Origin of the sequence: Micromonospora parva, from assembly GCF_000718515.1 — a bacterium.
Taxonomy (GTDB): domain Bacteria; phylum Actinomycetota; class Actinomycetes; order Mycobacteriales; family Micromonosporaceae; genus Micromonospora; species Micromonospora parva.
This window is the reverse complement of sequence record NZ_JNZS01000028.1, coordinates 1-57,671: the sequence shown is the minus strand read 5'-3', so window position 1 is coordinate 57,671 and position 57,671 is coordinate 1. Positions and strand designations below refer to the sequence as shown.

Genomic DNA, 57,671 nt, shown 5'->3' with positions numbered 1-57,671 from the left:
TAGGCGACCGCTGGCGGCGTCGGCCTGCCAGTCGGCGAAGCTGACCGGCCGCTCCTCGACCCGGTGCCCGGCCGCGCCGGCCAGCGCGAGGACGGCGTCGCGGGTGATGCCCGGCAGGATCGTGCCGGTCAACGGTGGGGTGACCACAGTGCCGTCGTCGTAGACGAAGAAGACGTTCATGCCGCCCAGTTCGTCGACGAACCGGCGCTCCACCGCGTCCAGGAAGACGACCTGGTCGCAGCCGGCCTCGATGGCCTCCGCCTGCGCCGCCAACGACGCGGCATAGTTGCCGCCGCACTTGGCCGCGCCGGTGCCACCGGGCGCGGCCCGGGTGTAGTCCGGAGAGACCCAGACGGTGACCGGCTTCACGCCACCGCTGAAGTACGCACCGACCGGTGAGGCGATCACCATGTAGAGGTACTCGTTGGCCGGGCGGACGCCGAGGAAGACCTCGCTGGCGAACATGAACGGCCGCAGGTAGAGGCTGCCGTCCTCGCCGGTGGGGATCCACTCACGGTCGATCTCGATCAGCTTGTGCAACGAGTCGACGAACACCTCCGGCGGCAGCACCGGCATCGCCATCCGCTGCGCGGAGGTGGCGAAACGGGCGGCGTTGGCGTCCGGCCGGAACATCGTCACACCACCGTCGGCCGTGCGGTACGCCTTGAGCCCTTCGAAAATCTCCTGCGCGTAGTGCAGCACCGCGCTGGCCGGGTCCATCGGGATCGGGCCCCGCGCCTCCACCCGGGCGTCGTACCAGCCCTTGCCGTCGGCGTAGCGGACGGTGACCATGTGGTCGGTGAAGACCCGGCCGAACCCGGGGTTGACCAGGAGGGCGGCCCGATCGGCGGCGGATACCGGCGCGGCATTCGGACGGATCTCGAAGTCGAGCTTGTCACCACCGCTCATCGCGCTGACCTCCCTGCGGAACAACGGCATGCGGGACCGCACACCGAGATGGTTGTGCCAGAAACCTACCCCGAACGGTCGTTCAGCGGGTAGCGCCGGTCGGGCCGGACGGACGGCACCGGGCGGACCGGCGCCGGGCCGGTCGCCGGGCGGGCCGGGACGGTCAGGCTACGGCGTGGGCGGCGAGCCGGTCGCCGACCTCTTCGGTACGCAGCGGTACGCCCGGAACCCGGTTGGCCAGCTCGGCGGCGACCGCCGCGTTGACCCGGGCGGCGGACTCGGCGTGCCCGAGCTGATCCAGCAGCAACGCGGCGGAGAGCACGGCGGCGACCGGGTCGGCGATGCCCTGACCGGCGATGTCCGGCGCCGAGCCGTGCACCGGCTCGAACATCGAGGGGTACGCCCCCTCGGGGTTGATGCAGCCGCTGGCAGCCAGCCCGATGCCGCCGGTGACGGCCGCGGCGATGTCGGTGAGGATGTCGCCGAAGAGGTTGTCGGTGACCACCACGTCGTAGCGCTGCGGCTGGGTGACGAGGAACATGGCCGCCGCGTCGACGTGCTGGTATTCGGTGGCGACATCCGGGTGCTCGGCGGCGACGGCGTCGAACGTGCGCGCCCAGAGCGACCCGGCGTGGGTGAGCACGTTGGTCTTGTGCACGAGGGTGACCTTGCGCCGCTCCCGGCGGCCGGCGCGGGCGAACGCGTCGCGGATCACCCGTTCCACGCCGTGGCGGGTGTTCAGGCTCTCCTCGGTGGCGATTTCGGCCGGAGTGTCCCGGTGCAGGGAGCCACCGGCACCGGCGTAGAGCCCCTCGGTGCCCTCGCGCACCACCACGAGGTCGACCTCGCCCGGCTTCACGTTGCCCAGCGGACCGGTGACCCCGGGCCAGAGCCGGGACGGGCGCAGGTTGACGTACTGGTCGAAGGCGAAACGGAGCTTGAGCAGCAGCCCCCGCTCCAGCACCCCCGGCGGGACCGTCGGGTCACCGACCGCGCCGAGCAGGATCGCGTCGTGCCCGGCCAACTCGGCCAGCACCGAGTCGGGCAGCACCTCACCGGTACGGTGCCAGCGGGCGGCACCGAGGTCGTATTCGGTGGCCTGCACGTCGGGCAGCACCGCGTCGAGAACCTTGCGGGCCTGCGCGACCACCTCAGGCCCGATGCCGTCCCCGGCCACCACCGCGATCCGCGCCACGACCGCACTCCTCTGCTCAACGGTTCCGTCTGCGCAACGGTACGTCGCCGTCCCGCCTCCCGGTACGCAGCGTCCATGATTTGGGACGCGGGAATGCACAGCACCCTCTCAGCTGAGACTCATGGAGCGATCATCTCCGCTGCGTACGGTAGTGCTCAGTGGGTCGCGGGGGCCCGCTGACCAACGGGGTCGCGATGATGCGGCACCACGTGCGAGGGGGCAGATGCGATGCGCATCGACGAACAGCCACGGACCCGCTGGCCGGACCCGTCCGCGTTCCGCCACCGCCGGCCGGACCTCCGACTCGGCAGCCGCCGGCACCGGATCGACCCGGCCGGCGCCACCGAGGGCCGGATCGCGGTGCAGCACACCGTCCGCACCGCGACCGCCGAGTACACCCTGCTGCTCAACGCGCCCGAGTGGCTCGGCCGCCGGGGCGTGGGCGAGGCGCTGCGGGACAGCGTCGCCGAACTGCGCGCCATCGACCTCACCTACGGCCCCAACCGACCGGAGAGCCTGGTGTCCCGGCTGCGTCGGGGCGAGATCAGCCCCGAGTCGTACCCGCCGCTGGCCGACCTGGTGGACCGCTGCGCCGCGATGCGCGCCGCCACCGACGGGTGGTTCGACGCCTGGGCGGTGCCCGGCGGCTTCGACCCGGGCGGCCTGCTCGGCGGTTGGGCGGTGGAACGCGCCGCGGAGCGGCTGCGCGCCGCCGGCATCCACGACTACGCCGTCCTCGCCGGCGCCGACCTCGTCGTCCGGGGCCGCGCGCCGCACGGAGGGCCCTGGCGGGTCGCCGTGCACCACCCGACCGCACCCGAGCGCGCGCCGCTGGTGCTGGAGATGACCGCTGGCGCCATCGGCACCTCCGGCGTGACCGGACGGCAGGGGCACGTGGTGGACCCGCACACCGGCGAGCCGGCCGAGAACCTCGCCGCCGCCACCGTCGTGGGCCCCGACCTGGCGGTCGCCGACGCCTACGCCACGGCGCTCTACGCCGCCGGCCCCACCGGCCTGGCCTGGTTCCGGGGAAACTCCGACTATCGCGCGCTCTTCGCCCACCGTCGCTGAGCTGGTCGGGCACGCGATCGGCCCCCACGGTCTCGGCAACGACCATGGGGGCCGGTCAGCGACGAGTGCGCGTGGCTCGCACAACCGAGGGGTGCGGACCGGTCGGGCCGGACGTCGACCGCGCCACCCGAAGACGGGCCGGCGCCTCGAACTCGGCCAGTGACCGCAGTGCGTACGCTAGCGAATCGACGCAACTCGACGCAAGAGTCTCCACACCGGACCGTCGGCACCGGAGACTGCGACAATCGGTGGTTGACCGGCGGCGAGGCAATTTCGACATGGTGAACGGCGGATGGCACGCTGTCCGCCGTGAGTTTCGATCTGAGCGTGTGGGCCCTGGAGGACGGGGCGACGCCCGAGGACGTGCGGACAGCGGTCGACGGTTGCCGACAGGGACGGCACGTGGACCGCTACCCCGACCCACGGGTGGTCAGCTTCTACCGGGCGATCACGGCGTCCTATCCGGACCGTCACCCCGGCCCGGACAGCCCCTGGGCGGTGGCGCCGCTGCACGCGGCCCACGACCACGTCGAGTTGAACCTGCACCCGACCTGCGCGGACCAGGTGCTCCTGGACATCGAGCGGTTGGCCGGCGAACACGGGCTGATGCTCTTCGACCCGCAGGACGGCTCTGTCTACCCGCCCCCGGCACGACTGCCCGGCTGACCCGACCAGCGGCAGTAGACGGGAAATGACGAGGGGCCCGGCGAATCGCCAGGCCCCCCACAGTGCTTGTCGGCTGTTACTCGTCGCGCAGGTCGGCGGCGCTGGCCGCGGTGGCACCGATCGACTCGGCGGCCGAGGTGAGCAGGTCGGCGCCGAGCGCCTGGTCGACGGTGAGCGTCATCAGCGTCTCGCCGCCCGCCTCCCGACGCGCCACCTGCATGGCCGCGATGTTGATGCCCGACTCGCCGAGCAGGGTACCGACGGTGCCGACCACACCGGGCCGGTCGGCGTAGCGCAGGAAGAGCAGGATGCCCTCCGCGCCGATCTCCACGTCGAAGCCGTCCACCTCGGTCAGCTTCAGCACGTCGCGAGCGCCGGACTGGGTGACGGTGCCGGAGACACTCACCGTCCGGCCGTCCGGCAGCGCGCCGCGCACCGTGACCAGGGTCGGCTGATCGGCCGTCTCGGCCAGGGTGGCCAGGGTGACCTCGACGCCACGCTCGGCGGCCAGGTGCGGGGCGTTGACGTAGGTGACCTGCTCCTCGACCACGGAGCTGAACAGGCCCTTCGTGGCGGCGAGCTTGAGCACCGACACCTCGTGGCTGACGATCTCACCGCGAACCTCGACAGTGACGCTGGCGGCGACCCCGCCGGCGACAGCGGTGAACGCCCGGCCGAGCTTCTCCGCCAGCGGCAGCAGCGGCCGAACGTCCTCGGCGACCACCCCGCCGGCCTGCACGTTGACCGCGTCCGGGACGAACTCGCCCTGCAACGCCAGCTTCACGCTCTTGGCCACCGCGAGACCGGCCTTGTCCTGCGCCTCGTGGGTGGAGGCGCCCAGGTGCGGGGTGGCCACCACGTTGTCGAAGGCGAACAGCGGCGACGAGGTGCACGGCTCCTTGCTGTACACGTCGACACCGGCGCCGGCGACCCGACCCTCGGCGATCGCGTCCGCGAGCGCCTGCTCGTCGACCAGCCCACCACGGGCGGCGTTGACGATGCGGACGCCGGGCTTGACGATCGCCAGCTCCTTCTCACCGATCAGGCCCACCGTCTCCGGCGTCTTCGGCAGGTGGATGGAGATGAAGTCGCTCTCCCGCAGCAGCTCCTCCAGCCCCACCAGGCGGACGCCGAGCTGCGCCGCGCGGGCCGGCTGGATGTACGGGTCGTACGCGATCAGCCGGGTGCCGAACGCGGCGATGCGCTGGGCGAAGAGCACGCCGATGCGGCCGAGCCCGACCACGCCGACGGTCTTGCCCTGCACCTCGACGCCCGTGTACTTGGACCGCTTCCACTCCCCCGCCTTGAGCGCGGCGCTGGCGCTCGCGGTGTTACGCGCCACGGCGAGCAGCAGCGCGACGGCCTGCTCGGCGGCGGAGACGATGTTCGAGGTGGGCGCGTTGACGACCATGACGCCCCGGGCGGTGGCGGCCGGCACCTCGACGTTGTCCAGACCGACGCCCGCGCGGGCGACCACCTTGAGGCGCGGCGCCGCGGCGATGGCCTCGGCGTCGATCTGGGTCGCGCTGCGCACGATGACGGCGTCGGCCTCGGAGAGCGCCGAGAGCAGGGCCGGACGGTCGGTGCCGTCGACGTGACGGACGTCGAAGTCGTGGGCGAGCACCTCGATGGCGGCGGGGGCGAGTTCTTCGGCGATCAGTACGACAGGATTCATCGGTCCTCGTAGAGGTCGTGTTTGCGATCGGCCCGGGCGGCCGGGCGCCGCACTGCGCCCTGCGCTGATCCGTGCCGTGGCCGTCAGGTGCCGGCTGCTGCACCTACAGGCGATCGTAGGGGCCTCGCTGGTCGGCGTGTTCCGGTCTTCGGGGTGAGTGCCCTCACACGCCCGGTCGGGCGACGGACATCGGCCGTTCACCGCGTCGACACGGTCGCCCAGGCCGCGTCGGACCCCGGTGGTGTCGGTCACCCGGTCACCGTGGGCGAGCGGTGGCCCACGAACACCGCCGCCCGACGCATCGACGGGCGGCAGCATGCCGAGCAGCCCCGGGGCGGCGCTGGGGAGAGCGCCAGCCCAGGGGCTGCCGGTGGATCGTCGTCCGGCCGGGCCGGACGGTCAGGCGGTCTCGGTGATCGGGCGGTCGACCCAGCTCATCATGCCGCGCAGCTTCTTGCCGGTCTCCTCGATCGGGTGCGCCGCACCCTCGGCCTGCCACTTGGTGAAGTTGGGCCGGCCGGCCTCGTCCTCGGCGACCCACTCGCGGGCGAACTCGCCGGACTGGATCTCACCCAGGATCTTGCGCATCTCGTCCTTGACCCGGGAGTCGATGATGCGCGAGCCACGCGACAGGTCGCCGTACTCGGCGGTGTCGGAGATGCTGTAGCGCATCTTCGCGATGCCGCCCTCGTACATGAGGTCGACGATCAGCTTCAGCTCGTGCAGGCACTCGAAGTAGGCGACCTCCGGGGCGTAGCCGGCCTCGGTGAGCACCTCGAAGCCGGTCTGCACCAGCGCCGAGGCACCGCCGCAGAGCACCGCCTGCTCGCCGAAGAGGTCGGTCTCGGTCTCCTCGGTGAAGGTGGTCTTGATCGCGCCGGCCCGGGTGCCGCCGATCCCCTTGGCGTACGCGAGGGCGAGCGCGAGCGCGTTGCCGCTGGCGTCCTGCTCGACGGCGACGAGACAGGGCACGCCCTTGCCGTCGCTGTACTGGCGGCGGACCAGGTGGCCGGGGCCCTTGGGCGCGACCATCGCCACGTCCACCTCGGCCGGCGGCTTGATCAGGCCGTACCGGATGTTGAAGCCGTGGCCGAAGAAGATCGCCTTGCCGGGGGTGAGGTGCGGGGCGATCGACTCCGCGTAGATCCCGCGCTGGGCGGTGTCCGGTGCGAGCACCATGATCACGTCGGCCTCGGCGGCGGCCTGAGCCGGCGTGACGACCCGCAGGCCCTGCTCCTCAGCCTTGGGACGGCTCTTCGAGCCCTCCGGCAGACCGATCACCACGTCGACGCCGGAGTCACGCAGCGAGAGCGCGTGGGCGTGGCCCTGGCTGCCGTAACCGATGACCGCGACCTTCTTGGCCTGGATCAGGCCGAGGTCGGCATCGTCGTCGTAGTACACCTCAACGCTCATGAGAACTTCCCTTTCGTACGACGGCCGGGGCGGCCCGTCGTGGTCTGTGCGGATGAATTTCCGGGGCGGCCCGCCGGGGCCGACCGGCGGCGGGTCAGGCGGCCCGCAGCGCGGGACCGGCGGTGATCGAACGCGAGCCGCGCCCGATGGCCACCAGCCCGGACTGGACCATTTCCTTGATGCCGAAGGACTCGAGGTCGCGCAGGAGCGCGTCGAGCTTGTCCGGGGTGCCGGTGGCCTCGATGGTCAGCGTGTCCGGTGCGACGTCGACCACCCGGGCCCGGAACAGGTTGACGGTCTCCAGCACCTGCGAGCGCGCGGCCCGGTCGGCGCGAACCTTTACCAGCAGCAACTCCCGGGCAACCGAGACCTGCGGATCCAGCTCAACGATCTTGAGCACGTTGACCAGCTTGTTCAGCTGCTTGGTGACCTGCTCCAGCGGGGACGACTCCGCGTTGACCACGATGGTGATCCGGGAGACGTCCGGGTTCTCGGTCTCGCCGACGGCGAGACTGTCGATGTTGAACCCCCGCCGGGAGAACAGGCCGGAGACCCGGGCGAGCACGCCGGGCTTGTTCTCCACCAGCACCGAAAGCGTATGCATAGTCATGATCAGATGTCATCCTCGTCGAAGACCGGGCGGACGCCGCGGGCGAACATGATCTCGTCATTGCTGGTGCCGGCGGCGACCATCGGCCAGACCATCGCGTCCTTGCCGACCACAAAGTCGATCACCACGGGCGCGTCGTTGATCTCCATGGCGGCGGCGATGGTCTTGTCCACGTCAGCGGCGTTCTCGCAGCGCAGCCCGACGCAGCCCAGCGCCTCGGCGAGCTTGACGAAGTCGGGGATGCGGTGCTTGTGGGTGCCGAGCTCGGTGTTGGAGTAACGCTCGTTGTAGAAGAGCGTCTGCCACTGCCGGACCATCCCCAGATTGCCGTTGTTGATCACGGCGATCTTGACCGGGATGCCCTCCAGCGCGCAGGTGGCCAACTCCTGGTTGGTCATCTGGAAGCAGCCGTCACCGTCCACCGCCCAGACCACCGTGTCCGGCTTGCCGACCTTGGCGCCCATCGCCGCCGGCACCGCATAACCCATCGTGCCGAGACCGCCGGAGTTCAACCAGGTGTGCGGCTTCTCGTACGAGATGAACTGCGACGCCCACATCTGGTGCTGACCCACCCCGGCCACGAAGATCGCGTCCGGGCCGACGATCTCGCCCAGTCGCTTGATCACGTACTGCGGGGACAGCGTGCCGTCGGACGGCTCGTCGTAGCCCAGCGGGTAACGGTCGCGCAGGTCGTTCAGCTGCGTCCACCAGTCACCGAGGTCGGCGGTACGCCCCCCCGACCGCTCGGCGCTGACCGCGACGATCAACTCGTCGATGACGTGCTTGGCGTCGCCGACGATCGGCACGTCCACGTGCCGGTTCTTGCCGATCTCCGCCGGGTCGATGTCCGCGTGGACCACAGCCGCGTCCGGGGCGAACGAGTCCAGCTTGCCGGTGACGCGATCGTCGAAACGCGCGCCCAGCGCGACGATCAGATCCGCCTTCTGCAGGCCGTAGACCGCGGCGACGGTGCCGTGCATGCCGGGCATCCCCAGGTGCTGCTGATGCGAGTCGGGGAACGCCCCGAGCGCCATCAACGTGGTGACGACCGGGATGCCGGTCAGCTCGGCCAGCCGACGCAGCCCGTCGGTGGCACCGGCCTTGAGCACGCCGCCGCCGACATAGAGCACCGGCCGTCGGGCGCCAGCCATCAGCCGCGCCGCCTCCCGGATCTGCTTGCCGTGCGGGTGCAGGGTCGGCCGGTAGCCGGGCAGGTCCAGCGTGGGCGGCCAGGAGAAGGTGGTCGGCGCCTGGAGCACGTCCTTGGGGATGTCGACCAGGACCGGGCCGGGTCGCCCGCTGCTGGCCAGGTGGAACGCCTCGGCCAGCACCCGGGGGATCTCCTCGGCGTTCTGCACGAGGAAGTTGTGCTTGGTGATCGGCAGGGTGATGCCCTGGATGTCCGCCTCCTGGAAGGCGTCGGTGCCGATCGACGGGCGGGCCACCTGACCGGTGATCGCGACCATCGCCACCGAGTCCATGTACGCGTCGGCGATCGGGGTGACCAGGTTCGTCGCACCCGGGCCGGAGGTGGCGATGCAGACGCCGACCTTGCCGGTGGCCTGCGCGTAACCGGTCGCCGCGTGCCCCGCGCCCTGCTCGTGCCGCACCAGGATGTGCCGGACCGTCGAGTCGTAGAGCGGGTCGTACGCCGGCAGGATCGCGCCGCCCGGAATGCCGAAGACGACGTCGACGTCGAGCGCCTCAAGGGACCGCACGAGCGAGCCGGCCCCGGAAACCTGGGTCGCGGCGGCGGGCCGTACCGCCGGGGTGGCCGGGGTGGCCGTGCGCGTGCCGGCCTGGTCGACGTCGAGGGTCGGGTCGGCGGCCGCGCGGGCCCGGCGGGCGGTGTGGGCGAGGGTCTCGGGCGTGGGTCTCGTCATGGCGGTTCTGGCCTTCGGCTGGAGTGGCTGGTGGCTAGTCAAGCGATGCGACGCGGGCGCGGCCCGCTTCGCCAGGTTCCGATGGCAATAAAAACGGCCCTCGTGCAGATGCACGGGGCCAGCGCACTCTCGGTGAGGGAGAGTGCGCTCAGGTAAGTACTCGCAGCGACCGGTACGACGACATGCGGCTAAGCCTGACGCATCTCACGCGATGAGTCAACTGATCCCACATGTTGGTTAACGGAGGTCGGCGCGTCGCCCGGCGACGCGCCATCGGCAGACGGGTTGAGCTGCCCGGACCCGCCCGGAGCGGGACGTGGCGCCGGCACCGCGGTGGGACGCGCACCCGGGGACGTGGCCGCCTCCAGCATCGCCTCCAGGTGCTCGGCCGGCACCCCCCAACCGAAGAGCGCGCCCTGGCCGAACCGACAGCCGGCGGCCACCACGGCGGCCAGCTCGGTCGGGGTGGTCACCCCCTCGGCGATCACCTCCAGCCCCAGCTGATGGCCCAGTCGCATGACGATGTCGACCATCGGGGCGAAGGCCGGGCCGTCCTGGTCGACCGGGCGGACCGGTTCGTGCTCGGCGACCAGACTGTGGTCGATCTTGAGGATGTCGATCGGCAGCCGCCGTAGCTGCCCCAGCGACGAGTAGCCGGCCCCGAAGTCGTCCAGCGCGATCCGGACACCGGTCAACCGCAGCGCGGTCAGCCGCCGGATCAGCTCGTCCAGGTCGGTGGCGACCGCGTGCTCGGTGACCTCCAGCACCAGCCGCTGCGGCGGCACGTGGTGGGCGCGCAACGCCTCGGCGACCTGGACCACGTACTCCGGGGCGTGCAGCTCGCGGGGAGAGACGTTGACCGACACCCAGACGTCGTGCCCGTCCGCCAGCCACCGGGAGAGCTGGTAGCAGGCCTGGTGCAGCACCCAGGCGCCGAGCGGAGCGATCATGCCGCACTCCTCGGCGAGCGGGATGAACTCGTCCGGACGGACGTTGCCCAGCTCACTGTGGTGCCAGCGGAGCAACGCCTCGGCGCCGACCGGCCGCACCGACGGCAGCGACGCCACCGGCTGGAAGGCCAACCGCAGCTCGTCGCGCTCGATGGCCCCGCGCAGCTCGTGCTCCACCGTCGTCCGCCGGCGCAGCAGCTTGTCGTACGCGGCGTCGTACCGCTCGATCCGGTTCTTGCCCCGCTGCTTGGCGTAGCGCAACGCCAGGTCGGCGTGCCGCAGCAGCAACTCCACGTCCGGCTCGTCGGCCCAGTCGGCCACCCCGATGCTCACCGACAGGAAGACCGGCCCCTCCGGCTGGTCGTACGGCCGGTTGAGCACCCCGAGGAGCCGCTCGGCGACCCGGTCCGCCTCGACCGACCGGCCCTGCATGAGCACGGCGAACTCGTCGCCACCCAGCCGGGCGGCCACGTCACCGGGGCGCAGGTTGCCGCGCAGCCGCCGGCCCACCTCGGCCAGCACGGCGTCGCCCACGTCGTGGCCCCGCATGTCGTTGACGTTCTTGAAGCCGTCCAGGTCGAGGCCGAGCAGCACGCACGGGTTGCGGTCCGCGGCGTTGTGGTGCAGCGCCCGCAGCAGCCCGCGCCGGTTGGCCAACGACGTCAGCGGATCGGTGTGCGCCAACTCCCGGAAGTGCGCCTCCCGCTCGGCCAGGCGGCCCGCGTACCCCCGGACGTCGCGAAGGGTGAGGTACTGCCGCGCCACCAGGGCGAAACCCTCGACGCTGCCGGCCACGATGCCGGCCGCGGTGAACCGGCCGTCCTGGGCGAGGTGGTACATCGCCGAGGCGGCCATCGCCAGCATCGGGGCGATGGCGTACTCGCCGTCGCGACCGACCAGGTCCAGGTCGACCTGCCCCGGCCGGTCCGCCCGGTACAGGGCGAGCGCGACGGTCAGCAGGCCGGCGGCGAGCAGCGACGCGCCGGTCAGCGCCATGGTCGGCCCGGCCTGGCAGAGCCCGGCGCTGAGCCCCAGCCCGCCGCAGCTCACCGCGGTGATGCCGGCGCACAGCGCGGCGAGCCGTCGCCGTGGGGCGGCGGCCCGGAAGACGACGATCACGGCGAGGCCGGCGCCGAGCGCCGCGCTCACCGTGGCCACCAGGATCGCCGGGCAGGCCATCGGGGTGGCGGCACCGAGCAACCGGGTGGGCTCGGAGAAGAGCACCCAACCGACGAACCACAGCGCCGCCGCAATGACCAACCCGTCCAGGGCGAGCCGGGCCGTTCCCGCCGCGGTGGCGGCCACCCCGGGCAGTCGGAGCAGACCGGCGGCGAAGGCCAGCCCGCTCACCGCCGTGCCGATCGCCACCAGCGTCGCCCAACCCGTGCGCTGCCCCTGCTCGTGGGCCCAGTGGTCGTTCGCGCTGAGCGCGGCGACCACCCCGGCCAGGAGGCTGATCAGGGCACCGCCGGCGGCTGCCGCGAGCAGCACGTGCGCCGGTCGACGCGGCCCCGTCCGCCGCCGGGCGACGACGGTCAGCAGCACGACGGCCACCGCGGCGACGAGCCCGCTGAGCGCCGCGACAGCGGCCATGCCCGGTGGAAAATGCACGCCTCCAAGAGTGCCGGATGGGCGCACGTCGTGGGGGGCTGAGTGTGCATCTGTTGGGACACGGCAGATACCCGGGTGGGGCCGCGCGCCGGCGGTGTCATGCTGGTATGCATGCCTGAGCTGCGGTCGAGGACTTCCACACACGGTCGGACGATGGCCGGCGCCCGGGCCCTCTGGCGGGCCACCGGGATGACCGACGACGATTTCGGCAAGCCGATCGTCGCCATCGCCAACAGTTTCACCCAGTTCGTGCCTGGTCACGTACACCTCAAGGACATGGGGGGCCTGGTCGCCGACGCGGTCGCCGAGGCCGGCGGGGTGGGCCGGGAGTTCAACACCATCGCTGTCGACGACGGCATCGCGATGGGCCACGGCGGCATGCTCTACTCGCTGCCCAGCCGCGAGCTGATCGCCGACGCGGTCGAGTACATGGTCAACGCGCACTGCGCGGACGCCCTGGTCTGCATCTCCAACTGCGACAAGATCACCCCCGGGATGCTGCTGGCCGCGTTGCGGCTCAACATCCCCACCGTCTTCGTCTCCGGTGGCCCGATGGAGGCCGGCAAGACGATGGCGATCGAGGGCGTCGTGCACAGCAAGATCGACCTGATCGACGCGATGATCGCCTCCTCGAACGAGGCGGTCACCGACGAGCAGCTCGGCGAGATCGAACGTTCCGCCTGCCCGACCTGCGGCTCCTGCTCCGGCATGTTCACCGCCAACTCGATGAACTGCCTCACCGAGGCGATCGGGCTCGCGCTGCCCGGGAACGGTTCCACGCTGGCCACCCACGCCGCCCGCCGGTCACTCTTCGTCGAGGCCGGCCGGACCGTCGTGGAGATCGCCAAGCGGTGGTACGACGGCGACGACGAGTCGGTGCTGCCGCGCACTGTCGCCTCCAAGGCCGCCTTCGAGAACGCGGTCGCCCTGGACGTGGCGATGGGCGGCTCCACCAACACGGTGCTGCACCTGCTCGCCGCCGCCCGCGAGGCGGAGCTGGACTTCGGCGTCGCCGACATCGACGCGATCTCCCGACGGGTGCCGTGCCTGGCCAAGGTCGCGCCCAACTCCCCGCAGTACCACATGGAGGACGTGCACCGGGCCGGCGGCATCCCGGCGATCCTCGGCGAACTCGACCGGGCCGGGCAGCTCAACCGGGACGTGCACGCCGTGCACTCCCCCTCGCTGGCGCAGTGGCTGACCGACTGGGACGTGCGCGGCGGCTCCCCCACCCCGACCGCTGTCGAGCTGTTCCACGCCGCCCCCGGCGGGGTGCGTACCGTCGAGCCGTTCTCCACCACCAACCGCTGGTCGTCGCTGGACACCGACGCGGCCGGCGGCTGCATCCGGGACCGCGAGCACGCGTACTCCGCCGACGGCGGGCTGGCCATCCTGCACGGCAACCTGGCGCCCGAGGGCAGCGTGGTGAAGACGGCCGGCGTGCCGGACGACTGCCTGACCTTCCGGGGCCCGGCGAAGGTCTACGAGTCGCAGGACGACGCGGTGACAGCGATCCTCGCCAAGCAGGTGGTCGCCGGGGACGTGGTGGTGATCCGGTACGAGGGGCCCAAGGGTGGCCCCGGCATGCAGGAGATGCTCTACCCCACCTCGTTCCTCAAGGGACGCGGCCTGGGTCGCTCCTGCGCGCTGCTCACCGACGGCCGTTTCTCCGGTGGCACCTCCGGGCTCTCCATCGGGCACGTCTCCCCCGAGGCGGCCTCCGGCGGGATGATCGCCCTGGTCCGCGACGGCGACGAGATCGTCATCGACATCCCGAGCCGGTCGATCTCCCTCAACGTGCCGGAGGACGAGTTGGAGGCACGCCGGGTGGCCGAGGAGAAGCGCGACAGGCCGTACACGCCGACCGACCGGCAGCGCCCGGTGTCGGCGGCGCTGCGCGCGTACGCCTCGATGGCCACCTCGGCCAGCGACGGCGCCTACCGTCGCGTCCCGGAGTAACCGACCGCCAGCCCGACAACCCTCAGTCCATCGGGGCGTCGCGCGGGTCGGGAACATCGTCGAGGAGGCGTACGCCGTCGTCGTGGCGGTGCACGCGTCGGTGCGGCCAACCGCCTCCGGCAGTCGCCACTGCCGGTCCAGCCACAGCGACGGCAGGTCGGCCTCGTCCACCACCGCGGCGACGGTGGTCGGTCGACAAAGGCGGTGCCTCGAATAGACGGGGTGGGCTAGCGTGTCGACGGTCTACTGGGGATCGCCCCAGATTCCTACGGGGGAAGGTCGGTACGTGTCAGTTTGGAAGAAGCCCACGCTGGTGGCGGTCTCGGCGCTCAGCGCGTTCGCGATCTCCGCCTGCGGCGTGACGTCCGGCGAGTCCGAGGCGCCGAAGCAGCCCACCGTCCTGCAACTGCTGGCCAGTGATCTCAAGGGATCCCTGCAGAAGGCCGTCGACACCACCAACAAGACCGACTCGGTGACCGTGACGATGACGGGCACGATGGGCGGCGAGAAGATCTCGATGCGGGGTGTCCTGGACCTGGGTGACCCGCTCAAGGCCGACATGACGATGACCGACGCGAAGGGAACCACGACCACCGTCCGGATGATCGGTGCCGTGGTCTTCACCGAGATTCCGGAGGAGGGCCGCGCGCGTACGGGTGGGAAGCGCTGGATGAAGATGGACCTGTCGGGTCTGGGCGAGCTGACGGGCACGGGCTTCACCAAGCAGTTCGAGAACGCCGACCCGGTCAAGCAGGTCAAGACGCTGCTCGCCATCGAGGGCACGACGGTCGTGGGGCAGGAGACGGTGAGCGGGGTGCCAACTGTGCACTACACCGTCACCACTCCGGTGGCGACCTACCTCGCCCAGATCGACGCCGCGCGTCGGGACGTCACCGAGCAGGCGCTGGCCGCGCAGGGCGTCAAGGAACTGAAGATCGACCTGTGGGTCGACGAGCAGTACCGGCCGCGCCGGGCCGGCCTGGCGATGGGCGCGATGGGCGACATGGTGATCGACTACACCGACTACGACAAGGCGGTGACCATCGAGTCGCCGCCGCCAGCGGAGACCGCCGACTTCGCCGAGATGCTCAAGGGTCTGCAGGACCTGACCACGACCTGATCGGATCTTGGAGCACTGCCTGACTGGCATGACCGACACGGGATCAGTGATATCGGGGTAACGCGTGGACGCGGATACCGCGTGTTCAAGGATCCCGTGTCGATCATGGCTGGGGTCAGTCAGGAATCACCAGGTCAGGACGGCGCCCACGGTCCGCTGACGAACCGGCCGTCGCCGACGAACGGACTGACGTTGGGCAGGCACCCGCCCAGGTCGATGGTCTGGGTCATCATGACCGGGCCCGGCTCGCCCAGAGCGCCGCACTTCATGTGGGCGAAGCCGAGGAAGTGGCCGAACTCGTGATTGATCACGCCCGCGTGGTACTCCTCGATGGTGACCGGGTACCCCGGTGAGCCCTGGAGCCACCGCCGCAGATTGATCATGATGGTCTTGCCGTACTTACAGGAGTAGACCCCCTCGGTGTCGACGCCGCTCGCGCCGCAGAGCCGGTCCACCGTCCGGGGTGTCGCGAGCCGCACGTCGACGTCGGCCTTCGAGGTGCCGACCCGCTGGAAGGACCACGATGCCCGGCTCAGGTTCACGGCTTTGTTGGTGACCGGGTGCTGCGCCGAGGTGGCCCACCCGTTCGGTGCCGCCAACACCTGCTCGATGCTCTCGGCGAACCGGTCCGGTTTCCAGGCGGGGATGTCACCCCAGGCGATGCCCTTCTCCACCGAGACGCTGTAGCGCACCCGCTTCTTGCCGCTGCCGATCACGCGACCGGTGCCGGCGGCCCTGGTGAAGGTGCCGGCGGCTCTGGTGGGAATCTCCTCGTCGGTCGGGATCTCCGGGGTCGGGCTGGAGACGGGACTCTGCTCCGCGCTGCCGGCAGCCGGGCCGGAACGTGGGACTTCGGCCTGCCCGGAAGCCCGCGCCGACAGGCCACACGCAGCGGTCGCCAGCACCATCGCCAACGAGATCGGTACGAGCATCCGTCCGCTGATCCGCACGGTGAGAACCTCCAGAGTCGATCACGGTCAGGTGAGGAACGCTGGAAGGCTAGGTGACCAGGAGTAAGGAAAACGTCAGGACGATCGGCGTCGACAGCCCGCGGTGCGGTAGCGGACGAGCGAGGTCAGTTGGCCGCCACGACGTGGTCGATCACCAGGTGGGCGGCACCGGTGATGCCGACGTCCTGGCTGGCCGCGACCCGCTCGATGAGCAGGGTCTGGGTGGCCAACGGCAGGCACCGCTCGTAGAGGGTGGCGCGCATGCTGGCCAGCAGCGGTTCGCAGTCGGCGAGTCGGCCGCCGATGGCGACCACCTGCGGGTTGAAGAAGTTGACCACGACGGCCAGGATCTCGCCGATGGCCCGGCCGGCCTGCCGGGCGAGCGCTGTCGCGTGCCGGTCGCCGTCGTCGATCAGGCGGATCACACCGGTCAGGTCGGAGACCGTCACGCCCTGCTCGCGTAGCGCGGTGACCAGGGCCGCGCCGCTGGCCACGGCCTCCAGGCAACCGGCGTTGCCGCAGCTGCACAGCGGCGCGGGATCGGCCACCACCCGGCAGTGGCTGATGTCGCCGGCCGACCCCTGCGCGCCCCGGTGCAGCCGTCCACTGGAGATGACACCGGAGCCGATCCCGGTGCCGGCCTTGATGTAGACGGCATGGTCCAGTTCGGAGTGTGCGGTGCGGTGCGCGCCGAGCGCCATCAGATTGGCGTCGTTGTCCACGATGATCGGCACGTCGACCCGGCCGGCGCAGAACGCGGCGACGTCGAAGCCGTTCCAGCCGGGCATCCGGGACGGGCTGACGATCCGGCCGGTGGCGTGCTGCACCGGGCCGGGAATGCCGATGCCGAGACCTCGCAGAGCGCCCGGGTCGCCGTCCGCCGTCGAGGCTGACGACACGGGACCGGCGGACGTCGGGTCACCGGGCGAGGCGGCCAACGCCGCGACCTCGGCCAGCAGCGAACCGAGCACCTGCTCCGGGCCCTCCTCGATGCGGACCGGCAGGGTGCGTGCCTGGACCACCCGCCCGGAGAGGTCCAGCGTGCCGACGCGCGCGTGGTGCGCGCCGAGGTCGATGGCGCCGACCACGGCGCCGCCGGTGGGCACGGCGAGCTGGCGCGGCCGGCGTCCGCCTCGGGACCGCCCGGCGCCGGTCTCCTCCAACAACCCCTGGTTGATCAATGCCTCGACCCGCTGGGAGACCGTCGACGGAGACAGCCCGGAGAGCCGGGACAGGTCGGCACGACTGACTGCCGCTCCGGTGGCCACCCAGCGCAGCAGCTCCCGAGGGCCGCCCCGGAGGGCTTCGCGTGGCGCGTCGTCAATCGTCACGTCAGGTTCTTAGCATCCACAGTTTGTTCAAGCAACTGGTTGACTTAGTTTCCTGGCTACCTTTAGATGGCGCTGTTGGTTCGATATGAAGCCGACTTGATTCGGTAGTCGAAGAAAGTGGGGCCGTCTGGTGGCACCGGGGACGACGGGTGCGGACCGACCGATGGTGTCGGTACGCGGCCTGCACAAGTGGTTCGGCCCGCTGCACGTGCTCAAGGACATCGACCTCACGGTGGCCGCCGGCGAGGTGGTCGTCGTGGTGGGGCCGTCCGGCTCCGGCAAGTCGACCCTGTGCCGCTGCCTCAACCGGCTGGAGACGGCCGGGCAGGGCAGCATCGAGATCGACGGTGAACCGCTGCCGGCCGAGGGTCGGGCGCTGGCCCGGTTGCGCGCCGACGTCGGCATGGTCTTCCAGTCCTTCAACCTCTTCGGGCACAAGACGGTGCTGGACAACGTCACCCTCGGCCCCACCCGGGTCCGCAGGATCGCCCGTCCCGAGGCGCGGCAGCAGGCCATGGCCCTGCTGGAACGCGTCGGGATCGCCGACAAGGCGAACCACCACCCGGCCCAACTCTCCGGTGGGCAGCAGCAGCGGGCCGCGATCGCCCGGGCGCTGGCCATGCAACCGAAGGTGCTGCTCTTCGACGAGCCGACCTCGGCCCTGGACCCGGAGATGGTCAACGAGGTGCTCGACGTGATGGTCTCCCTCGCCAAGGAGGGGATGACCATGATCGTGGTCACCCACGAGATGGGCTTCGCCCGTCGCGCCGCCGACCGGGTCGTCTTCATGGACGACGGCCGCATCGTCGAATCCGGCGCCCCCGACGAATTCTTCGCAGCTCCGCGCACCGAGCGGGCCCGCGACTTCCTTTCCAAGATCCTCCAGCACTAGCCCCCAACGGGAGGGTGTCATGTCAATCCTCAAGAAGAGCTTCACCCGGCGGCGCTCGCTCGCCCTCACCGCGACCGCCGTGGCGGTGGCCCTCGTCGCCACCGGCTGCGGCGGTGACGGCGACAGCAGCGCCCCGAAGCTGCCCGGCGACGCCGGCCTCGGTGGCGACGGCGTGGTCGCCCAGTCCGTGTACGACGCCGCTCCGGTCGCCAGCGACGCGGACATCCCGGCCGGCTCGACCATGGACGCGATCCGCAAGCGCGGCTACCTGAACATCGGCGGTTCCCTGGACGCGCCGCTGCTCGCCCAGCAGAACCCGGTCAGCGGCACCATCGAGGGCTTCGACGCCGACATGGCGAAGCTGCTGGCGAAGTACATCATCGGCAAGCCCGAGGTGAAGACGACGACCATCGGCACCCAGACCCGCGAGGCCATGCTTCAGGCCAAGTCGGTCGACGCCGTCTTCCAGACGTACACGATCACCCCGCAACGGGCCACCCAGGTCGCCTTCGCCGGGCCGTACCTCACCTCCGGCCTCGCCGTCGGGGTTCGCAAGGACGACACCTCCATCAAGAGCGTCAAGGACCTCGCCGGCAAGACCGTGATCGTCGGGGCGAACACCCCCGCCGTCACCGCGCTGCCCTCCGCCGCGCCCGGCTCGAAGCAGATCGCCTTCGGCACCGACCCGCAGGCGCTGCAGGCCCTGCTGCAGAAGCGCGGCGACGCGTACGTGCAGGACTTCACGCTGCTCGCATCGGGTGCCAAGGCCAACCCGGGGATGAAGGTGGTGGGCGAGCCCTTCACCACCGAGGCGTACGGCATCGGCCTCAACCGGGAGGACACGCAGTTCAAGGAGTTCGTCAACAACTGGCTGAAGAAGATCCAGGCCGACGGCACGTGGGCGAAGGTCTGGGAGGGCACCCTCGGCTCGGTGGTCGAGGGCGGGGCACCCACCCCGCCGGCCCTCGGTTCCGTCGACGGCTCCTGAGCAGTCTCTCGTACCGATGGAAGCCCTCACCGCCCACCTGAGCCAGCTGGGCCACGGCTTGGTCACGACGGTCGAACTGACCGTCGTGACCACCGTCGGCGCGATGCTGCTGGGCATCGTCGTGGCCACCCTGCGGATCGCCCCCGTGCCGCTGCTGCGCGCCATCGGCACCGCGTACGTCGAGGTGTTCCAGAACCTGCCGCTGCTGGCGCTGCTGGTGCTCTTCGTGTTCGCGCTGCCGACCATCGGCATCACGTTCCCGCTGTTCACCTCCGCCGCGATCGTCATCGCGGTGTACGAGGGGGCGTACCTGGCCGAGGCGATCCGCGCCGGGATCAACACCGTCGGTGTGGGCCAGGCCGAGGCGGCCCGTGCCATCGGGCTCACCTTCGGCCAGTCCCTACGGCACGTGATCCTGCCGCAGGGACTCCGGGCGGTGATCCAGCCGATCGGCAACATCTGCATCGCGCTGCTCATGAACACCTCGCTGGCCGCCGCCGTCGGCGTGGTCGAGCTGACCCAGGCGGCCAACAACGTGAACCTGGTCGAGGCCCAACCGATCGCCGTCTTCACCGGCGCCGGCCTCGCCTACATGCTGCTGGCGCTGATCATCGGTCAGGTCACCGGCCTGCTCGAACGAAGGCTGGCGATCGTCCGATGAACAAGACCCAACAGATCCTCTTCGACGAACCCGGCCCCCGCGCCCAACGGCGGATCCGGATCGCCACCGTGCTGGGCGCCGTCGGGCTGGCCGGCGCCCTGGCCGCGGCCGTCTACCAGTTCGCCAGCCACGGCGAACTGGCCGCCGACCGGTGGGAGCCGTTCACCACCTGGCCGATCTGGCGGTACCTGCTCAACGGCCTGTGGGCGACGCTGCGCGCCGCCGCCGCGACCGCGGTGCTCAGCGCCGCGCTCGGGCTGATCCTGGCGCTCGGCCGGCTGTCGACGCACCGACCGCTGCGCTGGCTGGCCGGGGCGTACGTGGAGATCTTCCGGACCGTACCCACCCTGCTGCTGATCTACGTGACGCTGTTCGCGCTGCCGCAGTACGGCCTGAACTTCCCGCTGTTCTGGAAGCTCGTGGTGCCGTTGGTGGTATCCAACTCGGCGGCGTTCGCCGAGATCTTCCGGTCCGGCATCCTGGCGCTGGACCGGGGACAGACCGAGGCCGGCCTCGCGGTCGGGCTACGCCGCGGGCAGGTGATGGCGCTGGTCGTCCTGCCACAGGCGTTGCTCCAGCTCGCCCCGTCCCTGGTCAGCCAACTGGTCGGGCTGCTCAAGGACACCTCGCTCGGCTTCGTGGTCAGCTACACCGAGCTGCTCTACAGCGGGCAGGTGCTCGCCTCGTACACCCATTTGCTGATCCAGACGTTCCTGGTGGTGGCGCTGATCTACCTCGTGGTCAACGCCTCGCTGTCGAAGTTCGCCCGCGTACTCCAGGCCCGCAACGGCCGCTTCGGCGGCCGACGCGGACGGCGGACCGCTGAGCTGCCCCCGCCACTTCTCGAAGGGAACACTCCCCGGTGACCATCTTCCGCTACGCCGAACTGGCCCGGGTCGTGCGCAACGGCTTCGTCGAGAGCCGGCACTACGGCAGCGTCGTCGTGCTCGCCCCGGACGGGACAGTCGCCCTCGCCGCCGGCGTACCCGACGAGCCGGTCCTCCCCCGCTCCACCCTCAAGCCGGTGCAGGCGCTGGCCTGCCGGGTCGCGGCGGGCGACGAGCTGACCGGCCCGGCGCTGGCGCTCGCCGCCGGCAGCCACACCGGCGACGACCGGCACGTCGAGGTGGTCCGGGCGATGCTGGCCGGTGCCGGCCTGACCGAGGACGCGCTCGGCTGCCCGCAGGACTGGCCGGAGGACGAACCAACCCGGGACCGGCTGATCCGCGCCGGCGGGCAGCGCGAGCGGATCCGGATGAACTGCTCCGGCAAGCACGCCGCGATGCTCGTCGCCGCCGTCGCCCGGTCCTGGAGCACGCACGACTACCTCGACCCGGACCACCCGATCCAGCGGGAGACCGCCGCCACCGTCGCCCGGCTCGCTGGCACGCCGATCGCGCACCACGCTGTCGACGGCTGCGGCGCACCGCTGTTCGGGCTGCCGCTGACCGGCCTGGCCCGCACCTTCCAGGCCCTGGTCACCGCACCCACCGGCAGTGACGAGGCGCTGGTCGCGCAGGCCATGCGCCAACACCCGGAGTACGTCGGCGGCTGGCACGGCCACCCCAACACCGACCTGATGCGGGCGCTGCCCGGCGTCCTCGCCAAGGGCGGAGCCGAGGGTGTGCTCGGGGTGGCCGCACCGGACGGTCACGCCGTCGCGGTGAAGGTGGTCGACGGATCACCCCGCGCCACCACCGCGATCGCCCTCGCCGCCCTCGACGCCGTTGGCGTACCGGTGGGCGGGGCCGACGCGCTGCGCCAGGTGCCGGTGCTCGGCGGCGGCGCACCGGTCGGCGCCGTCACGGCCCTCATCGACTGGACCACCGCACCGTCTCGGACCGAAGCGGCACCGCCACGCACGGAAAAGGAAGAATCATGAGCACATTCGAGATCTGCATCGACAGCGTCGAGGGGGCGGTCGCCGCTGAGGAGGCCGGCGCCGACCGGGTGGAGCTGTGCTCCGCGCTCTTCGACGGCGGGCTGACCCCCAGCCTGGGCACCATCGAGACGACACTGCGCGCCGTCAACCGGATCCGGGTACACGTGATCGTCCGGCCGCGGGCCGGCGACTTCATCTACTCGCCGTTCGAGATCGAGGCGATGGAGCGGGACGTGCGGGCCGCGGTGGCGGCCGGCGCGCACGGCATCGTGATCGGTGCGTTGACCGCCGACGGTGACGTCGACGTGCCGACCACCCGCCGGCTGATCGCCGCCGCGGGCGACGTCAGCATCACCTTCCACCGGGCGTTCGACATGACCCGCGACCCGCACGCGGCGCTGGAGCAGCTGATCGAGCTGGGCGTGCACCGGGTGCTCACCTCGGGCCAGGAAGTCAGCGTGCTGGAGGGTGCCCCGCTCATCGCCGACCTGGTGCGCCGCGCCGCCGGCCGGATCATCGTCATGCCGGGCGGTGGCATCACCCCACGCAACATCGCCCGGATCGTCGAGGCGACCGGCGCCGACGAGTACCACTTCGCGGCCCTGGTCAGCTCGGACAGCCCGGCCGTGCACCGCAACCCGGCCCCGCTGATGGGCGGCAGCCTGAACCGGCCCGAGTACGAGCGCTCGGGCACCTCCGGCGCGCTGGTCGGCCAGGTGCTCGCCGCAGCCCGCGCCTGACCGCCTACTGCTACTGACGAGCGGTGGTCCCGGGGGACGTTCAAGTCCCTCCGTGACCACCGCTCGCGCCGTGGTGGAGCCGGTCATTCGGGCTACACCGGTCACCCGGTGGCGAGGTTGATGGCGACGCCGACCGGAATGGACGCCGCCAGCCCTGCGACCAGCCACCACAGCTGCTCCCGCCTGGCCTTTCGCTGTGCCGACTGGAGCCCGCCCTGGATCTGGCTCAGGGTGTTCGCCACCATCGTCAGGTCCTTGGCACGACCGGCCTGCTCGCTGGTGAGGGAACGCCGCAGCACGGAGCGGCGAACCCGGCTCGTCGTCGACAACGTCAGCTGATGCCGACGAACCCGACGCGACGCGAAGACCGTCGACCCCGGGTCCCCGAAGTCGTCGCCGGTGCCGCCATCGTCCGGATCCTCCTCGGCCTCGGGCCCGCGGAAGTAGCCGATCGGGAACAGGCGTGACCACAGCCGCGTCCAGCGGTCCTTCCACCAGAGACCACCGCCAGCGCCGAGCAGAACGAGGTTCACGACGATCGCGCCGATCGCCCACCTGCCGGTGACGAAGAAGCCGACGGCACCGACGGGGACAGCCGCCAGGATGAGTGCCTTCGCCGCCGCGGTGCCGCTGATCCCCTGCATGCCCGCCATTGAACCGGCCCCGCCCGGCCGACAGGGGCCCTGTTATCCGGAAGGCGACAGCAAGGTCCTCGCGGGACAGTTCATCGTCCGACCGGAAAGTGCGCCAGGCACAGAGCGGACGGCGACCTGCCTCAGTAGCCCAACAGGGCGATGAGCAGCGAGGACACCGCGGCGACCAGGAGCACCCCACCGGTGCCGAGGCCGACGACCGCGCTCACCGCCACGGCGCGAGCCCGGGCCACCGGCACCGCCGCGACCGCCACCACGGTGACGAGCGCGGCGACCAGATGAATCAACGGGTAGTCGATCAACGCCGCAACCGGGAAGAGGTGCACGCCCACGACGAGGGCGATCCATGGGGCGACCAGCTCATTACGCCGCAGCAGAGCGAGCAGCCCGGCACCGACCGCAGCGACGCCGAACTCGATGCCGACGACGATGCCGAAGGTTGGGCTGGTGTCGGCGTCGAATGCCGTACCGTCCGACCAGTGACGCCAGGCGAACAGAGCCCCGGCGGCCGCCGTGAGCAGGGAAAGAACCGACCCGGCGATGAGCACCCGCCGCCACCGCTTCGGGGGCGCCTCCTGCGCCCAACCGAACCAGCTGGTGGCGAAAAAGGCGAAGACGAACGCCGTCGCCGCCGCGTCCCGGACATGTTCAGTGATCATTGGCTCCCCGCGATACCGCTGGTTCGACGTCGGACTTCGCCGTTGACAGCGGCGCTGTCACCGCCGGGCCACGACGCGGTAATCCTGTCCTGACCGGTGTGCTCGATGACAGGGCGGGGTTGCAGTCGCTCACGCTCGGCCCTCTATCCGTGTAGCTCGCGGCCGTGTCGTCGGGCGCCGCCGCCTCGGTGCCGATGCCCCGCTACGTCCGGGCAGCCCGGCGGTGTTCCCGTGGGCTGACGCCGCGGATGCGTTTGAAGGCCGTGCTCAGGGCGAAGGAGCTGCCGTAGCCGACGTGGCGGGCGACGGCGCCGACGGTGGCGCCGGGCTCGCGGAGCAGGTCGGCTGCCAGGGCCAGCCGCCACTCGGTGAGGTAGGACATGGGCGATTCGCCGACGAGCGCGGTGAATCGGCGGGCCAGCGCCGCCCGGGAGACCCCGGTCTCGGCTGCCAGCGACGCGACGGTCCAGGGTTGGGCCGGCTTGTTGTGGAGCATTTGCAGGGCCCGGCCAACGATGGGATCGCTGTGCGCTTTGTACCAGCCGGGGGCATTGGCCGCCGGTCGCGCGAACCATTCACGTAGCGCGGCGATGAGCAGCAGGTCGAGCAGCCGGTCGAGGACCGCTTCCTGGCCGGGATCGTCCTTGACGATCTCGGTGGCCAGTAGCGGTACCAACGGGGAGTCCCAGGAGTCGCCCGGGACGACCAGTAGCGGCGGCAGTGCGCTCAGGAGCCGCTGACTGACCTCGCCCCGCATCGTGTAGGTGCCGGTGAGCAGCGTTGTCGGGCCGTCCGGGTTGTTGCCCCAGGTGCGTACGCCCAGCTCCATCATCCCGGGCAGTTCCTGCCCGTCGGGGGTGGTGCAGATCTGGCCTGGGTGAATGACGACCTGCGGCGCCGTGGCCGGCTCGTCGGCGACGGCGTACGGGTCGGGGCCACGAATGATCGCCAGGTCGCCTGGACTGAGCTGTACGGACGCACCCTCGTCGGGAACGACCCAGGCGTCCCCCTGGACCATGGCCACCAGGGTGAGCGGCGCCTGGTCTTCGATCCGTATCGACCAGGGCGGGGTCAGGACCGAGCGGAGGAGGAACGCTCCCCGGGCTCTGGGTCCGTCGAGGAGACTGACGACTGCGTCCATGTAGACGATTACACACAGAATCGCGCGCCTTGGCTATCCACAGTCTCACACCGCTGCGTTTCAATTATCGCTATGACGAACGAACAAGAGCGGAACACGATCCTGGTACTCGGCGGGACCGGCAAGACTGGCCGCCGCATCGTGAAGCGGCTCCAGGAGAGCGCAGTGCCCGTTCGGGCGGGTTCCCGCTCCGCTGCGCAGCCCTTCGACTGGGCTGACCAGGCGACCTGGACGCCGGTGCTGCAGGGCGTCGGAACGGTGTTTGTGTCCTACTACCCGGACCTGGCGGTGCCGGGCGCACCCGAGACGGTCGGCGCGTTCACTGAACTGGCGGTGGCGTCCGGGGTCTCCCGGCTGGTGCTGCTGTCCGGCCGGGGTGAAAAGGAAGCACAAGCCAGCGAAAGGCTCATCCAGTCCGCCGGGGTCGAGTGGACGATCCTGCGATCCAGTTGGTTCAGCCAGAATTTCAGCGAGGACTATCTGCTGGAGCCGGTGCTGGGCGGCGAGATCGTCCTCCCGGTCGGGAACGTGCCCGAGCCGTTCGTGGACGCCGACGACATCGCCGAGGTGGCTGTGGCCGCCCTGACCGAGGACGGGCACGCGGGGCAGATCTACGAGCTGACCGGCCCCCGGCTGCTCACCTTCGCCGAGGCGATCGCCGGGATTTCCACAGCGACGGGCCGGCGGATCGAATTCGTTCAGGTGTCTCCCGACGACTATGCCGAGGCGCTCACCGCGGAGGGCACGCCTTCCGGGGTCGTGGAGCTGCTGCTGTACCTGTTCACGACCGTGCTGGACGGGCGCAACGCCCATCTGGACGACGGGGTTCAGCGCGCCCTGGGCCGGCCGCCCCGCGACTTCGCCGACTACGCCACCGCCACCGCCGCCACCGGCATCTGGGACAGAGGGTAGGACACCAGTTGGGTCACCTGGAACATCGTCCGCTCGCTGGCCAACACGAACGCCGTCACGGCCGCGTCTCGGACACGTCGGTAATCATTGGCTTTCCGGGATACCGCTGGTTCGACGTCGGACTTCGCCGTTGACGGCGGCGCTGTCACCACCGGCTACGACCTTCGGTCGGCCCCCAGCGGAAAGCGCGACCGCGCGGGCGTACCGGATGGCGGCAGGGGTGTCCGGGAAGAGCAGTTCCTCGCGGCGCAGGTCGTCAGCGACTCCGAGGGTGGCGAGGACCTGGTCGTGGGCGGGGGTGATGCCGGAGAGCAGGACGGTGATCCCGCGTCCGCGTAGCCGCCGGATCGCATCGCCGAGGACGTGCGCGCCGGTGGCGTCCATCGTGGTCACCCGGGACATTCGCAGGATGACGACGCGGACGTCGGTGACCTCCGAGAGTTCGAGCAGGAAGGTGTGGGCGGCGGCGAAGAAGAGCGGCCCGTCCAGCCGGTACGCGACGATGTGTTCGCTGAGCAGCGCGTGCTCCTCGGCGCTGTGTTCCCCCGGGTCGAGGGGCACCTGTTCCAGCCGGGCGCTGCGGGCGACCGCGCGCAGGGCGAGCACCACGGCGACGCCGACGCCGACCGCGACGGCGGTGACGAGGTCCCAGATCACGGTGACGGCGAAGGTGAGCACCAGCACGACCGCGTCGCCCCGGGTGGCCCGGGCCAGCGCCCACAGCGAGCCGGCCTCCACCATGCGGACGGTGGTGGCGAGCAGCACCCCGGCCAGGGCGGCGAGCGGGATCCGGCCGACCAGCGGCGCGGCGGCCAGCACGATCGCCGCGAGGGCGACGGCGTGGGTGAGGGCCGCCAACTTCGAGGCCGCCCCGGCGCGGACGTTGACCGCTGTCCGGGCGATGGCGGCGGTCGCGGGAATGCCGCCGAAGACGGGGGCGGCGAGGTTGGCCAGCCCCTGACCGAACAGCTCCCGGTCCGGGTCATGCCGCTCACCGACGGTCATGCCGTCAGCGACGGTGGCGGAGAGCAGGCTCTCCAGGGCGGCGAGCGCGGCGACGGCGAGGGCGCTGGGCAGCAGCACACCGAGCGCGGCGAGGTCGAGGAAGCCGAGCGAAGGCGCTGGGAGGCCCTGCGGCAGCGCGCCGATCCGGGCCAGGTCGACCGGGAGGACCTCGGCGAGGACGGTGGCGGCCCCCACGCCGAGCAGGGAGAACGGCAGGCCGGGTCGCCACCGCGCTCCGAGCAGCATCAGCGCCGCGACGGCGAGGGCCACCGCGAGCGCGGCCGGCCGCGGATGGACGACGAACCGGGCGACCGCGTCGAAGGCGACGGCCCAGACCTTCTCCCCGTGCGCGTCGCTGACGCCGAGTGCGGCAGGAACCTGTTGCAGCGCGATGACCACGGCGATGCCGGCGGTGAAACCCTCCAGCACGGGGGTGGGCAGGTAGCGGACGTAGCGGCCCAGACGGGCCACGGCGAGCGCGATCAGCACCAGGCCGGCCATCGCCCCGACCATCAGCACGCCGGTGGCTCCGAACTGCTGCACCACTGGCACCAGCACCACTGTCATCGCCCCGGTCGGCCCGGAGACCTGGAGGTTGGAGCCGCCGAAGACGGCGGCCACCGCGCCGGCGACCACGGCGGTGATCAACCCGGCCTGGGCGCCCAGCCCGGAGGTGACGCCGAACGCCAGGGCCAGCGGCAGTGCCACCACCGCCACGGTGAGGCCGGCCAGCAGGTCCCGGCGTGGTGAGCGGTGGACCGCCGCCCAGTCGGCCCGGTCGGGTAGCAGCCCGAGGAGCCGCGCTCGGGCCACCGGGATGACGCGGCTCACCGGTCCGCGCCGGTGGCGCGCAGCTCCCCGAGGAGGCCGTCCCGGTCGGTGAGGACCGCGCCGAGGATCCGGCGCCCGGCGGCCAGCAGGTCGGCCACGTCCGGGGTGCTGAGCGCGTACACGACGAGGGGACCGTCGCGGTGTGAGGTGACCATCCCGGCGCGGCGAAGGACGGCGAGTTGTTGGGAGAGGTTGGAGGCCTCGACCTCGATCACGGCGAGCAGGTCACGGACCGGCTTCGGGCCGTCCTGGAGCAGTTCGAGGACCCGGATGCGCACCGGGTGCCCGAGGGTGCGGAAGAGTTCCGCCTTCGCCTGGTACAGCGGGACCGACATGAGCACCTCTCCCGATCGATGCGAAGACTTTAGCACTTGAAGAAGTCTTCAATCGTTCGGTGTGCGGTGACGAGCGTCCCTCCGCGTCGTCGGCGTCAGGCAGTCCGTCCGATGTCGTTGACGCAGCGCAGCACTGGTCGGGTGGTCAGCGCCCGGTCGTCCAGCAGGGCCCCGGCGCGCACGGTGAAGGTGGCCGACTCGCCCGGCAGCAGGGTGACCAGGGCCTTGTCCACGGTGGCGGTGCTGTCCAGCCGGTCCGGGAAGAGGGTCAGGTCGCGCAGCACCGTGCGGGCGGTGACCCGGACCCGCTGCCCGCCGCCGATCGGCTCGACCGTCGCGTCCCAGGCCGCCGCCGGCCAGTCCACGTCCCGGTCCTCGGCGAAGAACCACAGCGCGCGCTCCGCGGTGCCACCGGCCTCCGCGACCAGCAACTCCCGACGGCCCTCGTCCGGCCGCGCCAGCTCCGCCGGCAGCGCCAGCGCCACCGAGGAGTACGCCGGGACGTCGAGGTCGACCGAGGTCTTCGCCCTCGGCTCCCCGGTGAGCGTGCACCGGGTGACCGCGGCGGATGCCGTCCAGGCCTCGGCGGTTTCGTTGACGGCGACCACTGCCAGGCCGCCGTCCCGGGGCTGCACGGTGAGGAGCCGGTCGGCGTACGCGTGTCGCAGCGCATACCACAGGGGTTTGCGACGGCCGTCGCCGTCGACGGCCGACCAGGAGGTGACCGGCCAGCAGTCGTTGAGCTGCCAGACGATGGTGCCGGCGCAGACGTTCCGGTGGGAGCGGAAGTGCTCCACGCCGAGCTGGATGGCTCGGGCCTGGTTGAGCTGCGTCAGGTAGTGCCAGTCGTCGAAGTCCGCCGGGGCGGGCAGGTGCGCGTCGAGGCCCCGCTGGAGTTTGGCGTCACCGTCGGCCGCCTTCTGATGGTGCGCCATGCCCGGTGAGTCGTGCGCCAGGGGTTCGTCGCTCAGCGCCCGGCGCAGCGTGGCGTACGCCGGTGGGGCCTGGTAGCCGAACTCGGCGACGAAGCGCGGCACGTACTCCCGGTACCTGGTGTAGTCGTCGGTGTTCCACACGTCCCAGATGTGGGTGGTGCCGTGCGCCGGGTCGTTGGGGTGGATCGCCTCGGTGCCCGACCAGGGGCTGCCCGGCCAGTACGGGCGGGTCGGGTCCAGCTCGCCGACGATCCGGGGCAGCACGTCGAGGTAGTAGCCACGCCCCCAGGTGCGCCCGGCGAGGTCCTGCTGCCAGTCCCAGTCGTGCCAGCCCCAGATGTTCTCGTTGTTGCCGGTCCAGAGCACCAGCGACGGGTACGGCGCGAGCCGGGTCACCTGCTCGGCGGCCTCGGCGGCCACCTCGCTGCCGAACGGTTCCTCCTCCGGGTACGCGGCGCAGGCGAACAGGAAGTCCTGCTGGACGAGGAGGCCGCGCTCGTCGGCGAGGTCGTAGAAGTCGGCGGACTCGTACCGGCCGCCGCCCCAGACCCGCAGCAGGTTGACGTTGGCGGCGACCGCCTGGTCGAACCGCTCGGCGAGCCGGGCCCGGGTGATCCGGGTGGGGAACGCGTCGTCCGGGATCCAGTTGACCCCGCGCACGAAGACCGGGACGTCGTTCACCGACAACGAGAACGGGGTGCCGTGCTCGTCGGGTGTGGTGTCCAGGCGGACCGAGCGGAAGCCGATCCGGTGCGACCAGCTGTCCAGCAGGTCGCCGTCCGGCGCGTGCAGTGTCACATCGATCGGGTGACGCGCCTGCTCGCCGTACCCCCGGGGCCACCACAGCGCGGGCTCGCGAACGGTGAGGGTCAGCACGGCCGTGCGCTGCCCGGCCGGGACGACCACCTCGGCGTGTGCGCCGGCCACGGCGGCGCGGACGGTCAGCGGGACGTCCGCGACCCGCTCGACCTCGACGTGCACCTCGACGCGGCCGTCGCGACCGTCCATGGTGACGAGGGGACGGACGGTGGCCAGCCGGGCGGTCGACCAGGCGTGCAGGCTGATCTCCTGCCAGATGCCGGCGGTGACCAGTGTCGGCCCCCAGTCCCAGCCGAAGTTGCAGGCCATCTTGCGGATGAAGTGGAACGGCTCCGGGTAGGCGTTCGGGCGTTCGCCGAGCCGTTCCTGGTGTGCCTCGGCATAGCGGTACGCGGAGTCGAACGTGACGACCAGGTCGTTGTCACCGTCGCGCAGCAGCGGTCGGACGTCGAACCGGTAGCCGCGGTGCATGTTCGCGGTGCGGCCGACCTCGACGCCGTTGAGGGTGAGCGTGGCGACGGTGTCCAGGCCGGCGCAGACCAGGTCGACGCGGTCGTCGTCGCCCGCCCGGTGGACGATCGTGGACCGGTAGACCCAGTCGGTGCGCCCGATCCAGGCCAGCGTCCGCTCGTTGTCGTCGAGGTAGGGGTCTTCGATCAGCCCGGCGGCGAGCAGGTCGGTGTGCACGCAGCCCGGCACGGTCGCCGGCACGGACCGGTCTGCGACCTCCTCGGGCACCTGTGCTCCGGGGGCCGCTCGCACTGTCCAACCGTCGTAGAGTGCCTGTCGGCGCAAGACCTCACCGCACCTTCCGCATCGAAAGACGTTTACTGAACCGGATAAGCTAGGCAACCGTACGTTTCGGCCCCGCACGTGTCAACGGCCGTTGACGCCCGCGGCAGCACGTCGCGGCAGCACGTCGCGGCAGCACTCTCGCAGCAGCAAAGGAGCACGCCGGTGAAGCGGCCGACCATTGCCGACGTCGCCCAACGCGCCGGGGTGTCCAAGGGTGCCGTGTCGTACGCGCTGAACGGGCAGCCCGGCGTCTCCGAGGCCACCCGGCAGCGCATCCTGGCCATCGCCACGGAGATCGGGTTCAGCCGGAGCAGCGCGGCCCGCGCCCTCTCGGCCGCCACCGCCGGCGCGATCGGCCTGGCCCTGTGCCGACCGGCCCGGACACTCGGCGTCGAGCCGTTCTTCATGGCGCTGATCAGCGGCGTCGAAGCCGAACTCTCCGCCCGCTCGTACGCGCTGACCCTGCAGGTGGTGGCCGACCACGACGCCGAGATCGCGGTCTACCGCCGTTGGTGGGGCGAACGACGGGTGGACGGGGTGCTCGTCTGCGACCTGCGCACCGACGACCGTCGCATCCCCGCACTCGAACAGCTGCACCTGCCGGCGGTGGTGATCGGCGGCCCCGGCGGCACCGGCGAGCTGGCGAGTGTCTGGTCCGACGACGCCGCCGCGCTGACCGAGACGGTGGAGTACCTGGTCGCGCTCGGGCACCGTCGGATCGCCCGGGTCGCCGGCCTGCCCGACCTGCGGCACACCGAGATCCGCACCGACGCCTTCGCGGCGGTCCGCCAGCGGCTCAACCTGGACGACGCGGTCACCGTGTGGTCCGACTACACCGGCGAGGAGGGCGGGCGGGCCACCCGCCGGCTGCTCAGCTCCGCCCACCGGCCCACTGCGGTCATCTACGACAACGACGTGATGGCCGTCGCCGGGCTCTCCGTCGCCCAGGAGATGGGCCTGACCGTGCCCGGCGACCTGTCCATCGTGGCCTGGGACGACTCACCGCTGTGCCGCCTGGTGCACCCGCCGCTGACCGCGCTGGGCCGGGACATCCCGGCGTACGGGGCCCACGCCGCCCGGCAGCTGCTCGCCGTCGTCGCCGGGCAGCCGGCCGGCCGGGTGCAGGACGAGACGCCCCACCTCACTCCGCGTGGCAGCACCGCACCACCCCGAGCCAGATGAACCGGTTCAGCGCGATGCTGACGGAAACTCCTCGAAGTACGCCTCGACCCGTTCCGCCGTCGCCGGGCGGGCCAGCGCGAACCCCTGCCCGTACCGGCAACCGCCCCGGCGTGCCCCCTCGACCTGGGTCGACGACTCCAACTCCTCGGCGACGATCTCGACGCCCAGCCGCTCGCCCACGTTGACCACCACGTCGATCAGCGGTGGTTGCCCGTCCGGCCGTGCGCCCACCAGCTCCGGGCCCACCTTGAGCAGGTCGATCGGCAGTCGGCGAAGCTGCGCCAGGGAGGCGTGCTCGGCCCGGAAATCGTCCAACGCGGTGCGCACGCCCAGCGACCGGAGCCCGGCCAACCGGGCCACCACTGTCGACAGGTCACCGGCCACCCTCGGCTCGCTCACCTCCACCACCAGCCGCTCCGGCGGCACCCCGTGCGCGGCCAGCACGGCCGCGAGCCGCTGCACGAAGTCGGGAGTGGTCAGCTCCCGGGTCGTCACGTTGACCGCCATCCACAGCTCCCGGGCGCCCACCGACCAGTCGGACAACCGCCGGCAGGCCCGATCCAGCACCCACCACTCCAACTCGCCGACCAGGTCAAGGTCCTCGGCGACCGGCAGCAGCTCGGCCGGCAGCACCGTGCCGAGCACCGGGCTGCGCCACCGCAGCAGCGCCTCCGCGCCCACCGGCTGCCCGTCGGCCAGGTCGACCACCGGCTGGTAGACGAGATCCAGTTCGCCGCGCGCCACCGCACCGGGCAGCTCGCGCTCCAGGTCGAGCCGGCGGACCAGTTGTTCCTCAAGGAACGCGTCGTACCACTCCACCCGGTCCCGGCCCAGTTGCACGGCCCGTCGCCGGGCCAGTTCGGCCTGCCGGAGCACGTCCGCCGGCCCCACCCCGCTCACCTCGGCAAGCCCGATGCTCGTCTGCACCCGCAGCATCGCGCCGGCCAGCTGGTAGGGCGGACTGAGTGCGCTCAACAGTCGGGTGCCCAGCGCGTACGCCAGCACCGGGCCGGCGGCGGTGACCACCGCGAAGCCGGTACCCGCGCACCCGGTGACCAGATCGCCGGGGGCGATGACCGCGCGAGCCCGGTGCACCGCCTCGGCGAGCACGTCCTCCCGGGCGGTCGGGCCGATCCCCTCGGTGCCGTGCAGGTCGACCAGGAGCAGCGCGCCGGCCGGCACCGGCACGTCGCCGATCGCGGCCAGGGCGTCCAGCAGGGCGGCCCGGTCACCGGGGGTGCTGCTCGCGGCCGCGAACTGTCGCCGGTCGAGCCCCGACCACGCGGGGCTGTGCTCAGGCGACCAGATCGAGTCCGCGCCGGTTCCGGGGGCCGCGACCGCCGGGGCGTCGGGGCCGCGTTCCGGCGGCGGCTCCGGCGTGCCCGGCCCGCGTGCCGGACCCGAGCGGCGGTGCCGCAGCGACCGACCGGCCGGCCGGCGATGGGCGGCCCGCCGAACGGACGTGGCCGCGTCACCGGCGCGCAGCAGCTCGCGCAGCACCAGGGGCGGCACCGCCGCCAGGGCCAACAGCACGCTGGTCCGGTCCGGCGCGCGGCCGGCGGCCAGGTGCAGACCCGTCGCCAGCAGCAGCACCGCCGCCGGGAGCACCGACCGAGGCCAGGCCGCGGCGACCGGCTCCGCCGGCTGCGCGTCGTCCGTCGCACCGGCGGCACCGACCGCGACCAGCAACATCCCGAACACCAACGGGGGTACGGCCAGCAGGGCCACCCGCCCGGCCGGTGCGGACGGGGACACGGCCAGCAGCACCAACCCGCAGAGGGTGAGCAGGACGCCGCCTCGACAGATCGCCGCACCCGAGCGCCGCCACGGCCCCGCGAACACGTTCAACGCGGCCATCCCCAACCCGCCGAGCGTCAACGCGCAACCCAGCCGAACCGGGACCGACAGACCGTCCCACGGCAGCAGCAGCCAGCCGGCGAGGGCCAGACCGACGGCCGGGCCGGTCGACTCGACCAGCTCGCGCAACCGGACCGCGGCCGTCGGCCGCGAGCGCCCGGGGAGCCGGTACAGACCGCTCGCCGAGAGGGCCGCCACGACCAGCGACCCGATCAGCACGGCGCGGGTGTGCCCGATGTCCGCCAGGGGCAGCACGACGGCGGTGAGACCGGCCGCCACCACCGCCGCGTCGAGCAGCACGCCCGCCGCGCGCGGTGGCGGGTCGGTGCCACGCCGGCTGGCCAGCCGGGACAGTCGTAGCCCGGCGAGTGTGGCGCCGGCGCCGGCGCCCAACGCGATCACCACCGAGGTCGGGACCAGGCCGGCGGCACCGGCGAGGAGGAGCAGCGCCACCGCCACGGACGTGGCGGCCTCGGGTGCCGCACGACGGGGGACGAGAACGCGGAACGGGTACGCGAGGAGCACGGCGGACGCCTTCGTGAGGGGGCACGGGGGCGGTGCGGCGGTGCGGGGCACCGGACGTTGCGAGTCCGCTACCCACGATTGACAACGATGGACAGCCGAAGTGGTTACTTGCCGGTTACTCAGGGAAAACAACGACCGGTGTCACTGTACGGCGTACTCCCGGCCGGTGGCACCGCCCGCCGCGAGCCGAAACGGCAGGAAGTGGGATCATCGGAGGGTGAGTAAGCCCGACACGGTCCGTTTCCGGTACAACCAAGCCATCCTGGTGGCCGCGATCATCGCCTTCGTCGGCGCCCTGCCGCTGGCCAACGCCCGGGCCTACCTGCTGCCGGTGCTGCTCGTCCCGCTCGCCGTCGCGGTCTGGGCCTGGCGGGCCGGCACCGACGCCGACGCGCGGGAGCTGCGCCTGCGGGCGTTGGTCGGGCAACGCCGGATCGGCTGGGAGCAGGTCCTGGAGCTGGCCACCGACCAGCGGGGGCGCGCGGTGGCCCGGCTCGACGACGGCCAGCAGGTCACCCTGCCGGCCGTCCGTGGGGCGGACCTGCCCCGGCTGGTCGCGGCAACCGGCCAGCCACTGCCGGGTGCCCCGGCGGACGCGCCGGGTCAGTAGCCGTCGACCACTGTGTTGATCAGCGGTTGCCCGGCGGCGAAGCGGCGCACCTGATCGCCCACCAGCCGGTAGGCACGCGGTAGCAACCCCCGCACCGACCCGCCCACGTGCGGGGTGAGCAGCACGTTCGGCATGGTCCAGAGCGGGGAGTCGGCGGGCAGCGGTTCCGGGTCGGTGACGTCCAGCGCCGCCGAGATCCGACCGGTGCCCAGCTCGGCGACGAGCGCATCGGTGTGCGCCACCGGCCCGCGGGCGGCGTTGACCAACAGCGACCCGTCCGGCATCGCGGCCAGGAACGTCTTGTCGATCAGGCCACGGGTCTGGTCGGTGAGCGGCACCAGCACCACCACCACGTCCGCGTCGGGCAGCAGCCGGGGCAGCTCCTCGACGGCGTGCACCCCCTGCTCCGGGCGGGCCGTCCTGGCGACCAGGGTGAAGCTCACGTCGAAGGGGGCGAGCCGGTCGCGCACCGCGGTGCCGATCGAGCCGGCCCCGATGATCAGCACCCGCTTGCCGGTCAGCTCGTCGGTAGGGGTGTGCTCCGCGTACGCCCAACGCCGCTCGGCCTGCGCGCGGACGAACGCCGGAAACGCCCGCAGCTGGGCGAGGATCGCGGTGACGACCCACTCGGCGGTGGCGGGGTCGTGCACGCCCCGGGCGTCGCAGAGCGTGACAGTCGGCGGGGTCCGGCCGGCCCAGGCGTCCGCCCCGGCGGAGAGCAGTTGCACCACCGCCAGGTCGGGCAGCTCACCCAGCACCGTCGTCCCGTCCGAGCCACCCAGGAACGGCGGCACCCAGAAGCGAACGCCGGCCGCCTCGGACGGCATCCGGTCGGTGTGCTCGAAGACCTCCACCGTCACGTCCGGGGGCAGCGCGCCCAGGAGGTTCAGGCCGGCCTGGTGCGGAATCCATACCTTCACGTCCGCCGACGATAGTCCCCGGCGGCGCGGACGGTGCGGGCACGGCGGTGAACCGGCGTCCGGGGGGGTGGCGCACGGGGTCACGGCGGGCGAGACTCAGCACAGCGAGGTTCGAGCCGGGCCTTCGCGAGGTATAAGGAAGGGTCGGAGGGCCGTCCTCCTCCGCCCGGCAGACAGGTGCACGATGACCGACGGCTCCCCCGCCTCCCCCCGGCGACCGATCGCGCCCCCCTCGGCGCTCGGCGACCCAGCGCGGTTGCGCGCGCTCGCCGACACCGGGCTGGACGCCGCTCCGGACGAAGCGTTCGACCGGTTCGCCCGGTTGGTCAGCGACCTGTTGGACGTGCCGGTGGCGCTGGTCTCGCTGGTCTCCGCCGACCGGCAGTTCTTCCCCGGCGCGGTCGGTCTGCCCGAGCCCTGGTCGCAGCGCCGGCAGACTCCGCTGAGTCACTCGTTCTGTCAGCACGTGGTGGACATCGAGGTGCCGATGGTGCTGCCGGACGCCCGGCTCTACCCGCGCGTCCGGAACAACCTGGCCATCGACGACCTCGGCGTGGTCGCCTACGCCGGGATGCCGCTGACCGACCTATCCGGCCGGGTGCTCGGCTCGCTCTGCGCCATCGACAGCAAACCGCGCGCCTGGACCGCCGCCCAACTGCGGACCCTGGCCGACCTGGCCGCCGCCTGCTCGTCGGAGCTGCGCCTGCGGATCGCACTCGACGGCGCGCAGGAGGCGCGGCGGCGGGTCGTGCAGGCGCACGAACGGCTGGAGTTGCTGGCCGGGGTGAGCGAGACGTTGGCCGGCACCCTGGACGTGGGCGTCGCCCTGCGCCGGCTCGCCGCCACCATGGTGCCGCTGCTCGCCGACTGGTGCCTGCTCACCCTGATCGGGCCGACCGGCCTGCCCCGTGAGGTGGTCTCGGTGCACCGGGACCCGGCCCGCGCCGCGGACGTCGACCGCTTCGGTGAGCTGCTGCGCACCGGGCTGGGCCCCGATTCGATAGTCCGGGCGGTGCTGCGCACCGGCCAGCCTCGGCTCGGCAGCGTGGCGTCCCTGACCGACGTGGAGCGGGGCACCATCCACCCGGAAATGGTCTCCATCGCCGGCCGGTTGGGCATCGCCTCCTACCTGAGCGTGCCGGTGCGGGGCGTCGGCGGCACGGTGCTGGGGGCGATCACTCTCGTGAACGACGGGCACCGTCAGCAGTTCGACGACCGGGACCTGCTGACCGCGGTGGACATCGGCCGCCGGGCCGGCCAGGCCGTCGGTAACAGCTCGATGTACGGCGAGCAGCGGCACGTCGCCGAGGTGCTGCAACACAGCATGCTGCCCCGGCTGCCGGTGGTGGCGGAGCTGGAGCTGGCGGCCCGATACCAGCCGGCGGCCGACCGGGTGGAGGTCGGCGGCGACTGGTACGACGCCTTCGTGCAGCCCGACGGCGACGTGATCGCGGCGATCGGGGACGTGGCCGGGCACGACATCGAGGCCGCGGCGACCATGGGCCAGCTGCGCAACCTGGTGCGGGGCAACGCCTTCGGCCGGCCCGACGCGGTCGGGTCCCTGATGAGCGACCTGGACGGCGCCATCCGTGGCCTTCGGCTGCCGATCGCCGCCACCGCGACGCTGGTGCGGATCTGTCCGCAGCGCGCCGGTGCGCACGAGGTGACCTGGTCCAACGCCGGGCATCCGCCGGCCCTGGTGGTCCGCGTCGGCGGGGCGGTCGAGGTCCTGGCCGCGACGCCGGAGCCGCTGCTCGGCCTGGCCCGCCCGACGCGGCGGAGCAGCCACTCGACCAGCCTGGCCACCGGTGACACCCTGCTGCTCTACACCGACGGGCTGATCGAACGGCGGGACCGGTCCATCGACGACGGGTTGGCCGAGCTGATGAGCCGCCTGGCCGGCACTCACACGCTGCCCCTCGGCGACCTCTGCGACCTGCTGCTCGCCTCGATCCGGCACCGCGAGGACGACACCGCGCTGCTGGCCGTACGGGCCCGCTGAGGCCGGTCCACCGGAGACCATCGGTACCCGTTGGATCTCGACGGGCCCGGTCGGGCCGCGCGGCGGGCTACCCTGGGCCGGGTGAGCGCCCGTCCCCCGTACCCTCGCATCCGCCGCCTCCGGGCGGCTCTCGCGGCGTCCTGCGCGGCGTTGCTGTTCACCGCCGGTTGCAGCTTCGGTGAGCCGGAGCCCGACCCGGCCGGCGAACCGCCCAACCTGCCGACCCCGTCCGCGTCGGCGAACCCCGGCGGCAGCGGTCAGCAGGCGGTGGCGACAGTGCTCGCCAAGGGCCTGCGGGTGCCGTGGGCCATCGCCTTCCTCCCGGACGGCGGCGCGCTGGTCACCGAACGGGACAACGGCCGGATCCTCCAGGTCGGGCCCGAGTCCGGGCCGGACGGGCTGCGGGTCCGACCGGTGCAGACCATCCCCGACGTGGCGGCGGCGGGCGAGGGTGGCCTGCTCGGCATCGCCGTCTCCCCCGACTACGCCCGGGACCGGACGGTGTTCGTCTACTACACCGCCGAACGGGACAACCGGGTCGCCCGGCTGCAACTCGGCGGGCAGCCCACACCGATCCTCACCGGCATTCCCAAGGCCAACGTGCACAACGGCGGTGGGCTGGGCTTCGGCCCGGACAAGCAGCTCTACGTCAGCACGGGTGACGCCGGTCAGCGCCCGCTCTCGCAGGACGTGAAGAGCCTCGGCGGCAAGATCCTCCGGGTCACCCCGGACGGCAAGCCCGCCGCCGGCAACCCGTACCCCAACTCCCCGGTCTGGTCCATGGGGCACCGCAACGTGCAGGGTTTCACCTGGGACGCCGCGAAGCGGATGTACGCCGTCGAGTTCGGCCAGAACACCTGGGACGAGGTCAACCAGATCACCAAGGGCGGCAACTACGGCTGGCCCGAGGTCGAGGGTAAGGCCGGCGACAAGCGGTTCACCGACCCGATCGCGCAGTGGCCGACCTCGGACGCGTCCTGCTCCGGGCTGGCCGCCACCGAGCAGTTGCTGGTCACCGGCTGCCTGCGCGGCAAGCGCCTCTGGGTGATGGAGCTGACCGACACCGGGACGCTGCTCGGTCAGCCCAGTGAGCTGCTCACCAACCGCTACGGCCGGCTGCGCGCGGTGGCCGCGGCACCGGACGGGTCGCTCTGGGTGAGCACCTCCAACCACGACGGGCGGGGCGACCCGGCGGGCGACGACGACCGGCTGCTGCGGGTGGTCTTCGCGGGCGGCGACGGCGGGCGCAGCTGATTCCGTCACCATCCGTTCAGGTTTACCAAGATCTTCCGACGGGCAGGCCAGACTTTCAGCATGGACGGGCAACGCGACGAGCGGCACGACGACGCCGATGACCGGGACGACCCGGTGACCGGCGACGATCGGACGCGCCTGGGTTGGTGGGCCGGTGCCGCCGGCCCGCTGCGCCGCCTCGGGCTGGTCGTCGCCGTCCTCGCCGTGGCCCTGGCCGGGGCGGTTCTCGGGGTGCTGGCCGGTGGTCAGGTGAGCACCGACATCGGCCCGTTCCGGGCCAACCTCAGCATCTCCCCCGCCCGCGACGGCGGCACCACCGTCGACATCCCGCCGCTGGGCGCGCTGCTGCTCGACAGCCACAGCGGGCCGACCCACCTCACCGTTCGGCTGGGCGCGCTCGACCAGGGGCGCACCGAGGCGCTGATCGACGACCCGGCCAGCATCAGCCGGGCCAGCCAGAGCGCCGTGGAGGACGTCCGCTCCGGGGTGATGCGCCTCGGCCTGCGTACCCTCGGCGCGTCGGTGCTGGTCACGTTGATCCTGGCCGGGCTGATCTTCCGCAACGTCCGGCGCACCGCCTGGGCGGGTGGGCTGGCGCTGCTGGTCACCGCCAGCAGCCTCGGCACGGCGGCGGCGACCCTCCGGCCGCAGGCCATCGAGGAGCCACGCTACGAGGGGCTGCTGGTGAACGCGCCGGCCATCGTCGGTGACGCCCGCCGGATCGCCAACGACTACACGAAGTACGCGGAGCAGTTGCAGCGCCTCGTCGGCAACGTCAGCCAGCTCTACACCACCGTCTCCGCGCTGCCGCTGTTGGAGCCGACCCCCGGCACCACGCGGGTGCTGCACGTCTCCGACATGCACCTCAACCCGACCGGCTGGCAGCTGATCCGGACGGTCGTGGAGCAGTTCGGCATCGACGTGGTGATCGACACCGGGGACATCACCGACTGGGGCAGCGAACCGGAGGCCTCCTTCGTCGGCTCGATCGGCGTGCTGAAGAAGCCGTACGTCTTCATCCGGGGCAACCACGACTCCGGCAAGACCGCCGCCGCGGTGGCCCGCCAGCCGAACGCGATAGTCCTCAACAACACCACCACGACCGTCGCCGGGCTGACCATCGCCGGCATCGGCGACCCGCGTTTCACCCCGGACAAGAACACCTCCCCGGCCGGCAGCGGACTGACCCAGCAGGTGGCCGACCAGGTGATCGGGGCCGGCAACCAGCTCGCCGTGACGATCCGCAACTCACCGCGACCGGTCAACATCGCTCTCGTGCACGACCCGGCGTCGGCCGGGCCGCTCGCCGGCACCTGCCCGCTGGTGCTGGCCGGGCACACCCACGCCCGGCAGGTGTCCAAACTGCCGGAAACACCCGGGCAGCAGCCCACCACGCTGATGGTGGAGGGCTCCACCGGCGGTGCCGGGCTGCGCGGCCTGGAGGGCGAGAAGCCCACCCCGCTGTCGATGAGCGTGCTCTACTTCGACCAGCAGAAGATGCTCCAGGCGTACGACACGATCACCGTCGGCGGCACCGGCCAGGCCCAGGTCAACCTGGAACGACGCCTGGTGGAGAACCCGAACGCCGGTGTCTCCGCCACGCCGACGCCCACCCCGAGCGGGGGTGTGCCCGCCACACAGACGCCCACACCCACGCCCACCCCGACCGGCTGAGCCCACGCCGGCCGGCGCGGACGGGTCAGCGCAGGGCGATCGCGGCCAGCGCGGCGTTGACGATGCTGCCGGGCAGCAGGTCGTGCAGCTCGTACAGGTCGGCGACGCTGCCGGACTGGCCGAACTCGTCCACGCCGAGCGGCACCGCCGGTGCGCCGACCGCCGAGCCGAGCCAGGCCATCGCGTGCGACGCCGCGTCGTGCACTGTCACCACCGGCACCCGATCGGCGAACGCGGAGCGCAGCGCGCCCGGCACGCTGGGCACCGTGGCCGTCCGTACGCCCTGTCGCAGGGTGCGCTGCCAGGCCCGGTAGAGCCGGTCCAGCGAGGTCACGTCCACCACGTGCGCGGCGATGCCCTCGTCGGCCAGCTCCGCGGCGGCGGCCAGCACCTCGGGCAGCACCGCGCCGGAGGCGGCCAGTTGCACCACCGGGGCGTCGACCAGGTGCGGGTACGCCTGGTGCGCGTCGACCAGCCGGTACGCCCCGGCGACGACCTGCCGGCGCAGCACCGCGTCGCCGAGCCGCGCCCGGGCCGCCTCGAACGGCGCCTGGTCCAGCGGTCGGGTGCTCAACCGGAAGTAGTACGCGCCGTCCTCGGCGGGCGCGGCGGTCGCGGCCGGGGCCGACCCACCGGCGATCTGCCCGAGCGCGTCGCAGAGCAGCCAGTCGAGGGTGGCCGCGTACGCCGGCTCGACGAAGGTCACCCCGGGCAGTTCCAGGCCGACCGACGCGGTGATGGTGGACTGGTGGGCACCGCCCTCGGGGGCGAGGGTGATGCCGGACGGGGTGCCGGCCACCACGAACCGGGATCCGGAGTAGGTGCCGTAGAGGAACGCGTCGAGGCCGCGCAGCACGAACGGGTCGTAGACGGTGCCCACCGGCAGCAGCGGCTGCCCGGACAGGTCCCAGGAGAGCCCGAGCTGGCCGAGCAGCAGGAACAGGTTCATCTCCGAGATGCCCAGCTCGATGTGCTGCCCGGCGGGGCTCTCGGTCCAGCGCAGCATCCGGTCCTCGGCCCAGGATCGCTGCTCGGTGGGGGCGAACACCCCGGTCTTGTTGATGAACCCGGCCAGGTTGGTGGAGGTGGCCACGTCCGGTGCGGTGGTCACCAGGTAGCGGCCCACCTCCCGGTCCCGGGCCAGGTCCACCAGCACCCGACCGAAGACCTCCTGGGTGGAGATCGGCTTGGTTGCGCGTACTCCCGTGCTCTCCGGGACGGTGACCCCCAGCGCGCGCTCGCGGGGCGCGCGGGACAGCGCCTCCCGGCGGGCGCCGGCCTGGATCCCGGCCGGTGAGGCCGGGTCGAGGCGGTCCCACTCCGTCTCGGAGGTCAGCCCCTGCGCCGCGCGCAACGCGTCGACCTGCTCGGTGCTGAGCAGCGCCGAGTGGTTGCGCGGGTTGCCGGCGATGGGCAACCCCCAACCCTTCACGGTGTACGCGAAGACGACGCTGGGCCGGTCGGTGACCGCGTCGCACTGGGCGTACGCGTCCAGCATCGCCTGCAGGTCGTGCCCGCCCAGGTCGGTGACGAGCGGGCCGAGGTCCTCGTCGGCGACGCCTTCCACGAAGGCGCCCACCTCGGCCGGGGCGCCGTCCAGGAACTGCTTGCGCAGCGCCGGCCCGGTCAGCCCGAACAGCGACTGGTACTGCTCGTTGGGCATCGCGTCGATCCAGTCCCGCAACGCCTCCCCACCCGGGCGGGCGTACGCCTCGGCGAGCCGGCGGCCGTACTTGACCTCGACGACGTGCCAGCCGGCCGCCTCGAACTGGCCCCGCCACTGGTTGATCCGGATGCCGGGGACGACCCGGTCCAGCGACTGCCGGTTGAAGTCGACGAGCCACATGACGTTGCCCAGCCCGGTGGTGGCCGGGTCGGCGACCGCCTCCCAGATGTTGCCCTCGTCCAACTCGGCGTCGCCGATCAGGGCCACGAACCGGGAGTGCGGCCGGGCGCCGAAGTGCGCGTCGACGTAGCGGCGGGTCGCGGCGGCGAACAGCGGCGCCGCCGCGCCCAGGCCGACGGAACCGGTGGAGAAGTCCACTTCGTCCGGGTCCTTGGTGCGCGACGGGTACGACTGGAGGCCGCCCCGGGCCCGCAGTCGGGGCAGGTAGGAGCGGTCCAGGTTGCCGAGCAGGTACTGGATGGCGTGGAACACCGGGGAGGCGTGCGGCTTCACCGCGACCCGGTCCTCGGCGTCCAGGTGCGCGAACCACAGCGCGGTCATCGCCGTGACCAGGGAGGCGCTGGACGCCTGGTGGCCGCCGACCTTCACACCGTCGCCGGTGGCCCGGTCATGGTTGGCGGCGTCCACGATCCGGGTGGCGAGCCAGAGCACCCGCCGCTGGATCTCGTCGAGGACATCGAGGTCGTGCTGGGTCACGGTGGCTCCATCCAGGCGTCGCCGTTGACGCCCTCGCGAGGGGTGCGGTACATGTTGATCATGAGGTTGACGGCAGTCGTCGATCTTCAAACCGCCGTCAACCTCATGATCGACTCTTTGGCGTCGGGTGGGTCTCAGCCCTGGACGCCGAGGCGCTGCAGGATCAGCTCCCGCAGGGTCTTCGCGTCGGCCTGCCCGCGGGTGGTCTTCATGACCGCGCCGACCAGCGCGCCGACCGCCGCGACCTTGCCACTGCGGATCTTGTCGGCGATGGCGGGGTTAGCGGCGATCGCCTCGTCCACGGCGGCGGTGAGCGCGCCGGTGTCCGAGACGACTTCCAGGCCACGGCTGGTCATGATCTCGGTGGGCGAGCCCTCACCGTCGACCACACCCTCCAACACCGTGCGGGCCATCTTGTCGTTGAGCTTGCCGGCGTCGACCAGCCCCTGCAGCTCGGCGACCTGGGCGGGGGTGGCACCGATCTCGGCCAGCTCCACGCCGCTCTCGTTGGCCCGACGCGACAGCTCACCCAGCCACCACTTGCGGGCCGCCGCCGGGGTGGTGCCGGCGGCCACGGTGGCCTCGATCAGCTCGACGGCGCCGGCGTTCAACACCGACTGCATGTCCAGGTCCGACAGACCCCACTGCTCCTGGAGCCGACGCCGGTGCACCCGGGGCAGCTCCGGCAGGGCGGCCTTCAGCTCGGCCACCCAGGCCGGGTCCGGTGCGATCGGCACCAGATCCGGCTCCGGGAAGTACCGGTAGTCGGTCGCCGTCTCCTTCGAGCGACCCGGGGTGGTGTCACCGGTGTCCTCGTGGAAGTGGCGCGTCTCCTGGGTGATCCGGCCGCCCACGTCCAGCACCGACGCCTGCCGCAGCATCTCCGAGCGGACCGCCCGCTCCACCGACCGCAGCGAGTTGACGTTCTTCGTCTCGGTACGGGTGCCCCACTCCGCGCCCGGCAGGTTCAGCGAGGTGTTCACGTCACAGCGCAGCGAACCCTCCTCCATCCGCACGTCGGAGACGCCGAGGGTGCGGATCACGTCGCGCAGCTCGGCGACGTACGCCTTGGCCACCTCGGGGGCGAGCGCACCGGTGCCGGTGATCGGCTTGGTGACGATCTCGACGAGCGGGATGCCGGCCCGGTTGTAGTCGACAAGCGACTCCGTCGCGCCGTGGATGCGGCCGGTGGCACCGCCGACGTGCAGCGTCTTGCCGGTGTCCTCCTCGAGGTGCACCCGCTCGATCTCGATCCGCACCGTCTCGCCGCCCACCTCGACGTCCAGGTAACCGTCGACACAGATCGGCTCGTCGTACTGGCTGATCTGGAAGTTCTTCGGCATGTCCGGGTAGAAGTAGTTCTTCCGGGCGAACCGGCACCACTCGGCGATCGAGCAGTTCAACGCGAGACCGATCCGGATGATCGCCTCGATGGCCGCCTTGTTGGCCACCGGCAGCGAGCCGGGCAGCCCCAGGCAAACCGGGCAGACCCGGGTGTTGGGCTCGCCACCGAAGTCGGTCGGGCACCCACAGAACATCTTGGTGTTCGTGCCCAGCTCGACATGGGTCTCCAGGCCGATCACCGGTTCGAAGCGCGCAACGACCTCGTCGTACGCGGGCAGTGTCGTCGTCATCTGAGCTCCAGGAGCGATCCGGACAGAACCGTTCCAGCCTAATCGGCTGGTCCGGCCACCCCGCTGCCGGGCGTCACTCGGGTGTGGTGAAGCGCCGACGCTGGTAGGCCAGCACGAGCAGAATGCCACCGACGGAGAACGCCAGGACGCCCATCAGCAGCAGCACGAGGGGCGAGCCCGCTCCGGTGAGCGGCAACCAGCCACCCTTCGACCTCGACGGCGCGGGCGACGGCTGGGACGTCGCCGGGTCGCTCTCCGATGGCGAGGCGGCCGGATCGGTCGATGCCGTCGGGGTCGGGGTGGCCGTCGGGCCGGTCGGGGTCGCCGTGGGGGTGCCCGGGGACGCCGGGGCGACGACCAGTGACACGTCCCTCGTGGCACTGGTGCTGCGACCCGTCGCCTGGACCGTGAAGGTGAACGTGCCGGCGCTGCCGGGAACGCCGCTCAGCCGACCCAACTTGTCGAGGGTGAGACCGCCCGGCAGGGCCCCAGCGGCCAGGGCGAACGCGATGTCCGAATCACCGTCGGCGGTGAACCGGAAGGAGTAGGACCGCCCCACGGTGCCGGCGGGCGGGTCGCCGGAGGTGAAGGTGGCAGCGGCCGTGGCGACCACGATGGTGGCGGCCTGCTCGTCGAAGAGCTTGTTCTTGTCGGTCATCCGCAGCGTGAACGGGTAGGTGCCCGGCGTGGTCGGCGCGCCCCCGAGCGACGTGCCCACCACCAGCATGCCCGGCGGCAGGCTGCCCGACACCACCGACAGCGCGTACGGCCCGGTGCCGCCGGTCGCCTCCACGGTGTGGATCGCGTACACCTGCCCGATGTACATGGGTGACCGGGGCTTGCCCGAGGTGATGACGACCTTCTGTTGGCGTACCTCGATCGTCGCCGCCTGCTCGCCGAAGAGACCGTTCTTGTCGGTCATCCGCAGCCGGAACGGGAAGGTGCCCGGCGTGGTCGGCGCGCCCCCCAGCGCCGTGCCCACCACCAACATCCCCGGCGGCAGGCTGCCCGACACCACCGACAGCGCGTACGGCCCGGTGCCGCCGGTCGCCTCCACGGTGTGGATCGCGTACACCTGCCCGAGGTACATGACCGACCGGGGCTTGCCCGAGGTGATGGTGACGGTGTCGGCGGCGGTGGCTGGTTGCGCGGCACCCAGCAGCATCGCGACAACCATCGTCAGGGCCATGACCGGGCGAAGCGTCCCCATCGCACATCCAGGTCTTGATCGGAGCCGCTCGCGGCCGCCAGCGGACCAGAGTTCGTCGATCCAACAGACTCGGAGCTTATTCGACCAGTGCCACTGAACGCGGTCCATCCCCTGATCGGAGATCGTCGTGTCGCCGCGACGACAGCCGCGCCCGGCGCGGTCGTGGTGACCGCACCGGGCGCGTGACGACTTCCGGTACGACGGCGGGCGACCCGCCCCCGTACCGGCGGGTCAGAGGGCCGGCGGGGTGAACGTGCCGACGGCGGACTCCAACGCGGCGGCGACCCGGTACATCCGGTCGTCGGCCATCGTCGGGGCCATCACCTGCAAACCGACCGGCAGCCCCTCGGAGAGCCCGCACGGCACCGAGATGCCCGGCCCGCCGTACAGGTTCGTCGGGATGGTGTACAGGTCGGCCAGGTACATCTGGTACGGGTCGGCGGTCCGCGCGCCCATCGGGAACGCCACCGACGGGGTGGTCGGCGAGATCAGCGCGTCGACCCGCTCGAACGCGGCGTTGAAGTCCCGGGTGATCAGCGTCCGGACCTTCTGCGCCTGCCCGTAGTACGCGTCGTAGTAACCCGACGACAGCGCGTACGTGCCGATCATGATGCGGCGCTTGACCTCCGGGCCGAAGCCGGCCTCCCGGGTCAGCGACATGACCTCCTCCAGCGACCGGTTGCCGTCGTCGCCGACCCGCAGGCCGAACCGGACACCGTCGAACCGGGCCAGGTTGGAGGAGCACTCGCTCGGGGCGATCAGGTAGTACGCCGGCAGCGCGTACGCGAACGTCGGGCAGGACACCTCGACGACATCGGCGCCCATCTTGGTCAGCGCGTCCACCGACTCGCGGAACGCCGCCATCACACCCGGCTCGGCGCCCTCGCCGACGAACTCGCTCACGATGCCGAGCCGCACACCGGTCAGGTCACCGGTCGCGCCGAGCCTCGCCGCCGCCACCACGTCCGGCACGGGCTGCGGGATCGACGTCGAGTCCATCGGGTCGTGCCCACCGATCACCTGGTGCAGCAGGGCCGCGTCGAGCACGTTGCGGGCACACGGGCCGGGGGTGTCCAGCGACGACGAGAAGGCCACCAACCCGTAGCGGGAGGTGCCGCCGTAGGTGGGCTTGGCACCCACCGTGCCGGTGACCGCGCCGGGCTGACGGATCGAGCCGCCGGTGTCCGAGCCGATCGCCAGCGGCGCCTCGTACGCGGCCAGCGCGGCGGCGCTACCACCACCCGAGCCACCCGGGATCCGGCTCAGGTCCCACGGGTTGTGCGTCGGGCCGTACGCCGAGTACTCGGTGGAGGAACCCATCGCGAACTCGTCCATGTTGGTCTTGCCGAGCATCACCGTGCCGGCCTCGCGCAGCCGCTGCACGATCGTCGCGTCGTACGGCGGGCGCCAGCCCTCCAGGATCTTCGACCCCACGGTGGTCGGCACGCCCCGGGTGGCGAGCACGTCCTTGACCGCGACCGGCACACCCGCGAGCGGGCCCAACACCTCGCCGGCGGCCCGACGCTCGTCCACCGCGCGGGCCGCGGCGAGCGCACCCTCGGTGTCCACGTGCAGGAAGGCGTGCACCCGGTCGTCGACCGCGGCGATCCGGTCCAGGTGCGCCTGGGTCACCTCGACAGCGGAGGTCTCGCCCCCGGCGACCAGGCTCGCGATCTCCGTCGCGGTCATTCTGGTGAAGTCGCTCATGCCGGTCATCTCGCTCATGCCGTCACTCCGCTCCGCTCCGCGACGCCATGAGGCACCACGGCGCTGCACCGACTATTCGCTCGCTGCCGCTCGCTCATGAGGCCACGTCCTCGCTCAGGATCCGCGGTACGCGGAACCGCTGGTCCTCGGCGTCGGGCGCGCCCGACAGCGCTTCCTCCGGGGTCAGACACGGCGTGACGACGTCCTCGCGGAAGATGTTGGTCAGCGGCACCGAGTGCGAGGTCGGCGGGATGTCCGCGGCGGCGACCTCGCCGACCTGGGCGACCGCCTGGAGGATCACGTCGAGCTGGCCGGCGAACATGTCCAGCTCCTCCTCGGTGACGGCGAGCCGCGACAGGCGCGCCAGGTGCGCGACCTCCTCGCGGGAGATGGCGGCCATCCGTGCCCCCTTCTGAATTCCTGCTGGTCGGGCGGTGTGCCGGCCGCGCGACAGGTGGAGCGTGACACGCGGTGACCGCAGCGAGTCTATTGTTCCGCTCCGGTGCCGCGTCCCCGACTCCCCCTCCCCCGACCTCGTGCCGGGTCAGCGGGTGGGGCGGCGGGCGACGTCGGGCTGCGGGTGCCCGCCGGTCGGGCGGACCGGCCGGTACCGGGCCAGCCAGATGACCAACTCCTCGGCCGGCATCGGCCGGGCGTAGAACCAGCCCTGGGCGGCGTCGCAGCCGGCGGTGTGCAGCATCCGCCAGGTCCGCTCGTCCTCGACACCCTCGGCGACCACCCGCAACCCCAGCGCGCCGGCCAGCTCGATCATCGACCGGACGATCGCCGCGTCGTCGGCGTCGTCGGCCATGCCGAGGACGAACGACCGGTCCACCTTCACCTCGGACAGCGGCAGGCGGCGCAGATGCTGCAGCGAGGAGTAGCCGGTGCCGAAGTCGTCCAGCGAGATGGCCACCCCGATCCGGTGCAGCTGGGAGATGGTGGCCAGCACCCGGCGCGGGTCGGCCATCAACGCGCCCTCGGTGATCTCGACCTGCAACCGCTCGGCCGGCACCCCGTAGCGGGCCAGCCGGTCGGCGATCTGATCGGCGATCTCGCCGGTGTGCAGGTCGCGCACGCTCACGTTCAGCGCCGCACGCAGGCCGATGCCGGCCGCCGACCACTTGGCGAGCTGCTCCACCACGTCGTCGACGACCCGACGGGTCAGCAGTCGCATCACGGCGCTCTGCTCGGCGACCCGGATGAGTTCCTCCGGGTCGACCATGCCCCGTCGGGGGTGTCGCCACCGCAGCAGGGCCTCGACCCCGACCACCTCACCTGTCGCGATGGCGATCTGCGGCTGGTAGTACATGGTGATTTCCCCGGCGTCGTCGGCCGGTTCGTCGTCGGCGTGCGCCCACCCGGTCGGTTCGAGCGGCTGACCGGGCGTACCCGGCCCGGCGTCCCGGCGCGCCCCGCCACGTCCCCTGCCCACCGCGCTCCCGTTCGGGGACCGACGGCCGTTCCCACCCCCGGCGCGCCGCTCCCGGACCGAGCCCGAACGGGTGCCGTCGACGGTGGCCCGGGCGTTGCGGCCCCGGATCGGGTCGGCACCGGTGGCGATCTGGTTGATCAGCTCGTCGGAGTGCAGCGGCTCGGCGTCGGCGCGTCGACGGCGTACCCACCACCGACCACCGTGCCGCGTTGCCGTGACGACCGCCGGGTCCGCGGCTGACGCGGGCCGGGTCGCCGCCGCGCTGGGCAGCGCCGCCCCGTCACCGCCGCGCACCTCCGCCGTCGCGACAACTGGTACGTCGACAGCCGGCTCGGGGTCGACCGGCGGCTCGGCGTCGACAGCCGGCTCGGCGACCGGCGGCTCGGTGTCGACCGGCGTCTCGGCCGACGGGCTGACCTCCAGCACGCGGCGCAGGTCGGCGAGGAGGCCGAGCCGCTCGGCGGAGTTGTGGTCGGACTCCGGGGCGTACACGGCCACCGTGTCGTTGCGGTGTTTGGCGTCGTACATCGCCACGTCGGCGTGGCGCATCAGGGTGGCGAAGTCCTCGCCGTGCTCGGGGAAGAGGGCGATCCCGATCGACCCGCCCACGTCCAACGGCAGTCCGTCGAGCGGCACCGGCTCGGCCAGCGCCTGGACGACCCGGTCGGCCAACTCCCGCGCCTGACCGACGTCGCTCAGCCCGGTCATCACGATGGCGAACTCGTCACCGCCGAGCCGGGCGATCATCTGCGGCCGGGGCTGCACGTCGGTGAGCCGGGCGCTGACCTCGACCAGCAGCCGGTCACCCACGGCGTGCCCGAGGGCGTCGTTGACGTTCTTGAAGCGGTCCAGGTCGAGCAGCAGCAGCGCCAACTGCCCGTCGGGTTCACCGCGGGCGGTCCGCTCGGCGTGCACGTGCACCTGCTCCGCCACCTCGGCGAGCAGGGCCTTGCGGTTGGGCAGCCCGGTCAGCGGGTCGGCGGCGGCGAGGTGCTGCTGCTCGTTGGTCAGCCGCGCCATCCGGTAGACGGCGAAGAGCGGCACCAGCACCAGCGGAATCAGCGCGGCACTGACCCGCGCCGCGGCGACCAGCACCGGGGCGAGCAGCAGCAGCGAGCCGGTGGAGAGCAGCTCGAAGCCGAGGCCCTGACGGACGGTGGGCCACCAGCGATCGCCGAAACGCAGCCGCACCGCCCAGCTGACCAACCCGTAGTTGACGACGAACCAGACCAGCGCGGCGCCGCCGACAACGGCCACGTCGGTCCAGTGCAACCGCCCCCCGGAAAAGATCGTGCCCGACCCGAGTTGGATCACCCCGTACGCGGCGGCGAGGGCGCAGGCGTACTGGCCGACGTTGAACGCCGTACGCCACGCGGCGTGCCGCATCCGCCAACCCGAGACGACCACCCCCACCGCCTGCACCACCACCGCCGGGCCGAGACCCCAGCCGAGCAGGATCGCGAAGGTGAAGCAGGTGGACGGGAACACCGCCGACGTCTGCCGGCGCCCCGGTGGCACGAACGGGCGCGCGTCGCAGACCACGGCGAGCGCGGCCATCGTCCAGAACGCCACCGGCAGCCGGGGCAGGTCGTCGGGGAGCGTCGCGAGTGGAACGGCGGCGGTCAGCGCGGCGACCGCCAGGATGCTGGCGACGAAGGCGGCGAACGGTGCGACCCGTCCCGCAGGAAGCGAGTTGCGTGGGTCGGCGACCTCCACCACACCTCCCGACCGACCATTGGCGTGCCGGTGCGCACGCCGTGACCCAATGAAACGCCCTCGGCCCCCAGTTTCCCGGTATGACAGTCACGAATCGGTCGTAGTCGTAATTAAGTTGGTATACGCGGCCAGTCGCCGTCGCCAGCCGTCGGCGGGGTCAACCGCCCAGCTGAGCGACGTCCCGCGCGGCGTCCGGGCCCGCGTCCAGCAGGAGCCGGAACCCGTCCTCGTCGAGCACCGGCACCTTGAGGCTGGCGGCCTTGTCGGCCTTCGAGCCGGGGTTGTCCCCCACCACCACGAAGCTCGTCTTCTTGGAGACGGACCCGCTGACCTTGCCGCCCCGGCTCTGCACGGCCTCGGCGGCCTGATCGCGCGAGAACCCGGCGAGGGTGCCGGTCACCACCACCGTCAGCCCTTCCAGCGGGCGCGGACCCTCGTCGACCGCCTCCTCGGCCATCCGTACGCCGGCCTCGGCCCACTTGCGGACCACCTCGCGGTGCCAGTCCACCGCGAACCACTCCCGGATGCTGGCCGCGATGGTCGGACCGACCCCGTCGACGGAGGACAACTCCTCCTCCGAGGCCGCGTCGATGGCGTCCATGGAACGGAAGTGCCGGGCGAGCGCCTGGGCCGCCGTCGGGCCGACGTGCCGGATGGAGAGCGCCACCAGCACCCGCCAGAGGTCCCGTTCCCGGGCGACCGCGAGATTGTCCAACAGCTTGGTGGCGTTGCTGCCCAGGCTGCCGTCCTTGTTGACGAAGAACGGCGACCGGGACAGCTGCTCGGCGTCGAGCTGGAACAGGTCGCCCTCGTCGCTGATGATCTCCGCGTCGAGGAGGGCCGCCGCACCCTTGTAGCCGAGCACCTCGATGTCGAACGCGCCCCGGCCGGCGAGGTGGAACACCCGCTCCCGCAACTGCGCCGGGCAGCTGCGGGTGTTGGGGCAGCGGATGTCGACGTCGCCCTCCTTCGACGGCGCGAGCGGGGTGCCGCAGGCGGGGCAACTGGTCGGCATGACGAACGGCCGGGCGTCGACGGGCCGCAGGTCGACCACCGGGCCGAGCACCTCGGGAATCACGTCGCCGGCCTTGCGCAGCACCACCGTGTCGCCGATCAGCACACCCTTGCGCTCCACCTCACGGGCGTTGTGCAGGGTGGCGAGCGCGACTGTGGAACCGGCCACGCGCACCGGCTCGAGCACGGCGAACGGAGTGACCCGGCCGGTGCGCCCCACGTTCACGTCGATGTCGAGCAGCTTGGTGGTGACCTCCTCCGGCGGGTACTTGAAGGCGATCGCCCACCGTGGCGCGCGACTGGTCGAGCCGAGCCGGCCCTGGATGGAGACCGGGTCGACCTTGACCACCACCCCGTCGATCTCGTGCTCGACATCGTGCCGGTGCTCGGCGTAGTAGGCGATGAACTCGGCGACACCGGCCAGGTCGGGGACGACCCGCCACCGGTCGCTGGTGGGCAACCCCCAGGACTTGAGCGCGGCGTACGACTCGGACTGCGCCGTGGGCTGGAAGCCCCGGCGGGCGCCGATGCCGTGCACCACCAGGCGCAGTGGCCGGGTGGCGGTGATCCGTGGATCCTTCTGCCGGAGGCTGCCGGCGGCGGCGTTGCGCGGGTTGGCGAAGGGTGCCTTGCCCTGTTCCACCAGACCCGCGTTGAGATCGGCGAACGCGGCGATCGGGAAGTAGATCTCGCCCCGGACCTCCACCAGCTCGGGAACGTCCGGGAATTCGGCGGACGGGGTGAGCTGGCTGGGCACGTCCCGGATGCTGCGCACGTTGGCGGTGACGTCCTCACCGGTGCGCCCGTCGCCGCGGGTGGCGGCCCGGACCAGTCGACCCTTCTCGTAGGTCAGGTTGATCGCCAACCCGTCGACCTTCAGCTCGCACAGGTAGGGCACCGGGCCGCCCGCGTCCCGTTCGACCCGCTCGGCCCAGGCCGCCAACTCCTCGTCGGCGAAGGCGTTGTCGAGCGACAGCATCCGTTCGGCGTGGGTGACCGGGGTGAAGTCGGTGGAGAACGTGCCGCCCACCCGTTGGGTCGGCGAGTCGGGCGTCCGCAGCGCCGGGAACTGGGCCTCCAGCGCCTCCAGCTCGCGCAACTGCCTGTCGAAGTCGGCGTCGGGGATGGTCGGCGCGTCCAGGACGTAGTAGCGGTACTGGTGCTCGGTCAGCTCCTGGCTGAGGGCGGCATGCCGTTCCCGGGCCTGCGGCGTCGGCTCGGCCCCGGCCGCTGCCTCCTGCGCCGCGCTGACCTGCTGACCGATCTGCTCCTCGGACACACCGCCACCTTCGGACACGCCTGCGACCTCCCTGATCACGCTACTCCGGCACGGTATCGGGCCGGTGGGACAATCCGTCGCCCGCCCGCGCCGGGAGCGACGTCGCCCTCAGCCGGGATGCCCGGTGGGTGTCGACGAACCGCCCGACCACCCACCACCAGATGATCAGGTGAGGCGCGGGGTGATCGGGCAGCCGCGGTGTGGTTGGCGGGCGGCACGGGCCACGACGTGCAAGGATCGCCGGACGGTGCGACCGGCGGGTCGCCGGGAGGCGGAGGTACGGATGCCCGAGGCACTGCTCTGGGCGGTGGCGATCCTGCTGGCGGTGGCCGCCGGCTGGGCGTGGAACAGTTGGCGGCACCGGGTGACCAACCGACGTCCGGGCGCCCGGCCGGGTCGGGCCAGCACCGGCGGGCGTCGTCCCAGCCCGCCACGCCCCCGGGGCGGCGAGCGCCCGTCCACCCCGTCCCGCCGCCGCGACGCCGACCGGCACGACGACACCCCCGCGCCCGGTGAGATCTGGTGGGCCGACGTCCCGTACGCCGACGGCAGCGGGTCGAAGGTACGCCCGTGCCTGGTGCTGCGCGCGGACTCCAAGGGCGCCGACGTCCTGAAGATCACCAGCCAGGACAAGAGCGACCGGGACGACCACGTCCGGATTCCCACCCGGGACTGGGACCCCGGCGCGGAGCACGACAGCTACCTCAGCCTCACCGAGCCGATCCGACTCAACGCGGCCGCCTTCGCCGACCACGCCGGCCGCTGCGACGCCGACCTGTGGCGGAAGGTGCGCAGCCTGCGCCACCTGCCCACCACCTGACGCCTCTCGACCGCCCCTGCGGCGCGGCCGCCGGCCATGATCGACTCGGGTTCCTGAAAGTCGCGGTGTCCCGAGGCCCCGGATGCCCCGGTTTTCAGAATCCCGAGTCGATCAAGCCGATGAACCACGCCAGGCAGGCCAGACCGAGGCCCAGACCAAGCCAGGCCGAGGCCCAGACCAGGCCGAGGCCGAGTGGGGTCAGTCCCAGGCTGCGCCCAGGGTGGCGAGCTGGTCCGCGTACTCGATGCGGTCGGCCCACTCGCGCGGCCAGGCGCTCATGCCGACGGCCGCGCCCAGGAAGGCGCCGGCGAGGGCGGCGATCGAGTCGGAGTCGCCGGCGGTGGTCGCCCCCCGGGCCAGCGCCGAAACCGGATCGTCGGCGTGCCGTACGGCGCAGAGCAGCGCGGTTGCCAGCGCCTCCTCGGCCACCCAGCCCTCGCCGGTGGCCCGACACGGGTCGGCGCCGTCGTCCGGCTCGGCCAGGGCGGTGGTCAGTCGGCGCAGCACTGCCAGGCAGTCGTCCCAGCCCTGGGCGATGAACTCCTCAGGGGTGTCGGAACCGGCGCGCTGCCAGAGGTCTCCCAGCCACCGCTCCCGGTAGACCAGGCGCTGCGACAGCGCCCGCTCGGTGAGCACCGCGGGAAGCTCGGTCAGCGGGACGCCGGTACGCAGCGCGAAGACCGCGTACGCGGTGAGTTCGCTGGCGGCCAGCCCGGTCGGGTGGCCGTGGGTCAGCCCTGCCTGCAACTGGGCCAACCCGGCGAGCGTGTCGAGGTCCGTGTCGAGCAACCCGACCGGGGTGACCCGCATGTTGGCCCCGCAACCCTTCGAACCGACCACTGTCGCCTCCTGCCAGCGCGTCCCACGGCTCAGTTCGGCGCAGGCGCGCAGGCAGGTCATGCCCGGGGCACGGTTGTTGTCCGGGCTGACCGCCCAGGTCAGGAAGCGCCGCCGCAGCAGTGGCTGCACCGCCTCCGGCGTGAACGACGGCGTCTCGTGCAGCGCCCAACCCACCGCCAGCGCCATCTGGGTGTCGTCGGTGACCAGCGCCGGCTCGCCGGACAGCTCACGCGGGCCGGCCGGGCCGTACCGGCGCTGGATCTCGGCGACGGTCAGGAACTCGGTCGGCTTGCCCAACGCGTCACCGTAGGCGAGGCCGAACAGGGAGCCGGAGGCGCGCAGCGCGGAGGTGTGGATCACGGCGGCCATCATGCCCGGCCGCCGCAACCCACCGCGGGCTCAGTCCCAGCAGAGGCAGAACGGGTGGCCGACCGGGTCGGCGTAGACCCGGAACCCCTCGCCCTCACCCGGCAGCCGTCGGGCCCCGAGCGCCAGCGCCGCCTTCTCGGCGGCCTCGATGTCGTCCACCGTCACGTCGAGGTGGAACTGTTGTGGGCGCTCCGGGTCCGGCCAGGCCGGCGGCCGCAGGTTGAGCGCCTGTTGGAAGGCGAGACGTGGCTGGTGACCGGGCGGACCGCCCAGCACCACCCAGTCGTCTTCGGCGTCACCCTCGGCGAAGGGGATGCCGAGCAGCTCGGAGTAGAACGTCGCCAACGCCCGCGGATCCGGGCAGTCGAGCACCACTGAACGCAGCTGTCCAATCATGACCGTCATCCTGCCCAGCCGGTACGACAGGAAACCTCAGGCTTCGGCGAGGCGCCGGCCGGCGTCCCGGCACGCGGCGAGCACGGCCCGGGCGTACTGCGGGGTCGCGCCGGCGAGGCCACAGGCCGGGGTGACCACCACCTGCTCGGCGAGTTGCCGACGGGGAAAACCGAGGCGGTCCCAGAGTTGGCGTACCCGGTCGGCGATCTGGGCGGAGGTCGGCGCGCCACCGGCCGACGGCGGCCGGGTCGGCGCGGCCCCGGCCAGCAACCCGAGGCCTGCGTCGAGTGCCTCGCCCAGCGGGTCGAGGTCGGTGACCAGGTCCAGGTCGAGGGCGACAGCGACGGCACCGGTCGAGCGGATCAGCTCCAACGGCACGTCCGGGGCGCAGCAGTGCACCAGCGTCGGCACGCCGACCGCCTCGACGACGGTGCGCAGCAGGGCGGCGGCGTCCACCGACTCGACCGCCCGGTACGCGCCCAACCCACTCTCGGTCGGCACCCGCCCGGCCAGCACGGTCGGCAGTGACGGTTCGTCCAGTTGCAGCAGCACCGACGCCTGGGGCAGCCGGCGGGCGACCGCCGCGACGTGCGCGCGCAGCCCCTCGGCGAGGGAGCCGGTGAGATCGCGGACCGCGCCGGGATCGCGCAACAGCCGGCCACCGATCGGCAGCTCCAGGGAGGCGGCCAGCGTGAGCGGGCCGGCGGCCTGCACCTTGAGCGGCCCGGCGTACCCCTCGGCCTGCTCGGCGAGCTGGTCCAGGTCGCGTTCCATCAGGTCACGGGCCCGGCGCAGGTCGCGGCCCGGGCGTGGGGCGACCCGCCACCGCCCCGCGTACACCTCGACGGGCAGCTCGACGAGCAGCCCGGCGGACCGGCCGATCATGTCCGCTCCGGGGCCACGGGCCGGCAACTCGGGCAGGTGGGGCAGCTCGGGAAGCTCACCGAGGACCACCCGCTGAGCCTCGCCGATGTCGGTGCCGGGCAGCGAACCAATTCCGGTTGCCGCGCCGGCCGGCCATTGCCACGCCTGATCTGTCACGGGCGAAGGCTATCCCGCGAACACCCAGGCCGTGCGGTCAGCCGGTGATGGTCGCGGAGCCGAGGACCACGTCGCCGGCCGGGTCCGGCCGGTACGCCACCACGGCCTGACCGGCGGCGACGCCGCGTACCGGTCGGCGCAGCTCGGCGTGCAGCCGGTCACCGTCGAGGGCGACGGTCGCCGGCACCACGTCGCCGTGCGCGCGCAACTGCACCTCGCACTCGACCGGCGCGTCCGGACGCGCGCCGCCGGTCCAGACCGGACGGACGGCGTGCACGTCGGACACCTCCAGCGCCTCGGCCGGCCCGACCGTCACCGTGTTGGTCTTCGGGGTGATGGAGAGCACGTAGCGCGGTCGGCCATCCGGGGCGGGCCGGTCCAGGTGCAGCCCGCGACGCTGCCCCACCGTGTACGCGTACGCGCCGCTGTGGCTGCCGACGACAGCGCCGGTGGTGGCGTCCACCACGTCGCCGGGCGCCTCACCGAGGCGACCGGCCAGGAAGCCGCGGGTGTCCCCGTCGGCGATGAAGCAGATGTCGTGCGAGTCCGGCTTGTCGGCCACCGCCAGGCCACGCTCGGCGGCCTCCGCGCGGACCTGCGCCTTGGTCGAGTCACCGAGCGGGAAGATCGACCGGTCGAGCTGCTCGCGGGTGAGCACGGCGAGCACGTACGACTGGTCCTTGGCCAGGTCGACGCTGCGTCGCAGCAACCCGTCCGCACCGAGGCGGGCGTGGTGCCCGGTCACCACCGCGTCGAAGCCCAGGGCCACCGCCCGGTCCAGCACCGCCGCGAACTTGATCTTCTCGTTGCAGCGCAGGCAGGGGTTCGGGGTACGACCGGCGGCGTACTCGGCGACGAAGTCGTCGACCACGTCCTCGTGGAAGCGGTCGGCCATGTCCCACACGTAGAACGGGATACCGATCACGTCGGCCGCCCGTCGGGCGTCCCGGGAATCCTCCAGGGTGCAGCAGCCGCGCGCCCCGGTCCGATAGGTCTGTGGGTTGCGGGCCAGCGCCAGGTGCACGCCGGTCACGTCGTGCCCGGCCGCCACCGCCCGCGCCGCCGCCACGGCCGAGTCAACCCCACCCGACATCGCCGCCAGAACCCTCACCGACGCACTCCCTTTCCCGTCCCCACCCGTTCCCCCACGACAACCCTATCCACCACCCCCGAAAACCCCACCCACCCACCAGCCCGCGCAGTCACCCCCGC

At 72.2% G+C, this 57,671-nt stretch carries 45 protein-coding genes (1 of these 45 running past the window's edge); 17 read left to right on the top strand and 28 right to left on the bottom strand.

The annotated features are described in order from the left end of the window. On the bottom strand, window positions 1-909 hold the 5' portion of the coding sequence (locus tag IF22_RS0128305; RefSeq protein ID WP_030337242.1) for a branched-chain amino acid aminotransferase. 189 nt of this gene lie to the left of the window's left edge; 909 of the gene's 1,098 nt are visible here — the first part of the coding sequence; the start codon lies at window positions 907-909; its stop codon lies off the left edge, out of view. Between the two features lie 163 nt (window positions 910-1,072). Further along, window positions 1,073-2,104: a 3-isopropylmalate dehydrogenase gene (locus IF22_RS0128300; protein WP_030337240.1), complete on the bottom strand. Its 1,032-nt coding sequence runs from the start codon at window positions 2,102-2,104 to the stop codon at window positions 1,073-1,075. A gap of 228 nt (window positions 2,105-2,332) precedes the next feature. Here IF22_RS0128300 and IF22_RS0128295 point away from each other — a divergent pair, with 228 nt between their 5' ends. Then, window positions 2,333-3,175 carry an FAD:protein FMN transferase gene (locus tag IF22_RS0128295; RefSeq protein WP_030337239.1) on the top strand — a complete coding sequence of 281 codons (843 nt, stop codon included), beginning with the start codon at window positions 2,333-2,335 and terminating at the stop codon, window positions 3,173-3,175. Window positions 3,176-3,484: 309 nt separating this feature from the next. Beyond that, window positions 3,485-3,841, top strand: a complete 357-nt coding sequence (locus tag IF22_RS0128290; protein ID WP_030337238.1) for a hypothetical protein — start codon at window positions 3,485-3,487, stop codon at window positions 3,839-3,841. A gap of 76 nt (window positions 3,842-3,917) precedes the next feature. Here the strand turns inward: IF22_RS0128290 and serA are convergent, their stop codons facing one another. The 5 genes from serA to IF22_RS0128265 form a co-directional block, all read right to left on the bottom strand. Further along, a complete protein-coding gene (serA, locus tag IF22_RS0128285; RefSeq protein WP_030337236.1) occupies window positions 3,918-5,516 on the bottom strand; it encodes a phosphoglycerate dehydrogenase in 1,599 nt (532 codons plus the stop codon). A 399-nt stretch (window positions 5,517-5,915) separates the two neighbouring features. Then, the gene (gene ilvC, locus IF22_RS0128280) at window positions 5,916-6,929 is read right to left on the bottom strand and encodes a ketol-acid reductoisomerase (RefSeq protein WP_030337234.1); all 1,014 of its coding nucleotides are present in this window, start codon (window positions 6,927-6,929) and stop codon (window positions 5,916-5,918) included. Window positions 6,930-7,023: 94 nt separating this feature from the next. Then, on the bottom strand, window positions 7,024-7,539 hold the full coding sequence (gene ilvN / locus IF22_RS0128275; protein ID WP_030337232.1) for an acetolactate synthase small subunit: 516 nt from the start codon (window positions 7,537-7,539) through the stop codon (window positions 7,024-7,026). A 2-nt stretch (window positions 7,540-7,541) separates the two neighbouring features. Continuing rightward, window positions 7,542-9,422, bottom strand: coding sequence for an acetolactate synthase large subunit (locus tag IF22_RS0128270; protein WP_030337230.1), 1,881 nt, complete (start codon window positions 9,420-9,422; stop codon window positions 7,542-7,544). Window positions 9,423-9,610: 188 nt separating this feature from the next. Then, complete coding sequence (locus IF22_RS0128265; protein ID WP_030337228.1) at window positions 9,611-11,965, bottom strand: putative bifunctional diguanylate cyclase/phosphodiesterase; 2,355 nt, start codon at window positions 11,963-11,965, stop codon at window positions 9,611-9,613. A 129-nt stretch (window positions 11,966-12,094) separates the two neighbouring features. Here IF22_RS0128265 and ilvD point away from each other — a divergent pair, with 129 nt between their 5' ends. Continuing rightward, a complete protein-coding gene (ilvD, locus tag IF22_RS0128260) occupies window positions 12,095-13,942 on the top strand; it encodes a dihydroxy-acid dehydratase (RefSeq protein WP_030337227.1) in 1,848 nt (615 codons plus the stop codon). 286 nt (window positions 13,943-14,228) lie between these two features. After that, window positions 14,229-15,062: an SCO4651 family lipoprotein gene (locus IF22_RS0128255; protein ID WP_030337225.1), complete on the top strand. Its 834-nt coding sequence runs from the start codon at window positions 14,229-14,231 to the stop codon at window positions 15,060-15,062. A 134-nt stretch (window positions 15,063-15,196) separates the two neighbouring features. Here the strand turns inward: IF22_RS0128255 and IF22_RS0128250 are convergent, their stop codons facing one another. Together IF22_RS0128250 and IF22_RS0128245 are read right to left on the bottom strand one after the other, a co-directional pair. Continuing rightward, window positions 15,197-16,012 carry a DUF3152 domain-containing protein gene (locus IF22_RS0128250; protein ID WP_156057945.1) on the bottom strand — a complete coding sequence of 272 codons (816 nt, stop codon included), beginning with the start codon at window positions 16,010-16,012 and terminating at the stop codon, window positions 15,197-15,199. A 125-nt stretch (window positions 16,013-16,137) separates the two neighbouring features. Then, complete coding sequence (locus IF22_RS0128245; RefSeq protein ID WP_030337221.1) at window positions 16,138-17,343, bottom strand: ROK family transcriptional regulator; 1,206 nt, start codon at window positions 17,341-17,343, stop codon at window positions 16,138-16,140. 163 nt (window positions 17,344-17,506) lie between these two features. On the opposite strand from IF22_RS0128245, the gene IF22_RS0128240 reads away from it, so the two are divergent. Genes IF22_RS0128240 through IF22_RS0128215 form a run of 6 tightly spaced genes read left to right on the top strand, consistent with a single transcriptional unit; the run spans window position 17,507 to window position 22,506 of the window. After that, window positions 17,507-18,235 carry an amino acid ABC transporter ATP-binding protein gene (locus IF22_RS0128240; protein WP_030337219.1) on the top strand — a complete coding sequence of 243 codons (729 nt, stop codon included), beginning with the start codon at window positions 17,507-17,509 and terminating at the stop codon, window positions 18,233-18,235. A 19-nt stretch (window positions 18,236-18,254) separates the two neighbouring features. Then, window positions 18,255-19,223, top strand: coding sequence for a glutamate ABC transporter substrate-binding protein (locus tag IF22_RS0128235; protein ID WP_030337218.1), 969 nt, complete (start codon window positions 18,255-18,257; stop codon window positions 19,221-19,223). A gap of 16 nt (window positions 19,224-19,239) precedes the next feature. Continuing rightward, a complete protein-coding gene (locus IF22_RS0128230; RefSeq protein ID WP_030337216.1) occupies window positions 19,240-19,884 on the top strand; it encodes an amino acid ABC transporter permease in 645 nt (214 codons plus the stop codon). Then, window positions 19,881-20,750 (top strand): amino acid ABC transporter permease, encoded by an 870-nt coding sequence (locus tag IF22_RS0128225; RefSeq protein ID WP_051708836.1) that lies wholly within the window; start codon window positions 19,881-19,883, stop codon window positions 20,748-20,750. The genes IF22_RS0128230 and IF22_RS0128225 overlap by 4 nt, the downstream gene beginning before the upstream one ends. Next, window positions 20,747-21,766: an asparaginase gene (locus IF22_RS0128220; protein WP_081884122.1), complete on the top strand. Its 1,020-nt coding sequence runs from the start codon at window positions 20,747-20,749 to the stop codon at window positions 21,764-21,766. Before IF22_RS0128225 ends, IF22_RS0128220 begins: the two co-directional genes overlap by 4 nt. Beyond that, entirely contained in the window at window positions 21,763-22,506 is a 744-nt protein-coding gene (locus tag IF22_RS0128215; protein WP_030337209.1) for a copper homeostasis protein CutC, read from the top strand. The genes IF22_RS0128220 and IF22_RS0128215 overlap by 4 nt, the downstream gene beginning before the upstream one ends. A gap of 101 nt (window positions 22,507-22,607) precedes the next feature. Here IF22_RS0128215 and IF22_RS0128210 read toward each other — a convergent pair whose 3' ends face one another. From IF22_RS0128210 to IF22_RS0128200, 3 genes are all read right to left on the bottom strand, one after another. Continuing rightward, window positions 22,608-23,150, bottom strand: a complete 543-nt coding sequence (locus IF22_RS0128210; RefSeq protein ID WP_156057942.1) for a hypothetical protein — start codon at window positions 23,148-23,150, stop codon at window positions 22,608-22,610. A gap of 131 nt (window positions 23,151-23,281) precedes the next feature. Continuing rightward, window positions 23,282-23,818, bottom strand: a complete 537-nt coding sequence (locus tag IF22_RS0128205; protein WP_030337206.1) for a hypothetical protein — start codon at window positions 23,816-23,818, stop codon at window positions 23,282-23,284. 202 nt (window positions 23,819-24,020) lie between these two features. Next, window positions 24,021-24,959 (bottom strand): AraC family transcriptional regulator, encoded by a 939-nt coding sequence (locus IF22_RS0128200; RefSeq protein ID WP_030337204.1) that lies wholly within the window; start codon window positions 24,957-24,959, stop codon window positions 24,021-24,023. A gap of 72 nt (window positions 24,960-25,031) precedes the next feature. Between IF22_RS0128200 and IF22_RS0128195 the strand changes: the two genes are divergently transcribed. Next, window positions 25,032-25,871 carry an NAD(P)H-binding protein gene (locus IF22_RS0128195; RefSeq protein ID WP_030337202.1) on the top strand — a complete coding sequence of 280 codons (840 nt, stop codon included), beginning with the start codon at window positions 25,032-25,034 and terminating at the stop codon, window positions 25,869-25,871. 84 nt (window positions 25,872-25,955) lie between these two features. Here IF22_RS0128195 and IF22_RS0128190 read toward each other — a convergent pair whose 3' ends face one another. From IF22_RS0128190 to IF22_RS0128180, 3 genes are all read right to left on the bottom strand, one after another. Next, the gene (locus tag IF22_RS0128190; RefSeq protein ID WP_081884120.1) at window positions 25,956-27,707 is read right to left on the bottom strand and encodes a SulP family inorganic anion transporter; all 1,752 of its coding nucleotides are present in this window, start codon (window positions 27,705-27,707) and stop codon (window positions 25,956-25,958) included. After that, window positions 27,704-28,042 (bottom strand): ArsR/SmtB family transcription factor, encoded by a 339-nt coding sequence (locus tag IF22_RS0128185; RefSeq protein WP_030337198.1) that lies wholly within the window; start codon window positions 28,040-28,042, stop codon window positions 27,704-27,706. Before IF22_RS0128185 ends, IF22_RS0128190 begins: the two co-directional genes overlap by 4 nt. 95 nt (window positions 28,043-28,137) lie before the next feature. Beyond that, entirely contained in the window at window positions 28,138-30,591 is a 2,454-nt protein-coding gene (locus tag IF22_RS0128180; protein ID WP_030337196.1) for a glycoside hydrolase family 2 protein, read from the bottom strand. A gap of 162 nt (window positions 30,592-30,753) precedes the next feature. Here IF22_RS0128180 and IF22_RS0128175 point away from each other — a divergent pair, with 162 nt between their 5' ends. Then, entirely contained in the window at window positions 30,754-31,773 is a 1,020-nt protein-coding gene (locus tag IF22_RS0128175; RefSeq protein ID WP_030337195.1) for a LacI family DNA-binding transcriptional regulator, read from the top strand. Between the two features lie 6 nt (window positions 31,774-31,779). Here the strand turns inward: IF22_RS0128175 and IF22_RS0128170 are convergent, their stop codons facing one another. Continuing rightward, a complete protein-coding gene (locus IF22_RS0128170; protein WP_030337193.1) occupies window positions 31,780-34,155 on the bottom strand; it encodes a GGDEF domain-containing phosphodiesterase in 2,376 nt (791 codons plus the stop codon). Window positions 34,156-34,372: 217 nt separating this feature from the next. On the opposite strand from IF22_RS0128170, the gene IF22_RS0128165 reads away from it, so the two are divergent. Further along, a complete protein-coding gene (locus IF22_RS0128165) occupies window positions 34,373-34,765 on the top strand; it encodes a PH domain-containing protein (protein ID WP_030337191.1) in 393 nt (130 codons plus the stop codon). Here IF22_RS0128165 and IF22_RS0128160 read toward each other — a convergent pair. Then, window positions 34,759-35,685, bottom strand: coding sequence for a 2-hydroxyacid dehydrogenase (locus IF22_RS0128160; protein ID WP_030337189.1), 927 nt, complete (start codon window positions 35,683-35,685; stop codon window positions 34,759-34,761). The genes IF22_RS0128165 and IF22_RS0128160 overlap by 7 nt on opposite strands. Before the next feature lie 184 nt (window positions 35,686-35,869). Here IF22_RS0128160 and IF22_RS0128155 point away from each other — a divergent pair, with 184 nt between their 5' ends. The 3 genes from IF22_RS0128155 to IF22_RS0128145 all read left to right on the top strand — a co-directional run bounded on the left by IF22_RS0128155 (window position 35,870) and on the right by IF22_RS0128145 (window position 40,615). Then, window positions 35,870-37,687, top strand: coding sequence for a SpoIIE family protein phosphatase (locus tag IF22_RS0128155; RefSeq protein WP_051708835.1), 1,818 nt, complete (start codon window positions 35,870-35,872; stop codon window positions 37,685-37,687). 81 nt (window positions 37,688-37,768) lie between these two features. Continuing rightward, complete coding sequence (locus tag IF22_RS0128150; protein WP_030337187.1) at window positions 37,769-38,941, top strand: PQQ-dependent sugar dehydrogenase; 1,173 nt, start codon at window positions 37,769-37,771, stop codon at window positions 38,939-38,941. 60 nt (window positions 38,942-39,001) lie between these two features. Next, window positions 39,002-40,615, top strand: coding sequence for a metallophosphoesterase (locus IF22_RS0128145; protein ID WP_030337185.1), 1,614 nt, complete (start codon window positions 39,002-39,004; stop codon window positions 40,613-40,615). A 25-nt stretch (window positions 40,616-40,640) separates the two neighbouring features. Here IF22_RS0128145 and IF22_RS0128140 read toward each other — a convergent pair whose 3' ends face one another. From IF22_RS0128140 to ligA, 7 genes are all read right to left on the bottom strand, one after another. Next, entirely contained in the window at window positions 40,641-42,998 is a 2,358-nt protein-coding gene (locus tag IF22_RS0128140) for a transketolase-like TK C-terminal-containing protein (protein WP_030337183.1), read from the bottom strand. A gap of 134 nt (window positions 42,999-43,132) precedes the next feature. After that, a complete protein-coding gene (gene gatB / locus IF22_RS0128135) occupies window positions 43,133-44,632 on the bottom strand; it encodes an Asp-tRNA(Asn)/Glu-tRNA(Gln) amidotransferase subunit GatB (protein WP_030337181.1) in 1,500 nt (499 codons plus the stop codon). Window positions 44,633-44,705: 73 nt separating this feature from the next. Continuing rightward, window positions 44,706-45,842, bottom strand: coding sequence for an Ig domain-containing protein (locus IF22_RS0128130; protein ID WP_030337179.1), 1,137 nt, complete (start codon window positions 45,840-45,842; stop codon window positions 44,706-44,708). Between the two features lie 231 nt (window positions 45,843-46,073). Continuing rightward, window positions 46,074-47,549: an Asp-tRNA(Asn)/Glu-tRNA(Gln) amidotransferase subunit GatA gene (gene gatA, locus IF22_RS0128125; protein ID WP_030337177.1), complete on the bottom strand. Its 1,476-nt coding sequence runs from the start codon at window positions 47,547-47,549 to the stop codon at window positions 46,074-46,076. A 94-nt stretch (window positions 47,550-47,643) separates the two neighbouring features. Then, a complete protein-coding gene (gatC, locus tag IF22_RS0128120) occupies window positions 47,644-47,949 on the bottom strand; it encodes an Asp-tRNA(Asn)/Glu-tRNA(Gln) amidotransferase subunit GatC (protein WP_030337175.1) in 306 nt (101 codons plus the stop codon). A 144-nt stretch (window positions 47,950-48,093) separates the two neighbouring features. After that, window positions 48,094-50,700: a putative bifunctional diguanylate cyclase/phosphodiesterase gene (locus IF22_RS0128115; protein WP_051708839.1), complete on the bottom strand. Its 2,607-nt coding sequence runs from the start codon at window positions 50,698-50,700 to the stop codon at window positions 48,094-48,096. Window positions 50,701-50,857: 157 nt separating this feature from the next. Next, entirely contained in the window at window positions 50,858-52,993 is a 2,136-nt protein-coding gene (ligA, locus tag IF22_RS0128110) for an NAD-dependent DNA ligase LigA (protein ID WP_030337172.1), read from the bottom strand. A 283-nt stretch (window positions 52,994-53,276) separates the two neighbouring features. Between ligA and IF22_RS0128105 the strand changes: the two genes are divergently transcribed. After that, window positions 53,277-53,813 (top strand): type II toxin-antitoxin system PemK/MazF family toxin, encoded by a 537-nt coding sequence (locus IF22_RS0128105; protein ID WP_030337170.1) that lies wholly within the window; start codon window positions 53,277-53,279, stop codon window positions 53,811-53,813. A 198-nt stretch (window positions 53,814-54,011) separates the two neighbouring features. Here the strand turns inward: IF22_RS0128105 and IF22_RS0128100 are convergent, their stop codons facing one another. The 4 genes from IF22_RS0128100 to mnmA are packed head-to-tail and all read right to left on the bottom strand — an operon-like array spanning window position 54,012 to window position 57,570. Then, window positions 54,012-55,022, bottom strand: coding sequence for an ADP-ribosylglycohydrolase family protein (locus IF22_RS0128100; RefSeq protein WP_425339858.1), 1,011 nt, complete (start codon window positions 55,020-55,022; stop codon window positions 54,012-54,014). 30 nt (window positions 55,023-55,052) lie between these two features. After that, window positions 55,053-55,418: a VOC family protein gene (locus IF22_RS0128095; RefSeq protein ID WP_030337166.1), complete on the bottom strand. Its 366-nt coding sequence runs from the start codon at window positions 55,416-55,418 to the stop codon at window positions 55,053-55,055. A 36-nt stretch (window positions 55,419-55,454) separates the two neighbouring features. Further along, complete coding sequence (locus IF22_RS0128090) at window positions 55,455-56,459, bottom strand: uroporphyrinogen decarboxylase/cobalamine-independent methonine synthase family protein (protein WP_030337164.1); 1,005 nt, start codon at window positions 56,457-56,459, stop codon at window positions 55,455-55,457. Window positions 56,460-56,496: 37 nt separating this feature from the next. Then, the gene (gene mnmA / locus IF22_RS0128085; protein WP_036412479.1) at window positions 56,497-57,570 is read right to left on the bottom strand and encodes a tRNA 2-thiouridine(34) synthase MnmA; all 1,074 of its coding nucleotides are present in this window, start codon (window positions 57,568-57,570) and stop codon (window positions 56,497-56,499) included. Between the last annotated feature and the right edge of the window lie 101 nt (window positions 57,571-57,671).

What these genes read in the sequence shown, in the direction of transcription:
- IF22_RS0128295 (WP_030337239.1), top strand. Translation starts at nt 2,333, where the DNA reads ATGCGCATCGACGAACAGCCACGGACCCGCTGGCCGGACCCGTCCGCG.
- serA (WP_030337236.1), bottom strand. Translation starts at nt 5,516, where the DNA reads ATGAATCCTGTCGTACTGATCGCCGAAGAACTCGCCCCCGCCGCCATC.
- ilvC (WP_030337234.1), bottom strand. Translation starts at nt 6,929, where the DNA reads ATGAGCGTTGAGGTGTACTACGACGACGATGCCGACCTCGGCCTGATC.
- ilvN (WP_030337232.1), bottom strand. Translation starts at nt 7,539, where the DNA reads ATGACTATGCATACGCTTTCGGTGCTGGTGGAGAACAAGCCCGGCGTG.
- IF22_RS0128270 (WP_030337230.1), bottom strand. Translation starts at nt 9,422, where the DNA reads ATGACGAGACCCACGCCCGAGACCCTCGCCCACACCGCCCGCCGGGCC.
- IF22_RS0128265 (WP_030337228.1), bottom strand. Translation starts at nt 11,965, where the DNA reads ATGGCCGCTGTCGCGGCGCTCAGCGGGCTCGTCGCCGCGGTGGCCGTC.
- ilvD (WP_030337227.1), top strand. Translation starts at nt 12,095, where the DNA reads ATGCCTGAGCTGCGGTCGAGGACTTCCACACACGGTCGGACGATGGCC.
- IF22_RS0128240 (WP_030337219.1), top strand. Translation starts at nt 17,507, where the DNA reads ATGGTGTCGGTACGCGGCCTGCACAAGTGGTTCGGCCCGCTGCACGTG.
- IF22_RS0128235 (WP_030337218.1), top strand. Translation starts at nt 18,255, where the DNA reads ATGTCAATCCTCAAGAAGAGCTTCACCCGGCGGCGCTCGCTCGCCCTC.
- IF22_RS0128230 (WP_030337216.1), top strand. Translation starts at nt 19,240, where the DNA reads ATGGAAGCCCTCACCGCCCACCTGAGCCAGCTGGGCCACGGCTTGGTC.
- IF22_RS0128225 (WP_051708836.1), top strand. Translation starts at nt 19,881, where the DNA reads ATGAACAAGACCCAACAGATCCTCTTCGACGAACCCGGCCCCCGCGCC.
- IF22_RS0128215 (WP_030337209.1), top strand. Translation starts at nt 21,763, where the DNA reads ATGAGCACATTCGAGATCTGCATCGACAGCGTCGAGGGGGCGGTCGCC.
- IF22_RS0128210 (WP_156057942.1), bottom strand. Translation starts at nt 23,150, where the DNA reads ATGCAGGGGATCAGCGGCACCGCGGCGGCGAAGGCACTCATCCTGGCG.
- IF22_RS0128205 (WP_030337206.1), bottom strand. Translation starts at nt 23,818, where the DNA reads ATGATCACTGAACATGTCCGGGACGCGGCGGCGACGGCGTTCGTCTTC.
- IF22_RS0128200 (WP_030337204.1), bottom strand. Translation starts at nt 24,959, where the DNA reads ATGGACGCAGTCGTCAGTCTCCTCGACGGACCCAGAGCCCGGGGAGCG.
- IF22_RS0128195 (WP_030337202.1), top strand. Translation starts at nt 25,032, where the DNA reads ATGACGAACGAACAAGAGCGGAACACGATCCTGGTACTCGGCGGGACC.
- IF22_RS0128185 (WP_030337198.1), bottom strand. Translation starts at nt 28,042, where the DNA reads ATGTCGGTCCCGCTGTACCAGGCGAAGGCGGAACTCTTCCGCACCCTC.
- IF22_RS0128155 (WP_051708835.1), top strand. Translation starts at nt 35,870, where the DNA reads ATGACCGACGGCTCCCCCGCCTCCCCCCGGCGACCGATCGCGCCCCCC.
- IF22_RS0128145 (WP_030337185.1), top strand. Translation starts at nt 39,002, where the DNA reads ATGGACGGGCAACGCGACGAGCGGCACGACGACGCCGATGACCGGGAC.
- gatB (WP_030337181.1), bottom strand. Translation starts at nt 44,632, where the DNA reads ATGACGACGACACTGCCCGCGTACGACGAGGTCGTTGCGCGCTTCGAA.
- IF22_RS0128130 (WP_030337179.1), bottom strand. Translation starts at nt 45,842, where the DNA reads ATGGGGACGCTTCGCCCGGTCATGGCCCTGACGATGGTTGTCGCGATG.
- gatA (WP_030337177.1), bottom strand. Translation starts at nt 47,549, where the DNA reads ATGAGCGACTTCACCAGAATGACCGCGACGGAGATCGCGAGCCTGGTC.
- gatC (WP_030337175.1), bottom strand. Translation starts at nt 47,949, where the DNA reads ATGGCCGCCATCTCCCGCGAGGAGGTCGCGCACCTGGCGCGCCTGTCG.
- IF22_RS0128105 (WP_030337170.1), top strand. Translation starts at nt 53,277, where the DNA reads ATGCCCGAGGCACTGCTCTGGGCGGTGGCGATCCTGCTGGCGGTGGCC.
- IF22_RS0128100 (WP_425339858.1), bottom strand. Translation starts at nt 55,022, where the DNA reads ATGGCCGCCGTGATCCACACCTCCGCGCTGCGCGCCTCCGGCTCCCTG.
- IF22_RS0128095 (WP_030337166.1), bottom strand. Translation starts at nt 55,418, where the DNA reads ATGATTGGACAGCTGCGTTCAGTGGTGCTCGACTGCCCGGATCCGCGG.